Raw genomic sequence first — 57671 nt, forward strand, 5'->3', positions numbered from 1 at the left:
TGGTAGGTTACAATACCGTTATAGGTTACAAAATATACTTTTCCGGTTTTCTTATCAACCTTTATATCGGTAACACTATTGGTAGGAAGAGGTGAATTTTCTTTAGTAAAATGTTTTATTGTTTTCTGGCCGTCAGCAGAAAGGTAATATACACCACCACCATCAATGGAAACCCATTTGTAATTTCCTTCGTCTACAGCAATCTGAAGAATAGCTGATTCTCTGAAAAGCTCTTCACCCAGCCCATTTTGTTCTATTATTATAGGTTCTGCTTCAGGCTGTGGAGTTTTTATTTCTGATGCAGCATTAGACATAATTCTTAGACCTCCGTCTGTACCGATCCATGCATCTCCGGACTTATCAAATGCTACAGATAAGATTCCTCCTGAACTATTAAATCCATTAGCAGAGCCCAGGATATAATCCGTATCATCAGAAAGATTGGTTGCATTTTTATAATCATATACCCAAAAGTTATTAGATCTCGGCAGTGGAGTCCATAACATATTTTCATGGTAAACGGTCTTTTGTATACCATCACTGGCAAGAACGATTTTCTTTATAAGAAAGTCATCAGCGGCTTTATCATAGATACCGATGGAAGGGCTTCCATCATTAAATCCAAAAGAAACAAACAGGTTATTCTGTGGATCAACAGCAAAACCTACAGGGCGTCTGAGGTATGGTGTTGCCCCCAGATTATAATATTTTACCAGTTCAAAATCTTTGCTTGTTGCATTATATTTCATTTTATACACCCCATTATCCAACATTGTATAATTGGTAAAAAGAACTTCATTACTGTTATAAGGACTTATAATAGCATCCAATACGTTGATAAAGATGGGGCGATTGGGATTACTTTTATTGAAAAATGAAGGGTAAATCCAATCTGTACCATTGAAATAATAAAATCCGGGTTCTTGTGGCTGAATAAACGGATGGTTATAGTTATTTGCTCTGGCACCAGAAGAAACCAAAAGCTGATTATTATCAAAAAGATTAATATTATATGCAAAATTGAAGTAAGGACCCGATGGTTTAAAAGTATTGTTACTTTCATCCTTGATCCCCGATAATACGGTTCCTCCAAAGATTTTTCCACCAGCTGTTATTGCGGTATTACATTCCTCTCCAAGGCTTACCGCATTTTGTGATACTCCGTTTATTCCGTAAGTATATACCCGGTTGTCAGTAACAACAATATTATTTGATGTAATAACGAGATCACGGATATTTTCGAAATTTGTAGGAAGCTGTGTAGGAGTCCCATTGTTGTAGAAATAGGCCGCTGTAGCTGATGAATATACCAGCTCAGATTCTGAATCTATATGTTTAAATGCTCCGGGAGCTTCTGTTGTCCAGGTAGAATATACAGGGAAGGTAGTATTCATCTGATGACTCTTTAATCCTGTGTTGGTTACAGAATATACCTTATTCCCGAATATGGTTGCTTCATTACTTGCTTCATAAACTCCACCATTCAGGAAAAACGTAGAATCTCCGAACTCTTTATTGTTAAGATTAAATATGGAAAGTCCATAGCCTACAGAAATGACAGCCTGATTTCCGGTGATGGAAATATGATTGATTTTTTTATTTCCGTTATAGCCGGTCGCAATAGGAATATCAACAATATATTTGATTTCCTGTGGAGTAATAACATCCATAGAGCCGTTTTCATACCCAATAAGTCCTGTTTTAGTCTGTGGGTTATAATCAAAGGCTGTTATTCCAATATTATGTAGACCATTGGCCTTGGACAACTTCGTAATTTCTCCTGTTGATATTGTATAATAGAATATTCCGTTTTCTGTAGCTGCAATGATTTTCCCATTGTCCTCCTTCATAGCTAAGACTTTGTTATAGGAAAATAAATCTGCCCATTTTTTTGATGAAATGACCTGCGCTTTTGTAAACTGCAGGGATGCTAAAATACCAAGAGAAATTATAGAGAGTTTTTTCATATTATGCGGTTATGCTGCTGTCTATTACCTGATTGTTCCAGGAAATATGCTGTACGTTTTTGTTTATATCAAAATAAAAATCTATTCTACCCAAAAGAAGACCTGCCCATCCTACCTGATTGACAAGGACGTTTTTGCCCTGTCTGTTGGTATAAGATTGAGGTTCCGGTAAAAATGTATGAGTATGGCCTCCCAGAATAATATCAATATTCTCTGTACTGGCCGCTAAAATTTTATCACTTATTTTATTCGGTTCATCTTTATAATCGTAACCGATGTGTGAAAGACAAATCACCAAATCACATTTCTGATCTTTTTTCAGGTAATTTGAATAATGTTGTGCTACATCAATTGGATTGGAATAAACGGTTTCTCCATACTGTTTTTTACCTACAAGGCCATCCAGCTGAATTCCCACCCCGAAAATTCCTACTTTAATTCCATTCTTATTGAAGATCTTATACGGGGAAGTTTTCCCGTCAAGAATCGTATTTTTAAAATCATAATTGGAACAGATAAAAGGAAACTTCGCATTGGGAAGTACTTTTAAAAATCCGTCAAGACCATTATCAAAATCATGATTTCCCATGGTAGAGGCATCATATTTCATCATGGACATTAATTTAAACTCCAGTTCCCCTCCGAAGAAATTGAAATAAGGAGTTCCCTGGAAAATATCTCCTGAATCAAGAAGCAGTACATTGCTTTCCTGATTTCTGATCTGCTGAATTAAGCTTGCTCTTCTTGCAAAACCTCCCTGGTTAGGATTTTTGGTATAGCTTGCATCGAAAGGCTCTATTCTGCTATGCTGGTCATTGGTATGAAGGATCGTCAGTTTATTTGCGGATTTTAAATCAAGGATTTTCAACTCTTCCGCCATCATCATATTGGGAGCTAAAGCCATTGCCAAAGATCCGCCTCCTATTGCTTTTAAAAAACTTTTTCTATCCATTACTTCTTCCCGATAAAATTTAAACGAACATCTGAATTTACTACCACTTCAGGCGTTTTCTTAAAATAATCAATAAATAAATCTCTCATTTTAATTCCTGTTGAGATTGATTCTCCTTTTGCAAAAAAATTCATATTGTCTCCTCCCAGAGCAAGATAGTCTGAAGTGGCAATATAATAGTCTTTAGCAGGATCTACTGTTTTTCCGTTGATCAGGGATTTGATTACCTGTCCGTTATTGGTCTCAATATATAAATGAGAAACCGGATTGTTGACCTGCGTTTTTGCATAATACTCAAAAAGCCCCTGTAAATCTGCTCCTTTCATTTTCACAATTACCACCTCATTCTCGAAAGGCATTACTTCAAATACATTTTTAAGTAAAATATCTCCTTTTCCGATAGTGGTACGGATTCCTCCGATATTGATCAATGCCGCATCTACATTTTGCTTAAGATGAGTTTTTATCCATTCATTACCTCCTTCAAACGTGTAGTCAGCCAAAAGATTGCCCAGATTGCTGTTATCGCCCTGCTTGGTAAGATCCTCATTGGTATGAGAGATCTTCTGGTTCATTTCTTTGTCCAGTTTTTGCTTATAAGGTTCGATAAATTTTACAAACTCCTCATCATTTTTTAGCTCATTATTAATAGAAATATTTTTCTGGGTCTTTACATCCGCAAGTTGCAGCGTAGAAGCTGTTTTGCATGCTGTAAGGCTTACCAGGGCAATTCCTATTAACAAGAATTTATTTTTCATAATATCTTTTAGTATATGCAAATATAACTATATGTATAATAAAACATTATTATTTATTACAAATTCTTATTGTAAATTATTAAATTTGGCAAAAATAATTCTAACAGATGAGCATTTTAAAAGGAGTAGGTGTTGCATTGGTAACGCCCTTTAATGAAGATTTATCCGTTGACTTCGACAGTTTAACGAAACTTGTTGAATATAATGTCGAAAACGGAACCAATTATTTGGTAGTATTGGGTACTACGGCAGAAGCCGCAACGCTTTCTGCAGAGGAGAAGAAACAGGTAATTGAGCATATCATTAAGGTGAATAATAAACGTCTTCCTTTAGTTTTGGGAATTGGCGGCAACGATACTCTTGACGTCAAGAAACAGATTGAAGAAGCAGATCTTTCTGCATTTGAAGCAGTACTTTCAGTATCTCCTTATTACAATAAACCGAACCAGGAAGGTTTGTATCAGCATTATAAAGCTTTAGCTTCCACAGGAAAGAATATTATTATTTATAATGTTCCTTCAAGAACAGGACAGAATGTAGAGGCAGATACAACCTTACGTCTTGCAAAAGAATTCCCTAATTTATTCCTGATTAAGGAAGCTTCACCTAATATTTTACAGTATTTTGATATTCTGAGAAAGAAACCTGAAGGATTTTCATTGGTTTCCGGAGATGATGAATATACATTACCGGTAACACTGGCAGGAGGAGACGGAGTAATTTCTGTAATTGGGCAGGCATATCCTAAAGAATTCTCTACCATGGTACAATTAGCTTTTGAAGGAAAAGTGAAAGAAGCTTATGAAATTCACAATAAGCTGGTAGATATTACTCGTTTGATTTTTGCTGAAGGAAACCCTTGCGGTATAAAAGTAATTCTTGCAGAAAAAGGAATCATTAAAAACTATCTGAGACTTCCTTTGGTAAAGGCATCAGAAGGTCTTCATGCAAAAATTAAAGCTGAAATGGCAAACATTTAATAATGAATGTAAAAAGTTATTTGGAACGAATTATGAATTTTCCAGTAACATTTTAATAGCATCATAAACATATTAAGGTGAAAGGTTAAATACTTTTCACCTTTTTTATTTTTCATATTTGAGGAGTAAAGAATATTCAGTAAAAAAATTATAAACTTTACATTTGAAAATCAGAACAAAAAACAAAATTTAGAATAATGAAATTAATAGAAGCAAAAGAAAAGGATATTCCTTTAATCCAGGATTTGGCGAGAAGATCATGGGAGAGTGCATATGTGGGGATTATTTCGAGTGACCAGATCAATTATATGCTGGGAGATATGTATTCTAAAGATGAAATTTTAAAGCATTTTGAGAATCCAAACTATCATTATTATTTAATTTTTGATGAAAATAATGATTCTTTTGAAGGCTTTATTGGTTATGAACACAGCTATGAAGAGTATACTACAAAGCTGCACAGAATTTATCTTGTTCCGGAAAGCAAAGGGAAAGGCTTTGGAAAAGGTGCTATAGATTTCCTAAAGGAAAAACTTTATGAAAGCAATGACAGAAGAATTATCCTGAATGTAAATAAAGAAAATAACGCCAAAAAATTCTACGAATCTCAGGATTTTAAAGTATACAATGAGATCGTTTTAGATATCGGGAACGGATTTGTGATGGATGATTACATGATGGAATTTCTAATTCACTTATGATTGACTTAAAATTTTGTAACTTTATCCTGTAATTCTATAACAAGTGACTTCTTTTTTTGAATGATCTTTGCTTCAGAACCAAATCACTTATAACAATACATTCATATGCTTGGTTTTGAGCTGACACAGCTTTTTATCAGTATATTTTTTTCATCCTTAGTGTTTAAATTCCTGTATTCTTAAATACAGGAGTTTTTGCGTCTATATGGGAAATATAAAAATTTTACACCTATTTCACATTTAATTGAAATAAATTATTATATTTACTAAATAAAACAGGCTTATATATACTAGGATGAAAATGTATGTTAAATTTGATTTCAATGCCCTCTGCAAAAAGGTATTGGACGAAAAACTTAAAGAACACGGACTGAAGTACAGACTGCTGAACTTCGGTGAAGTGGAATTTTATGAGCCCCTTACACAAGAACAGCACAGTCTTTTCAAGAAAAATCTTGAAGATTATGGTATAGAAATCATAGAAAGTCAAAAGACTGCGCTGGTACAGAAAATAAAAGATGCTATCGTAGAACTGGTCTTTTCTGATGAGATCATACCGGTAAAAGCATCCATATACATTTCTGAGAAACTGAATCACAGCTATGGATATCTTTCCAATTTATTTTCCGAAGTTGCTTATACCTCTATTGAGAATTTTATTATTCTGCAAAAGATAGAGCATGCGAAAGCCCTGATCATAAGAAACAAACAAAGTCTTACAGAAATAGCCCATAAGCTGAATTACTCCAGTGTGGCGCATTTGAGTACCCAGTTTAAAAACACAACAGGAATCACTCCCTCCCAGTTTCAAAAGATTATTGGGAAAAGAAGAAGAGCCCAAAGCACGGTAATAAACCCTAAAATGCAGTATGAATAAAGAATTTCTGAACGTAATAGTAGCAGATAACGATGAAAACACCTTAATTTCCTTTAAAAATATTCTGAAAGAGTTGAAAATCTCTATAAAAGTTCAATGCTTCTGTAACGGAAAAGATATGATGCTATATCTGAATAATGATGATGCTGTAGTTCCGGAAATTGTTTTCATAAAATACACCATCCCTGGAAAAGACAGCATGGAATGCCTCGAAGAAATCGAAGCAAATTCAAAATTCAATAACATGGTAACTGCCATTTTTTCGGAGCCGATTCCGGAGAATGAAATTGAAGATATTTTTGTAAAAGGAGCCAATATTTTTATGAAAAAACCTGAGTCTTTTGAGAGCCTTAAAAAGGTACTTACAGAAGTTATCACAATCAATTGGCAGTATCATACTTCAGGATTGAATAAAGATCATTTCATTCTGAAAGTTTGATGAATAAAGGATTTTTTAATTTTGTGTTAAGAAAATATTAATCGTATTTGATGCATACTATTCACAAATAAGTGAAAATTTTATAACTAATAACTAAAATAATATAAAAAGGATCTGAATTAATATACTGACATTTGTAAAAGTAATCTGAGACACAAATTTCATTATATAGTAGAAGATACAGATGAATGAGAAGTAATTGTTTCTAAAAACAAAAATTATATAAATCACGATGTTAGTTAACAAAATGAATTATACTAATTTTCCAATTTTAAAGCACAGAAGATCTTTAAACAAAACGGTACAATCATGAAAACTCAAAAGTAGTTGGAGATATTTTTATTCGTTTCATTCCCTCATCTCCACCGAAACTCAGTTAGTTTTTATAATAAGCAAGTTGGAAAAAAATAATTCATTTTGTTTTTCATAATTTATTTTAATAGTTAAGGTTTTAGCTTATCAAATAATATTGTTATATAGATATTTTCACACCACATCACAAAATATTAAGCCTTAACTATTAAAATGAATTTTTTGGATCTACCAAAAAGTAATTTCTTCTAAATAACAGTTTTATAAGGGGGCCGCAGGGAGTATTTTCTGCGGTTTTTTTTATGAAATTTTACTCCATTTGTTTTTTCCTTTGTAGTACCGGATATAATAGTTTTTAATGATGAGATTATCAGGTCTGGACAGCATTGGATCGGCTTCCAGAATTTTTTCTACCGTATTTTTTGTCGTTTTAATGATCGCCGAATCATTAATCAGGTCCAGTCTCTTAAAATCTACCACACCACTTTGCTGAGTACCCAGAATATCTCCCGGACCGCGAAGCTGCATATCCACCTCAGAAATTTTAAATCCGTCATTGGTTTCCGTCATTGTTTTAATACGCGTTCTGCTTTCCTTCGATAATTTATCTGATGTCATCAGAATACAGTAGCTCTGTTCAGCACCTCTTCCTACACGCCCTCTCAACTGATGGAGCTGTGAAAGCCCGAATCTTTCTGAACTTTCAATAACCATTACAGAAGCATTGGGAACATTTACTCCAACTTCAATCACCGTAGTTGCTACCATAATTTCAGCTTTTCCAGAAGCAAAATAAGCCATTGCGGCATCTTTTTCATCCGGTTTCATTTTCCCATGAAGCATGGTCACGTTGTATTCTGAAAAATAATTCATGACATGTTCCAAACCTTCTACCAGATTTTTGTAATCTAAGGTTTCAGATTCCTCAATAAGCGGATATACAAAATAGACCTGCCGGCCTTTCTTAATTTCATCTTTACAGAAATTATAAACATAAAGCCTGTCTTTTTCACGTCTGTGAGCGGTGATAATGGGCTTTCTTCCCACAGGCATTTCATCAATCACAGAAACATCCAGATCAGAATAAAAACTCATTGCCAGAGTCCTTGGGATAGGAGTAGCGGTCATCACCAGAATATGAGGCGGAATTTTGTTTTTGGCCCAAAGTTTAGCCCGTTGAGCAACTCCAAATCTATGCTGCTCATCAATAATTGCTAAGCCCAGATTTTTAAATTTAACCTTATCCTCCAAAACAGCATGGGTTCCCACTAAAATTGAAAGTGTGCCATTTTCCAGTTCTTCATGTATAATTCTCCTTTCTGCTGCTTTGCTGGAACCAGTCAGAATACGAATATTGATTCCGGTTTTTTCTAATAGCTCTTTGATGCCGTTATAATGCTGCTGGGCAAGAATTTCCGTTGGAGCCATCAGGCAACTCTGAAAACCGTTGTCCATAGCAATAAGCATGGTCAACAATGCCACCATTGTTTTCCCGGATCCTACATCACCCTGTAAAAGCCTGTTCATCTGAATTGGCCTTTTCATATCAATACGGATTTCCTTTAATACTCTTTTCTGAGCATTGGTAAGCTCAAAAGGAAGATGGTTTTCATAGAAATCGTTAAAATGATCCCCAATTATTGGAAATGGGTTACCATGAGCCTGTGTTTTATGGTGAAGCTTTTTTAGGCCATATCCTAATTGAAAGAAAAATGATTCTTCAAATTTCAGTCTGTAATCAGCCTTATCAAAATGTTCTTTATCTTTTGGAAAATGAACATTCAGAAAAGCGTGCTGTCTGGACATGAACTTAAAGGTTTTCATGAGGTATTCCGGAAAATTTTCCTCAATAAGATTTGGAATTTCTTTGCAGATATTTCTCAGTGCATTCTGAAAAAACCGTTGACCTAATCCTCTTTTAGTCAGTTTTTCTGAACTTGGGTAAATAGGTTTAAGCCTTGTATCACCTTCTTTATTTTCTTCAGCTTCTATTTCCGGATGCGGCATAGAAAACTGACGGTTGAAAACATTGATTTTCCCAAAAATATAAACCTCTTTGTTAATAGGAAGCTGTTCTTTCAGCCATTTTGAGTACTGAAACCAAACCAGATCCATACTGCCTGTTTCATCATTGAATTTTGCAGATAGTCTTTTAGTCTTCCCCGTCTGGATTTCCTGAACGTGAGTGATTCTTCCCCTCAATTGTATTTCCTGGCTGCTTTCTTCCTGAAGCTGAGAAACGGTATACACTTTACTTTTATCCAGATAGCGGATAGGGTAGAAGTTCAGCATATCTTCAACAGTGGTTAGGCCCAATACACTTTTAATGAGTTTGGCTCTTTCCGGACCTATTCCTTTTACGTATTCTATGGAGGTTTCGAGATTCATTTTTCAGGTTTCAGGATGCGGGTTTTGAATTTTTTGATCCTTATTTTTTGACAAAAGAAATAAAGGCTCGAATTTCGGTAAAATTAAAAAGACTTCCAAAAAATTGGAAGTCTGTATGGTGAATTTTTGGTATTAAATCTGAAAAATCCGGATCTATATTAATCTTTGATTTTAGATTTGAACTTTTTCTGGTAATCTTCCCATTGTTCTCTGGTTTTAATCTTTTTGAACAAATCTTTGGAAATCAGCTCCAGATAAGGTTCCAGTTCTTTGGCAGATAATTCTCCCTGAAGAATAGTGATGGGATCTCCATGTTCATCCAGAAATACGGTACTTGGAACAGCACCTACATTCATATACTGTGTAAACTCATGCAGTGAATTTTTTCCTCTTCTGTGTTCAGTATTGGGATTAGAAAATGTTCTTCCAAATATATTGATACTCTTTTTTTCTTCCGCATTAAACTTTACAGGGTAATAGTTCTCGTTCAGATTCTGAGCAATCACAGAATGTCCATAGGTTTTCTTGTCCATGATTTTGCATGGGCCGCACCAGTCTGCATAAAAATCAATTAATATTTTTTTAGGATTTTCCTTTTGGGCTTTTAACGCTTCTTCAATGGTCATCCACTTTACCTGAGCAAAACTGAAGTTTAATAAAAGTAAGAGTATTATGCTTAAAATTTTCTTCATATCGTGATATTTAGGTAAAAATAAGCATAATTACTTATTTTCTACTTTACGTCTTGCATTAATTTTTTCACGTACGGAGATATCAAAATTAATACCACTCCGGCAATTACCGCATATAATCCCAATTGTTTATATCCATCAGTATAAGTGATCAAAGCATCATAGTTGGTAGATCCTTCTTTTGAAGTAGCAAGACTCGCCCCGATAATTCCTGCAACATACTGCCCATAAGCAGAAGCAAGAAACCACATTCCCATCATCATTCCCTGAAGATTTTTAGTAGAAAGCTTCGTCATAATAGACAATCCGATAGGAGAGAGGCATAGCTCCCCAAGGGTAATGATTAATAATGCCAGGGTAAAGAAGTTCAATGAAGTAATTCCCTGAAGGTCTGCAAATAATCGGGTAGCAAATAGTACATAATATCCTAATCCCAGGAAAATAAATCCTAATCCGAATTTGATAATAGTGTTGGGTTCAATTTTTCTCTTATTCAGCCATATCCAAAGAAGTCCGATCAATGGTGCGAGGAAAATAATGAAGAAAGCTCCTCCAGAGTTATTGACACCATTAGGATCTAATCCGAAAAGATCTTTGTTTAAATTCTTTGCTGCAAAAATACTTAAAGAACCTCCGCTCTGTTCATAGATTCCCCAGAATATGATGGAGAAAATAATGAAAACCAATGCTGCCCATAACTTTTTACGTTCTGAAGCTGTTACTTTAGACATTTCATAGAATAAATAGATTAAAGTCAATGGCCCAATTGTCCACATGAAATAATCTGTATATTCTGTTTTGGCAACCATGGTCATAATAATTGGGACAAAAACCAATGACAAAACATATACTCCGTATTCTTTCCATTTTGGAATAGGGGCTGTTTTTGTTTCTGCTAAAGGATGCCCTGGCTGTAAACCGATAGTACCTAATGTTCTTTGCGTAAATACAAAATTAATTAAGCTTACTACCATTACTATTGAAGCCAGTCCGAAAGCAATATGCCATCTCATTTCTTCAGGAATAACATGGCTTAGGAATTCTCCCTTACCAATAGCAATACACAAATAACCGCCTAATAATGCCCCAAGATTAATCCCTGCATAGAAAAGCGAAAAGCCTGCATCAGCTCTTGAATCATTAGGTTTGTAAAGCTGTCCCACCATGGATGAAATATTAGGTTTGAAGAAACCTGTTCCTACTACGGTGAATGCTATTCCGAGGAAAAAGAATTTGTGTGGATCAGTAGCTAAAATCAAGCTTCCTACGATCATCAGGAGACCTCCCCAGAACAGGGACTTTCTGAATCCTAAAATTTTATCAGCAAAAAGTCCGCCTACAAAAGTAAAGGCATAAACGAAGGCCTGGGTGGCACCATATTGAAGGTTGGCTTCCTTTTCATGGAAATTAAGCTGCGAGATCATAAAGAAGACCAGCATTCCACGCATTCCGTAGAAACAGAAACGTTCCCACATTTCAGAGAAAAAAAGGCTCCAGATCTGTCTGGGATATTTTCCTTTGAAATCTTGTATTTCATCTAAAGTTAAGCTCATAATGATATATGATTAAGTTCTAATTAAGGGTTTTTATCTTTCTGATCCAGTTCAAAACGGATTCTGTCCTGGTCAATAATTTGTTTTAATTCTTCTTCTTTTGGGAGGTACAGCAGGTATTTGCTGGCAAATAAATTGTTTTTATCATTTTGAGTGAAAGAAATAGGCCATGGATTCAGCCCAATTCGTGACGCACAGCGTTACATATTTCCATCATACGAAAATAAAAAAAACCTCTGACTTAGCAGAGGTTTTATTCATATTTTGTTAATGCAGTTAGTTTACACCGTGCATCATTTTCTTTAAGATAGGTGAAATTAAACCTAGGATTACAGAAGCAATACCACAAAGTACTACGAATACCATGAAGAATTCAAATAGATTGTGGATCTCAAATCCTACAAAAGTAGGGTTGTGTAATGGTAACTGAGCTTTATCAAAAGCAGCTACCTGATCTGCAGTTAAGGTTACTTTTTTATCTAATACATCTTGAAGATTTACTCCTATTTCTTCTGCTTTTTTAAATTTATCACCTGTTGCAGGGATAAGGGCTCCTAATGAACCTGCCAATGCATAACCAGCAGCGTTAGAAATGAAGAATACCCCATATAGTAATGAAGCGAATCTTTTTGGAGCCAGTTTACCTACTAATGATAAACCGATTGGAGAAAGACAAAGCTCACCACAAGTCTGGATGAAGTATAAAAGCATTAACCATTTGATTGCTAATAACCCTGAGTTTCCAAGATCTTTTACATTGTGCGCAATAATGAAATAAGAAAGAGCGATTAATGCCAATCCCATAGCTTGTTTGAATGGAGATACCGGCTCTTTTCCTTTTGCTCTTAATTTATCCCAGCACAAACTGAAAGGAACAGCCAAAAGGACTACGAAAATCCCGTTGAAAATCTGAACCATTGAAGGAGGCATATTCCATCCGAAAATGTTTCTGTCTGTCTGGTTATCTGCGATAAATGTTAACGAAGATCCTGCCTGCTCGAAGGCTGCCCAGAAAAAGATGATGAAGAATGAAACGATATAGATTACCCAGATTCTTTGTCTCTCGATCTTGTTTTCAGCAGAGGACATAATCAGGAATGCTAAGGAAATACCTGCAGCATAGATGAAAGGGTAAATAATTCCCTTGATCAGTTGTCCCATTTCTACTGAGTTGAATCCAAACTCACCTACAAGAAGGTATCTGAAAACAAAGAATAAAATAACAAATATTCCTCCTGTGATTCCTAGAGCCTGACCTGAGAATTTTGCTGTTTGAGTCTCTCCTTCCTCGAAATCTGCACTTGTATTGTTTTTTGGTAATCCTCCGATAGGTCTTCCTTCCGGGGTTACAACATATTTATTTTTAAGGATAAAGAATGTTATTGTACCTATTACCATTGCAATAGAAGCGGCTAAGAATCCCCATTTGAAAGCGAAGATATCTCTTACTCCGGTTGCAGCATCTTTTACGTCTCCTACGTATGGACAGATAAACTGACCTAAGAATGCTCCAATGTTGATCCCCATATAGAAAATAGTAAAAGCTGAATCCAGTTTAGATTTTTCCTGTTTTGGATAAAGACTTCCTACCATTGAGGAAATATTCGGTTTGAAGAATCCGTTACCGAAAATGATAACGAATAACGCCAGCCACATAATCAGTTTAGCACTTCCGATGTCTGCTGAGAAAGTTGAAGCACTGATAAATAATAAGAACTGGCCAATTGCCATTAATGATCCACCAATGATGATAGCAAATCTGTTTCCGATATACTTATCAGCAATAAATCCTCCCAAAAGAGGTGTTAAATAACATAACGCTAGAAATCCACCATAGATGATTGCAGCATCAGCTTCTTTTATTAATAAGGAATTTACCATGAAGAGCGTCAAAAGGGCTCTCATCCCATAAAAGTTGAAACGCTCCCACATTTCTGTTCCGAAAAGAACCCATAATCCTTTAGGATGCCTGGAATTCTTATTCTCTACAAATTCATCCGGTTTCGGACTCAATGCTTCAATATTATCCATTTCTATTGTTAATTTTTGTTAAGACTGACAAATATAGTTTATTTTGGGTTTTTGGCAAGGTTTTAATTTTATTTTTAAATAAAAAAGCTGCGGAACTATTCCGCAGCTTGCTAATCTTTATAATATCAAGGATTAATGTCCTTTTTCCTTCATAATTTTGTTCAGTCTTTTTAACATTGAAAGACCCAAAAGTGTAGCAAATATTAACAAAGCGAAGTTTACAAGGAAGTAATTCGTCTTGTTTTCGTAATTATACCATGTACTTGCCAGAATTCCTGAAAGTTTATTTCCTACAGAGTTGGCCAGGAAGAATCCTCCCATCATCAATGCGGTGATTCTCGCAGGGGAAAGTTTTGAAACGAATGAAAGCCCCATTGGAGATAAACATAATTCCCCGATGGTAATTACTCCATAGCTGGCCACAAGCCATAAAGGAGATACTTTTACAGCTCCGTTATCTCCGGCCATTACTGCTAAAACCATTACCAGACAGGAAAGCCCGGAAATAAATAGTCCTAAAACAATCTTGGTAGGAGTTAAAGGTTCTTTTCCTTTTCTTCTCAATAATGCCCAGAACCCAACGATCACAGGGGTCAGTGCAATAACCCAGAACGGATTGATAGACTGAAATAATTCTGTATTGTACAGGTATACTTTATTTTCAGGGTTTTTCTCAAGGGTAGCTTGCTGTTCAGGGGAGATGTTTTTAAAATAAACATCTTTGCCCATTTCCTTTTTAGTCTCTCCGTTGTCATCTTTTTGAGATCTGAACTGATTATCATAAACGGGAACTTCTTTGTCTTCATAACTTTTCCCTTCCACCATATAAATTCCTTCCAATGGTTTTTCAAGGGCAGCAGGAACACTTCTGTCTGTATAATAATTTGCCCATCTCGTTAAAGCTGTACCATTCTGTTTGAAAACAGCCCAGAAGAACATACTGATCAGAAACACAGAAAGTAATGCTCCAATAGAAGCTTTTTCATCAGGCTTAGCTTTAAAGTAAAGAGAAGCATAAAAGTAAATAACAGGTATACAGGCAAAAATAAAGGCATCTGTACTGTCACTTCCAAAAATATTATTAGGAACAAACCAACCTATCGCTCCGGCAATAATGGCAGGAACAAAAACTTTAAGCATAATTTCCGAAAGCTTGGTATCCCCTTCCTGTACAGGTTTCATCTGTGCAGCATGGATATAATGCTTTCTTCCGATAGTGAAAATCACCATACCGATAAGCATTCCCACTCCGGCAGTGATGAAAGCCTCACCCCAGCCGAATTTATTACGCATAAATGCCGCAATAATATTACAGATAAATGCTCCGATATTGATTCCCATATAGAAAATATTATATCCGGAGTCTTTATTTGCTTTATAAGGTTCTTCAGAATAAAGATTTCCTAATAGGGTTGATATAGTAGGCTTAAAGAAACCATTTCCAATGATAATTAATGCCAATGAAGCATAAAACAGAGGTAAATCTTTAAACACACCCATTCCTATATATCCGGCAGCCATTAAAAAACCTCCCAGGTAGATAGATTTAATATATCCTAAAACTCTGTCTGCCAGGAATCCACCAATGAAGGGTGTCAGATAAGTTAAGGCAATATAAGTTCCGAAAATATCATCAGCAGTTTTATCCGGAAGTCCAAGTCCGCCTTTCATACCATTAGGCTCAATAACATACAGAACAAAGATTCCAAGAATCAGGTAATACCCGAAACGCTCCCACATCTCTGTAAAAAAGAGGAAGGGTAGCCCTTTAGGATGTTTAGTCTTCATATAATCAATTTTCAAATTTCCCAAAAATAGCTTTTTAATTTCAATTGATAAAACAAATAATACATAGCCTAAATGATTAATGAAATAAATTAGAAACATGAATGTGCATGAGCGTTTTCTTTATTTAAAAATCTGTACAGATTTCACAAATTAAAATACAATGAATAAACATAAAATATGCATATGCATTTCCTTTCTGAGAGATATTTGTTTTCTATTTTCGGCCATGTCAATAGTGACAAATAATTTAAAAAAGAACATTTATGAAAAAGAATGATTTAAAAAAGATCAAAGGAATTTTATCCAGAGATGAGCAGAGAGCTATTAAAGGTGGTAAGATAGCAGATGGAGGATGTGGATGTACGAATGCAGCTTGTGCTAATACTCATAATGGTAATGGCGATTCTTATTGCAATGGAACTTTTTGTTGTGGGTAATCAGTGTAAATCATTTGAAATGGCAACAGGAAACTGTTGCTATTTTTTTGAAATACAAAAAGCTATATAAAAATGACACGCAAAAGTTATACTGCTGTTATCAATTATCTGGATGATAATAAAATACATGTTGATAAGGATGAGTTTGAACTTCAACTGGAAGGGCATCCGGATTTTCCAAGTCTTTTGGCATTTTCCGATGCTTTACACTTTTTCAATATTGAAAGTTACAGTTACAGAATTGATAATGATGAAAAAGATATTTTACCTGAGGATTTTTTAGCTTTAGTAGAAGGAGAACTGGCTGTTGTAAATAAGAAAAATAATAAAATAGCAGTTAATGGTCTTCAAACAGAAGATTTTTTTTCAAAATGGGAAAATATAATACTGATTGTAGATCAATCTGAAGAGCAGCCTCATACAAAATCAAAATTTGAATATGCCTATATTAATTGGGGAATTATAGTTGTATTATTTCTGTTTCTTTTTGGATATGATTCCTCTAATCTGGTTTTAAAATCAATCTTTGCAATTACCAGTTTGGTGGGGTTTATATTTGCTTATGAAGCTTTCAAAAAAACTCATGGAAAAGGAACATTCATTCCAGTTGGAGTGTGTAAAAGTGATTATCTGAATACAGATTGCGACATGGTTTTTAATTCAAAAAAATGGAAGATTTTTAACAAAATAGATTTATCTGAGATTTCACTCCTGTTTTTTACCAGTCAGATAGTGTGTTTTATCTTGTTTAGTCTTATAAAAAACATTGAATTCCTTTTTGAAATTTATAGGTATGGGTTATTTGCATTTCTCCCAGTTGCTTTTTTATCATTATTCTATCAAATATTTGTTGTTAAAAAATACTGTCCTGTCTGCATGGTAATCATAGCATCTGTATGTATTCAGTTGCTAGTTACCAATCTTATTTTCTTTACTGGTAAAAAAATAAATATGAGTGCTGTCATTTTATTTTTAATTGGGAGTTTAGGGGCGCTCGTCGTTTTGCTTAATCTTAGAATAAAAAATAAGAATGCACAGAAAAATGAAAATACCTTTAAGAGGAATTTGAAATTCAGGAGGAACTATCAGTTTTTCAAAAATAATTTGTCTTTGCAGAAAAGGTTGACAAATAAAGATTTTTCAAGTGCTTTTGTGTTTGGAAATGAAAATGCAGATCAAAGTCTGACCTTCATTACCAATCCCTTTTGTAAGCATTGTAAAGAATTTTATCCTGTTTTTCTAAAGCTGGTTAAAAAGTATTCTGATGAACTAAGAATCAACATTTTCTTTGATGTAGACCTTAGCAGAGAGGATCTTGATAACAGAATGGTTCATATAAATCTCACCAATATTTATATCAATAGCGAAAATAAAATAGAATTTTTAGAAGCGCTGAGTGGCTGGTATGATGTTCAGGGATATAGTGAAAACAAAGATGGCTGGTATACAAAATATTCTAAATATTTTGGAAGTTCAGAGAATGCGCTGGAATTATTAAAAAGGCACGAAAAATGGGTAAGCAGCAATAGTGTGCATTTTACACCCAATATCTTTATCAATGATATGGAATATCCAATTCAGTATGAGAGAGCAGATCTGGAATTTTTCATCCCTGAATTTTTATCCGAAAATTTAAATTAATTATGAAAAATTTATTATTTATACTACTGGGAACATGCATGATGTTTTCACAAAACAACAGGTTCATCTATGAGGTGAAATACAAGGCAGATTCAACCTCAAAAGATGTCATTAAGGAAAATTACTATCTGGATATCACAAAGGAGGATGTAGCATATTATAACAGATTGAATTATATTAGAGATTCAGTGTTTACTACTACTGGACAAACTCCAATTAACAGACTGACCTCTTTTGTCATCAAAAAAAAGAATAACCCATCCTATCAAAACTATGAATACATTGGGGATGTGAACTTTTATAAAATCAATGAAAAAGCAGAACAGCATTGGAAAATTATAGACATTACCAAAACATTTGGTGGCTATAAGGTGCAAAAAGCAGTAACTGAATTTGGTGGAAGAAGCTGGATAGCCTGGTTTTCCAAAGATATCCCGATCCCTTATGGACCTTATAAATTCAATGGTTTACCCGGATTGACGATGGAACTATATGATACAAAAAAAGATTATTATTTTAAAATCATCAAAAGTGAGAAAATTCCAGAGAGGTATAAACGGGTTTCATTGGAAGGTTTTATATCCAGGGCAATTCCTGTCACGCAGAAAGAACTGAATAAATTAAAATTAGATCTCTACTCCAATCCTTTTAAATATATAATGAATGGAAATTTGACTTTACCTGAAGGAAAGAAGCTGCTTTTGGATGATGGAACCGTTCTATCTAAAGAACAGTTGAAACCCGCTGAAGCCAACGAAAGAAAAAAGATAAAGTCTTTCAATAATCCAATAGAGCTGGATAAAGCTGTAAAATATCCTTAATAAAAAACCCTTTCAAAATTTGAAAGGGTTTTTGTTATGTCAGTTATAAATTATTCAAAATGAAGTCAGTCATTTTCTGATACAGCTGAGGTCTTGTCTGTCCACCATAGATTCCATGATTTTTATCCGGGTAAGCCATGAAATCAAACTGTTTTTTGTTTTGAATCAAAGCTTCAGAGAATTCCATAGAGTTCTGGAAGTGAACATTATCATCAGCAGTTCCGTGAATCAAAAGGAATTTACCTTTCAATAGGTTTGCATACTCTGTAGGAGAATTTTTATCATATCCATCAGGGTTTTCCTGAGGTGTTCTCATAAATCTTTCCGTGTATACAGAGTCATAATATCTCCAGTTGGTTACCGGTGCTACGGCAATTCCCATTTTGAAAACATCCGCTCCTTTGGTCATTGCTAAACTGGTCATATAACCACCGAAGCTCCATCCGAACATCCCGATTCTGCTTTTGTCAACATAAGATTGGTTTCCAAACCACTTTGCTGCAGTGATCTGATCTTCAATCTCATATTTTCCTAAATTCATATACGTTACTTTCTTGTACTTTGCTCCCTTGTAACCCGTTCCACGGCCATCTACACAAGCCACAATATATCCTTTCTGTACAAGATGGTTGAACCACATTGCGTTTCCGTTATCCCATGAATTCGCAACCTGCTGAGATCCTGGTCCGGAATATTGGAACATAAATAAAGGATACTTTTTATTCGGATCAAAGTTTTTAGGCTTCATGATCCACGCATTCATCTGATCGCCTACTGCATTTGGAATCGTAATGAATTCTTTTTCAACAAAATTATCAGTTTTTAATTTCTGTAACTGATCATTGTTGTTCTGAAGTTCTTTTACCGCTTTCCCGTTCCCGTCTTTTAAAACATAAGTGTAAGGTTTTGCTGCTGTAGAAGAAGTTTCAATGAAATAGTTATAGTTCTTGCTGAAATTAGCAGAGTTGTTTCCTTCTGCATTCGAGATCAGCTGAGATTTTCCATTTTCAATATTTACCTTGGAAACAACCTTATTGATGCTTCCTTTCTCGGTAGTCTGAACGTAAATTTCTTTCGATTTTGGATTAAATCCGTAATAATCAGTTACCTCCCAGTTTCCTTTTGTGATCTGCTTTTTAAGCTTACCATCTTTGTCATACCAGTAAAGGTGGCGGTTTCCATCTCTTTCAGAAGCCCAAAGGAAAGAATCATCTTCCAGGAATTCCAGAGTAGGACTGTCTGTATCGATCCATTTATCATCAGTTTCAGTAAATAATTTCTGAACTGCCCCTGTTTTGGTATTTACTTTTAAAATATCTGAAGCATTCTGAATTCTCTCAGAAGTAATTAAAACAATTTCATCAGCTTTTGCAGTCTGGAATACATTCGGGATGTAATAGTTTTTGAAAGAACCTAAATTCAGCTGCATTGTTTTTCCGTTGTCAAGACGGTATAATTGCGCGGAAACCACAGAGTTTTTCTCACCTGCTTTTGGATATTTATAACGCATTTCAGCTGGATACAGACTTTTTCCGTAGATAGGAATATAAATTTCCGGTACCTGCCCTTCGTCAGACTTTACAAATACAATGGCATCAGAATTCTTAGTCCATTCATATTGTCTTGCATGCCCGAATTCCTCTTCATACACCCAATCTGCCAATCCATTCAGGATTGAATTCTTTTTACCATCAGTAGTGATCTGTGTGATTTTTCCTGAAGCAAGATCCTGATAGAATAAGTTGTTGTCAGAAATAAAGGCCACTTTTGTAGCGTCGGGTGAAAATGTTGGCTCCTGAACTGTTTTACCCTCATTCAGACTGATTACTTTTCCGGATTTTAAATCTTTTACATCAAACTTTCCAAGGAAAGAATGTCTGTAAATAGGCTGGCTGCCTACCTGTAAAAGAATTTTAGACTCATCGTCAGAAAAGATATAGCTTTCAAATTTTCCGTCCACAAGATTTCCTTCCTTCTGTGAAGTTTTGTAAGAATATTTTGCAATTCCTGATGGTTCAATAACAAGATAATTTTCACCATTTTTCATGGAAGTGATTCCTGCGATTCCTTTTCCTCGGTAATATCCTGAATATATTTTATCTAAAGTGATTTCCTGGGCTGATACATTTTGGAATACAGCAGCTACAGTAAGAGTTAATAAGAGTTTCTTCATTTCTAATTTTAATGATTCCAAATTTAATAATTCTTACTTATATAACCATATAAAATACAAAATCAAGATATCAAACCCTGATTTTATATTTTTTATTCGGGGTAAAAACACTTCCATGTACTTCCTTTAATTGTAGTCTTAAAATTTTTCAGGGTTAAATATTTTTAATTTTCAGCTTTAAAATAAGAATAAATATTCAGAAATGAAATTGTAAAAAAAGCCAATTTGGCAAAAAAATTGAATATATAATAACTATAAATCAAATCAAATGATAATTATGGAAACGAATGCATACAACCAGAAACTGAACCGTTATGTATTAAACGACCAGATTGTTTATACAGGTTTTTCCAGCTTTAACGATGCAGAAGAATGCGCACATAAAAAAGGAGGAACATTGGTAGAAGTAGTGTTTAGAGACGGAAATGATAATCCCGAAATTACTGATGAAGCGGGTTTGATAGAAAAAAAACTTCATTACCATGTGTATGCAGGCGATGAATATAAGTTTATCCATTCCTCAGATCCGGGATTCAGAAAATATGCGGATGAATTGCAAAAAATTAAAGCAAGACAACAGCAATCTCCACCCGATGAAAGATATTTTGCCAATTTTGAAATCGAAAATGCCGAAGACCCAATCATTGTGATCAAAAACGATCATTTTGAATCGGTAACCTCGAGAGAGCGTTCAAAGTATTTGAAACATGCCTGTGTTTATGAATTAGGGGTATCCCTGCCAAAATCTTAAAAAAAATCTGATCATGAGCAAAACTAAATATTCAGAAAAAGCTCAGGACAAAGTAGGAAAAGTGATGCACGAATTCAAGGAAGGAAAACTGAAATCTTCTTCCGGAGAGAAAGTGACAAGCAGAAAGCAAGCCGTAGCCATCGGTATTTCTGAAGCTAGAGAAAAGGGACTTAAAGTACCCACAAAGAAAAGTAAATAAACTTATAACAAAATCCCGGAAATTTTCCGGGATTTTTATGAAATGTAAATTGTGTATTTTTTCTATTTCGTTTCATTATACAGTACTCTGTAATATTCATCTGCCATTCTGTCGCTGTTAAAGTGATCTTTTACATCATTCATTGCATTGTACTGGATTTTTCTCCATTCATCAGGATGATCATAATAGGTTGGAAGAATTTCGTTTTCAAGGATTTCATATAATTTGTTTAAATCATAGTTATCCTGTTCATAAATGCTCATATTCAGATAATCTGCTTTCGGTACAACGAAAGAGTTTTCTCTATGTTTGGCAAATTCCGGGATCCAGCCGTCATCAGTTGATAAATTCACGGAACCGTTCATAGCAGCAGTCATGCCGGACGTTCCTGAAGCTTCCCTTGGAACTCTTGGGTTGTTAAGCCATAGATCCGAACCTTGTTTTAAAGATTTACTTAAAGAAAGTTCATACCCTGTAAGCACAGCCATACTTTTATGATTTTTACTTTCTTCAACCAGAGTATTGAATGTAGAAATAGCGGAATAGTCCATTGGATAAGGTTTTCCTGCCCAAATGATCTGTACCGGATATTTCGGGTTGTTCAGAAGCCTGTAGAATCTTTCTTTATCATGTAAAAGAAGTTCCGCTCTCTTGTAGCCTGCAAATCTTCTTGCCCAAACGATGGTAAAAATATTAGGATTAAATAAATTTCCCGTTTGATCTGCAACAATACTGAACAGTTTCTTCTTTAAATACTTTTTACGGTAGTCAAAAACAGTTGCATCATTTTCGTCTTTGGCATTATACAAAGGTTTATCAGACCAATATTTAAATTCCTGTGCGTTCGTGATCGACGTAATTTCACAGATGTCAGAATATTTATTCCACATGGCTCTTGAAACCACCCCATGAAGCTGAGAAACTCCGTTGGCGATTCTGGCCATCCTTAAAGCACAAAGAGAATGATTGAAACGGTCATCATCAGAGCCTTCAATGCTTTTTACCTCTTCCATGCTGTAGCCTGAGAAATAGGACATATCATAACACAATCTGAAACTATGTTTTTCATTTCCCGCCTCTTCAGGGGTATGCGTTGTGAAAACAAGCTTTTCCTTAACTTTACTGAGGTCTCCGTTGTATTTTTTCAACAGGTAAAAGGCTGCCGGAAGTCCGTGAGCTTCGTTAAGATGATAAACATCTCTTTCAATATTCAGTTCATCCAATAGTTTGGCTCCTCCTTTTCCTAATAAAATATATTGAGCAAGCTTGGTAGACTCATTGGCATCATATAATTTGTGACAGATGGTTTTGGAAACGTGATCATTTTCCGGCACATCTGTGGAGAGGAAAAACATAGGTGCCGTATTGAAAGTTTCAGGATCAAGGTACCATACTTTTACCCAAACAGGCGCGCTGTGAATCTCAATTTGAAATTTTATTCCGGTATCTTCAAGAAAGCTGTACATCTTTCTCGTCCATACAGGCTGTAAAGTCTGATCATGATTTCTCGCCTGATCATAATAGCCGAACTTCCATAGAATACCGATTCCTATAAGGTCCTGCTTAAGATTATAGGCACTTCTCATATGAGAGCCTGCCAGAAAGCCAAGACCTCCCGAATATATTTTAAGTACCTGCTCAAGAGCAAATTCCATCGAGAAATAGGCGGTTTTTTTTGAATATTGAGGATTGATATTGTAGGGTATTCTGAAATTCCTAAAATCCATAAATGTGCGTTTGTGTTAGAAAAAGACAAAGGTATTAATTATGAAAATAAACTTTACATTAATTAACAGATAAATTAATGTGAAAACGAAGTGTTGAATTGTTTTTTTACTTACCTTTAAGTGTGTAAATTTTTGATTATCAAAAACTTTTAACGATGAAAGCCCATGGCTGCATGTGTTCTTAATTAAATAAAAAAATCACACATGAAAAAGACGTTTTCTGAGGAAGATCTGATAAAGAATCTGAGTTTATATTACCTGAACAGGCATTTGAAAAAAAAGCCCATAGAGAAGTATCACCGTACCATAGACGAATCTCCGCTTCATGACCGTGAAAAATACAGAAAAAAATCCGAGATTCTGCTTCTCAACTCTTTTATGCATCACTTCCCCGAAGTGAAATTTGAAAACCTGACCTGCGAGAGTCCGGACTTTATCGCAAAATTAAACGACAAAAAAATTGGAATAGAACTGACTGAAGTAATCAATCATCTGGAAATGAAAAAAGTAGAAAGTACTTTGAATAAAATGTTCCGTCAGGCAGAAATATTATTAGAACAGGAAGACACTACGAAATATCGTGGTGTTTATTTTTTAGAATTCCACCCGGAAACGAAATTTGATCACCTTGAAGCACAGCAGGAAAATATCATTAATATCTATAAAAGTATCAAGAAAAATAAAGCAGTGGGCTGTGTAAAAAGCATAAGGAAATCTTTTCACAGGAGAAATGTCTTTATTACCCATGAATACAGCATGAACCTTTTTGATGAACTCTGCTCAGAGAAAATTCTGGAGCTCATTGAAAAGAAAAATGAAAAATTTCCTTACTACGATACCTCAGTGGATGAATGCTGGCTAGTGATTGTTTCGGATATGAATTCTATTGCTTCAAGATATACCTTTATTCAGGATAAAGAACATTTGACGGAAGTGAAAAGCCCTTTTCATAAGATATTTCATCTTGAAAATCTGTGCGGGAATATTACCAGCATAAAATAAATTTTTTTTAATTTTTGTGTATTTGGTTATTTTATGCTTTAATCTGTGATTGTGTAAATTATTTTGAATTATTTGGTGTTTTAATTTAAAATAGTTTAAAATTATATAGATTTTATTGTTTGTAATTAAAATATGGGTATATTTGGTGTACGTTGAATATCAATACGATGTATAACTAATGAACCATAAAAACATGTAATCTATGAGAAAACTTTTACTTTTCATACTTCTGTGCATCTCTCATACTTATTATTCTCAGGCAGATTGTGCTACCGCATTGTCCGTCTGCGGAAACTCAAATATCACTTACAGTCCTACAGGATATGGTAATATAAAAGAATTGGTAAACTCGGGAAGCTGTATAGACTTTACCGGAGAACACAATTCTATTTGGTATAAAATTACGATCGCTACCGGAGGTACTCTTACTTTCGATCTGGTACCGAATAATCCGGATGCCGATTATGACTGGGCTATTTTTGGTCCTAATGTAAACTGTGGAAGCTTAGGCTCACCCATACGTTGTAATGCTGCAACCGTTATCGGGCCTGGTCCTGCCACAGGATTAAATATGACAAGTACTCTTTTAAGTGCTGCCGGAGGTTCACTGACTCCTTATTGCAGATATATGGATGTTTTGCCGGGACAAACCTATTATTTGTTTATTGATAACTGGGTAAGCAGCACCAGTTCTACCACGGCACCGTTTTCTTTGACATGGGGCGGAACTGCCACGCTGGCTTCACCATTTACAGACCCTAATATTCAGACACAACCATTTACACCTCCTGGAATTCCTGCGGCTAACCCTGCCGATCCGAGAGAAGTGGTAATATGCTCAAGTACAGCTCTTTTTGACTTTTCTACTTTGTCTGCGGGAATCCTTAATGGAAACCAAAACTTTAATGTAAGTTATCATCTGAGTCAGAATGATGCTTTAACAGGAAATAATCCTATTACTGCTCCAATTACAGTAAATACAACGACTGTTTACTATTATAGTATCAATTATACCGATCCAACGAATGCTACCAATCCGCTTAATAAATGTAAACAGGTTGGAACATTTAAATTCAAAAACGGCTCCATTACAGTTAAAAATGTAACATTAACCGAATGTAACAATAATAATGCAGGTACAGCTTTATTTGACTTAACCACAGCAGATGTTATTGCAAACCCGAATGTCACTAAAAAATATTATCATACAATGTCGGACCTCAATGCCGGGATCAATGAGATCACTACTCCCATGGCATTTGTGTCTGCAGAAGGGATCGTCTATGTAAAAGTCATCTCTGAATTTGGTTGTACCGCGGTGGCACAGATCACATTGAAGTTCTATCCGGTAGTTGTTGTAAATGAAGTGACTCTAAGATCATGTTTCATTGAGGCCAATCCATCCACTGCATCTTTCAATCTTGTAAATGCTTCGGTAACGGGCCAGACGAATCCTACAAAAAAATACTATCCTTCAATGACAGATGCTGTCAATCAGACGAATGAGATTCTGAATGCCAGTAATTATATTGCTCCAAATGGATTTGTATATGTAAGGGTTTCAAATGCTCAGGGATGTTATGCAGTAGCCAGAATTACTTTAGTCGTTATTGCGCCGGTATATTCTGCAACTCTTAAAGATGTAACCATTTGTGCAGAAGATCAGACCACACTGGACGCGGGTGCAGGATTCAAAAGCTATGAATGGAGTACAGGAGCCACTACCCAAACAATCAAAGCAGGAATTGGAGTATATTGGGTAAAACTTAAAACCGGAGAATGTATTGCTACACAAACAGTAAAAGTACTTCCTTCCGAACAGCCGGTTGTTTCCGGAATTGATATTTCAAATAATACAATTACAGTATCCGTAACAGGAGGAAATCCGGCGTATAAATATTCAATAGACAATATCATTTGGCAGGACTCCAATGTTTTTAATAATCTTTCGAGAGGAGATCATAAAGTATATGTAAAAGATGCTTACGATTGCGACCCGATAGAGATAGGAGTGGTTGTACCTAATCTAGTTAATGTGATTACCCCGAATGCAGATGGAGTGAATGATGTAATTGATTATTCAGCATTAGGTAACAAACAAAACCTGATCATGAATATTTTTGACCGTTACGGAAACAAAATCTTCCAGGCTGACAGATCAAATGGCTATAAATGGGATGGTACGCAGGGCGGAAGAAGAGTGCCTACCGGAACGTACTGGTATTCTATCACATGGAATGAAAATGATAAAAACAATACAGCAATTAAATTTACAGGTTGGGTATTGGTAAAAAACAGAGAATAACAATAAATATAATACATAGATAAAACCACTTCAAACGAAGTGGTTTTTATTTTTAAAAGTTTTTAAATTAGTTATCAAAATAGAAAGTATGAAAGACCTGTTTGTAAAACGTTTTGAATATTATAAATCCCTGGGAGATAAAACATTTGGCCAGCTTACTGATGAACAGATGTTCTGGCAGTATAATGATGAGAGTAATTCTATTGCCGTCATTGTGAAACATATTGCAGGAAATATGCTTTCAAGATGGACTAATTTTCTGACTGAAGATGGAGAAAAATCATGGCGTAACCGTGATGGAGAATTTATCAACACTTTTACAACAAAAGATGAGGTGCTGGACTTTTGGGAAAAAGGCTGGGAATGTTTTTTTGATGCCCTTGAAAAGATAAATGACGATAATATGTATTCAACAACTTATATCAGAGGGGAAGCACATCCTGTCATTGATGCGGTTCTCCGCCAGCTGGCTCACTATCCTTACCACATCGGTCAGATTGTTTATATCGCGAAAATGATAAAAAATGAAGATTGGAATACGCTGTCAATCGCAAGAAACCGATCTCAGGAGTTTAATACAGAAATGAAAAATAAGTTTGTCAATAATGAATCAGATCCCAATTCATCACCCGTCTGCTTTCAAAACAGCCCGGAAGTAAGAGATGAATATAAACAATAGATTGAATCAATCTTGGATTCTTATTAAAATTACTATCTTTGCACCCATAAAATTCAGGAGTAACAAATGTCTACTTTTCATAGAACTGCCGCGTTTCATACACTTGGCTGCAAATTAAACTTTGCAGAAACATCTACTATTGCCCGTCAATTAACAGATGCAGGTTATGATAAGGTAAGTTTTGATGATAAAGCGAATGTGTATGTTATCAATACATGCTCTGTGACAGAAAATGCTGACCGTGAGTGCAAAATGCACGTGAAAAGAGCAATGAAAGCCAATCCGGAAGGACTGGTAGTTATTGTTGGATGTTATGCACAGTTGAAACCTGAAGAAATTTCACAAATTGAAGGTGTTGATCTTGTTTTAGGAGCAAAAGAAAAATTCAACATTCTGAGCTACCTTGATGATTTAGAGAAATCTGAGAGTGAAGGAGTAGTTCACTCATGTGAAATTGAAGAAACAGACTTCTTTATCGGAAGTTATTCCATTGGAGACAGAACCAGAGCTTTCCTGAAAGTACAGGATGGCTGTGATTATAAATGTACATACTGTACAATTCCGTTAGCTAGAGGAATTTCACGTTCTGATACTATTGAAAATGTTCTCAGAAATGCCACAGAAATTGCTGCAAAAGACATCAAAGAAATTGTTCTTACAGGTGTGAATATTGGTGATTATGGTAAAGGAGAATTCGGAAATAAAAGACACGAGCATACTTTCCTTGATCTTATTTCAGAACTGGATAAAGTAGAAGGGATTGAAAGAATCCGTATATCTTCTATTGAACCCAATCTTTTGAAAGATGAAAGTATTGAACTGGTTTCTAAAAGTAAAAGCTTTGTTCCCCATTTTCATATCCCGTTACAGTCCGGAAGCGATGATCTCTTGAAAAAGATGAAACGCCGTTACCTGACAAAACTGTATAATGACAGAGTCAACAAGATCCGCGAGGTAATGCCTGATGCGGCTATTGGTGTAGATGTTATTGTAGGATTTCCGGGAGAAACAGAGGAAGTATTTATGGAAACCTATAATTTCCTTAATGAACTTCCTATTACTTATCTTCACGTATTTACTTATTCTGAAAGAGAAAATACGGAAGCCGCTGCTATGGAAGGTGTTGTTCCTGTAGCAGAAAGAAAAAAACGTAATAAAATGCTTAGAATTCTATCTGAAAAGAAGAAAATGGCATTCTATCAGACACAACTTGGAAAATCGCTTCCTGTTCTTTGGGAGCATGAAAATAAAGACGGGAAAATGTTTGGCTTCACAGAAAACTATGTGAGAGTTCAGAAAGACTTTGATCCTGCATCCGTAAACAAAATCGAATTTCTAAATTTAGAAAAAATCCTGTCAGATGGCACGGTTTCTGTGCAATCTTCTTACCAAAATTTTTTAGCAAAAGCGTAGGCTCTTTGCTAAAATTCTACTAAATTTATTTTTAAACTTTTAAATACTACATTCATGAGAGATAAGTTTTTATCTTGGGGAATTGTATTAGTAGTTGCTGTATGGGTTATAGCACTGCTGATCAGAGCGCATTACTGGATACCAACGCTGTTATCCGCAATCTATGCATTAGGTGTATACAATGCTTATCAATCGAAACATGCTATTTTGAGGAACTTTCCGGTATTGGGATACTTCAGGTATTTTTTCGAGAGTATTTCACCCGAAATGCAGCAATACTTTATTGAAAGGGAGACAGACGGGAAACCGTTTCCAAGAAATCAGCGTTCTGCAGTATACAGACGTGCAAAAAATCTAAGTGATACCGTAGCTTTTGGTACACAGCTGGAAGTTAATCACAGAAAATATGAAGGGATTAAGCATTCTATTTATGCAAAATCACCATCAGAAGAACTTCCGAGAGTGTGGGTAGGAGGAGAACAGTGTACACAGCCTTATCATGCTTCGTTATTTAATATTTCAGCCATGAGTTTTGGAGCATTGAGTGACAGGGCTCAGATTTCCCTGAACAGAGGGGCTAAAAAAGGAAATTTTTACCATAATACAGGAGAAGGAGGGATTTCACCCCACCATATGGAAGGCGGTGATCTATGCTGGCAGATCGGAACGGGATACTTTGGTTGTCGTGACGAGGAAGGCAAGTTTAATCCGGAGCTTTTTGAAAAATATGCTACACTTCCTAATGTTAAAATGGTGGAGATCAAATTATCACAGGGAGCAAAGCCAGGACATGGAGGGGTACTTCCAGGCGTAAAAAACACTCCGGAAATTGCAGCAATCCGTCACGTAACCCCTGGAATGACCGTTATTTCACCACCATCACATACATCATTCTCTGATGCAGCAGGATTGTTGAAGTTTGTACAGCAACTGAGAGAACTGTCAGGAGGAAAACCTGTAGGATTTAAGCTTTGTATAGGAGACACCAAAGAATTCGAGGATGTTTGTGTGCAAATGAATGTACTGAAGATTTATCCTGACTTTATTACGATAGACGGAGCTGAAGGAGGAACAGGAGCCGCACCGCCGGAATTCTCAGATGGAGTAGGGATGCCACTAGAGCCGGCTTTGATATTTGTGAACAGAACGCTTAATAATTATAACTTAAGAAATAAATTAAGAGTGATAGCAAGTGGTAAGGTTCTTACGAGCTTAGATATCCTCAGAGCTATTGCGATGGGCGCTGATATGTGTAATAACGCTAGAGGATTTATGTTCTCTTTAGGATGTATTCAGGCATTGAGATGTAATTCAAACAACTGTCCTACAGGAGTTGCTACACAGGATAAAATGCTTATCAAAGGGCTTGATGTAACTGATAAGGCAGAAAGAGTGTACCACTTCCACAAAAATACCCTTCATACCTGCAATGAACTGATTGCTGCTGCAGGAAGAAGTTCTTATGAAGAAGTAGATGCTACCATGTTTATGAGAGGTGATGAATTTGACCACCTTGCAGACCTTTATTTCCCGGATATTTTAGGAAATGTAAAACAGAAGGCAAGATCATAATACACTCACTTTATTCTATAAAAAACACTGTCTACAAGGACAGTGTTTTTTTATTATGTGATTAACTTTTAATTTTATTGCTGTTCAGGTAATTGTACATCACCACTTGGTCTGGCCTCTCTTCCATAAATCTGAAAATTGAACACAAAAGATTTGTTTCTGTAAGAAAGACTTAAGTACGGATAATGAGGGTTTCTTGCAAAAGCAGCTCTGGAAGGAACAATAATTACTCCCTGTAAGTTATAAGGCGCTTCATTGGAAAGATTATCAAATGCTTTGAATTTTTGTAAAGCCTCTCTGAAACCAGGAATCTGATAATAACTTGCTTTTTTTGCAGCATCAGGGGTAGTAGCAGCATCCAGTATTGATTTCTTTGTGTAATAAAACATAGGATCAATAACAGGTACACCCGTTCCGTCAATAGTATTTAAAAAAGCAGCTTTTGATTGAAATGAAGTATTTCCATCAGAGTTAACAGCCAGATAAGAGTAAGCCCTTCCCATGATTTTGATAATATCTGTACTTTCAATGGTTTTTCCTTCAGCTGATGAAGGCTGGGCGCCGCTTCTCATGATATAAATAGTTCCCGAAGGAAGTGTTATAGGTGACAGTTCAGATAGTTTCTTTTCGGTGTCATCCGCAGTATCTGTAGAACTGAAAGCTTTTATATTACCCTGTGCATCCAGATAATTCTCATCCATGAATTTCTTAATGGCCTGATCATCATAAGTATTTTGTGTAGCAATGTCTTCCGGCTCTACATAGGGTGACGTATCATCATCTTTCTTACAAGCAGAAAAACACAAAGATCCTGCAAGGATATATAAAAATATTTTTTTCATTTCAAAAAACTTTAATTACTTTACAAATAATATAACGGCAAAAGTATAAAAAAATATGAGAATAGATAAATTTTTATGGAGCATTCGTTTTTATAAGACGAGAAATATTGCAGCAGAGGAGATTAAGAAGAATAGAGTTTCTATAGGAACGTCTGCCGTAAAGTCATCTAAAGAGGTAAAAGAAGGAGATACTATTAAAATCCGTAAGAATCAGATTGATTATAAAATAAAGGTAATTCAGATTCCTAAAAGCAGAATAGGTGCTAAACTGGTGCCCCTCCATATTCAGGACGTGACCGATAAAGAACAATATGAATTGTTGAAACTTCGTAAAATGTCACAAGACTATTACAGAAACAAAGGAGAAGGAAGACCTACGAAGAAAGACAGAAGGGAAATGGACGATTATGTAGGTAACGACATCGCTTCAGATTTTACAGACTGGGATGATTTCTTTGGAGAGACAGATAATGGAGAAGAAACCGAAGATTAATATTAAAATAAAAAAGCTCTAGAGATAGAGCTTTTCTATTATTTCGTTGACAATGTCTTCCGGTTCTCTGGAATCTGTACCTACAGTGAATTGTGCCTTGCTGTAAAACTGATTTCTTTCAAATAAATGCTTAGCGATGAATTCCGGGAGGTCTTCATCAGATATATTGGCAATCAACGGCCTTTTTTCTTTCTGTTTTGAAAGCCTTTCAACCAAAGTTCCTACAGAGCTTCTTAAAAAAACACTTTTGGAATTATGATTAATGATCTCCATATTATTGTAATAAACAGGAGTACCTCCGCCAAGACTTAAAACTACATTTTCTTCCGAAGCCAATATCTCTTCCAGCGCCTCTCTCTCCAGCTTTCTAAAGTAAATCTCACCCTTCTTTTCAAAAATTTCCGGGATGGTTAATTTATTTCTTCTGGAAATCTCTTTATCGAGATCAATCAATTTAAAATCGATTTTTTCGCTTAATATTTTGGAAATGTGAGATTTGCCACTCCCCATGTATCCGATTAATGAAATTACCATGAATTTTTTTTTAACAAATTTGCGAAAAAGTTTTGAGATAAAGAAAAAAGTCATATCTTTGCACCACTTAAAACAAGGGACATTACTTAAATGAAAACTTGGTAAGTAAGTGACCGACTCGGTAGCTCAGCTGGTAGAGCAATACACTTTTAATGTATGGGTCCTGGGTTCGAATCCCAGCCGGGTCACAAGCAATAAAAATTACTGGATTTTGTAATTTTATTGCCTGCGTGGTGAAATTGGTAGACACGCCATCTTGAGGGGGTGGTTTCCTAAGGATGTGCTGGTTCGAGTCCAGTCGCAGGCACTGCAAAGAAAAATTTATAATTAATATTGAAATTTATTTCATTTTAATTGTGGCCGACTCGGTAGCTCAGCTGGTAGAGCAATACACTTTTAATGTATGGGTCCTGGGTTCGAATCCCAGCCGGGTCACAAGTTTACTGAAAAGTAAATTTTTTTCATATTAATATTTTGTGATTTGGTGTTTCAAAGGCTTCCTTCAGGAGGCCTTTGATTTTTTGTATTCAATCTTAATGGTCATACAATATTTCTCTCATAATGACTTACAATAAATAAAAAAACTCTGACGTTGCCATCAGAGTTTATATCTTATAAAAAGTATGCGTTGTTATTGTATTAATCTAAATGCATATTGTCAATTAATCTTACGCCATCCACTACCACTACAATGAATGCTCTGAATTTTCTGTCCTTATAGAAGAAATCAGTTTCCTGTAGAGTGTTTTCATCAGCAATCAGGAAGTATTCCAGCTTCATTCCCTGCTGATTGTCAAAAATATCTGTTACCCTTTCCTTTATTTCCGGTATTGTAACGGTTCTGAACCAGTCGTTTACTTTTTTTAAAGTCTCATAAATGACTTTAGAAGCTTCTTTTCGGTCTTCATGAAGTCTTTGATTTCTTGAGCTTAATGCTAATCCGTTTTCTGCTCTGTAGATCGGAACTCCTGATATTTTAACGGGAAGATGTTTTTTATCTACCATCTTTTTAATAATAGCAAGCTGCTGAAAGTCTTTTTCACCAAAATAAGCATTGTCAGGCTGTATCTGTCTGAAAAGCTCTTCTACAACAGTTCCTACACCGTCAAAATGTCCCGGTCTGGATTTGCCTTCCATTTCATTTTCCAATCCATCAAAATCATAGCGCTGGCTTTCAGTTTTCTCAGGATAGATATCTGTTACCTCAGGAATATAAACGGCATCAACAAGACCTGAATTTTGAAGAATAAGAATATCTCTGTTAACATCTCTTGGGTATTTTTCAAGATCTTCAGAATTATTGAACTGGGTTGGATTTACAAAAATTGAAGAAATAACAAGGTCATTTTCTTTTCTTGCCTCTTCATACAGAGAAAGATGGCCTTTATGTAAAGCGCCCATCGTAGGTGCAAAACCAATTCTTTTCCCCATTTCTTTCTGTCTTTCAATGAAATCCTGAAGGACTTTCCTGTTTTTTATAACTTCCATAGTTTATTTTAATGCTATTTCAAAAATACTAAAAATATCGTATAATAATATGCACTTTTAATAATTTGGAAAAGGGAATTTTCGTAAAAAAATGTTAATTAAAATAATGTTGGATGTTTTTTTGTAATTTTGCACATTAAAGCATTTTTACAAAAATTAGATAGAAAGTTTATGCCGAATCAAAAAATACTGTACATTACTACAGAGATGTATCCATATCAGGAAGATACAAATATGGCTGCAGTGGTAAACAAAATGGCACTTAAGATGCACCAAGAAGGCAATGATGTAAGAGTTTTTATGCCAAGATTTGGACAAATAAGTGAGAGGAAATTTCAGCTTCATGAGGTAATCCGTCTTTCAGGGATGAATATCATTATCAATGACCTGGACCAGCCTCTGATCATTAAAGTAGCGTCTCTTCCGGGGGAAAGACTTCAGGTTTACTTTATTGACAACGAAGAATACTTCAAAAGAAAACAATACTATTTTGATGATGAAGGAAATCCTTTCGAGGACAATGACGAAAGAGCTATTTTCTTTGCCAGAGGAGTTATTGAAACAATTAAGAAACTAAACTGGGTGCCGGATATCATTCATTTAAACGGATGGATGGCTTCTTTTGTTCCAATTTATCTTAAAACTTACTACGAATCAGATACTTATTTCAAAGACGCAAAAATTGTACTTTCTCTTTATAATGAGAAAGATGCTGATTTGGATAAAAAGATCGACGAAAAGCTGCAGTTTGATAATATTTCAGGTTTAAAAGCGTTAGATAACCCAACAATTAAAAGTTTTGTTATCGAAAGTATGAACTATGTAAATGCTGTTGTGAAAGGTGACGAGTTTCTGGATGAAGACCTGGATAAGGCTTTCAACGAAACAACTACCGAGAAGTCGGAATATCTTGACATAGATTCTATAAATCAACTTTATTAAAAACACATTTTTAATGACTCATAATCTTAAAAGGACCTTCGCCATGCTTTTATTGGCGATTTTCGGAAGTGCAATCCTTTATAACTGTGAACCGGATCCGGATTCTCTTGGTGAACAGTTGTTCAATGATGATGCAGCACAGGGGAATGAAATTGCATATCCAGTTATCGCATACAATTACGACAATAAAGATTCAATCAGAAGTGATGCTTCCAGACTGATCAGTGGAGTGAGTGAAGCTGGTGCAGCTTCATATGTTGGTGTTCTTGGAGCTTTTACTGAAGGCGAATTTGGAATGCAGAGAGCTTCTTATGTAACCCAGCTTAGAATGCCGGTAGATAATTATGACTTTAACGGAGATAATCCAAAAGTAGACTCTGTAGTCCTTGTAGTAAGACCTCCTGCGAATACTACTTCTAATACCTATTTCTTTGAAAGCGATTCATTAAAAACAAATACGTTTGAGAAAAGTGATTTCCCGGTAGATGGAGTTGCTACAGCCGTTTCAATTGAAAGAAAAACATATCCTGTTCGTAAATACGGTAAAATAGGAGGTGGTTCAAAATCAATGAAGATCAATGTACACGAAGTGACTACGTTCTTAGATGCAAACGATGATAAGTACAAACGTTCCAATGCGGGTACAAGTATAAGCACTGGTGAGTTATTAGGATCAGGAGTATTTGATGGTAACATTAATTCCTTATCTATTACTAAAAAATCTGACAACTCGGTTGTATTTACAGGAAACCTTGGATTCAGAATGAAACTTAGCAATACAAACTTTTTCCAGACTCATATTCTTGATAAAAAAGGAAAGCCTGAACTTCAGGATGCTGCTAACTTTATCAGATATTTCAAAGGAATAAAGATTTCTGTAGATGAAACAGATAAATATCTTTACCAGTTCTCTCCTAATGACCTGCAGCTTATCATGTATTATAAATATGATAAAACAGACAACGGAACAACAACAAGACCACAAACAAATCTTGTCTTCAACTTAGGAGGTTCTAATGCTCATATCGGATTGTATGAATATAGCAGAACCAACTCTTCTGTTGAGAAGGCATTGGCTGCAATTAATTCTTCTGAAGGAGATGAAAGACTTTTTGTTCAGGGAATGGGAGGACCTTCTGTAGTAATGAAAATTAAGGATGAGACAATTGCAGACCTTAAGAAGATCTATGTTGAAAAGAAAGCAGGTATTTTAAGTGCTAAAATAAGAGTATATGTAGATCCATTGAGCTGGAAGAATACGAACTCAACAGAGGATCGTAAGTTTACCCTTTTAAATAATACTTTAAATAGTAATGGTACTATTGATTTCTCAAAATTAACCTATACATCAGATTTATCAACGGGACTTGGTTTATATAATTACAATAAGGATAAAGATTACTATGATATTATAGTAACAAAAACAATCAAGGATCTTGTTGAAGATGCAAAAGATAGTGATGGGAACTTCATTAAGAATAAACCACTAATAATCAGTGCTGGAACATTTGCTGCAAATGCTACAGGAACACTTTTAGGAGTTCGTAATACAACAAGAGCATTTGATATGAACAGAGTGATTCTGACAGGTATTGATAAAAATAATACCAATCCAAAAAGAATCCAGCTGATGGTGACTTATGCTACGAAAAAATAGAATACAATAAATACAAAATACACTAGACAAAATATAATATGTGCGGAATAGTAGGATATACAGGTTTTCAAGACGCTTACGAAATTGTAATTAATGGTCTTAGAAGATTAGAATATAGAGGGTATGACAGTGCCGGAATTGTTTTAGAAGGTTCAAATAATAAGCTTGAAGTTGAAAAAACAAAAGGCAAGGTTGAGGATTTGGTGAATATTTCGAAAGAATTAAAAGGGAAATATAAAATTGGAATGGGGCACACGCGTTGGGCAACCCACGGAGTTCCAAGTGATAGAAACTCCCATCCGCACTTGTCAAACAACGGAAAAATAGCTATTGTACATAATGGTATTATCGAAAACTATGATACCATTAAAACAATGCTTACTGAAAAAGGCTTTACTTTCAAATCAGAAACAGATACTGAAGTATTGGTAAACCTTATTCAATACTTTATGGATATTAATTCTGAAACTGATTTCCCTACGGCAGTAAGATATGCATTAAATGAAGTATATGGTGCATATGCTATCACGGTACTTCATGAAGACTATCCGGGAGTATTGGTAGTAGGAAGATTAGGTTCTCCTCTGGCAATAGGTATCGGAGAAAAAGAATATTTTATTGCATCAGATGCCTCTCCTTTCGTAGAGTTTACAAAAGAAGCCATCTACCTTGAAGAAGGACATATGGCAACAATCTCTCTTGAAAAAGGAGTAGATATCAGAACCATTAATGATAACTCTAAAATTGAGCCGGAAATTCAGGAGCTTAAAATGAGTCTGGAGCAGATCGAAAAAGGTGGATATGAGCATTTCATGCTTAAAGAAATCTTTGAACAGCCAAAATCTGTACATGATACAATGAGAGGGAGACTTCTTGTAGATGAAGGAGTTATTAAAATGGCTGGTATCTGGGATCATGTTGAGAAATTCAAAAATGCCAACAGAATCATCATTATTGCTTGTGGAACATCTTGGCATGCAGGTCTTATCGGAGAATATCTTATAGAAGAGTATGCAAGAATACCTGTTGAAGTAGAATACGCATCAGAATTCAGATACAGAAATCCAATCATTACTGATAAAGATGTGGTGATTGCTATTTCTCAATCCGGAGAAACAGCTGATACAATGGCTGCTTTAAAACTGGCAAAAGAAAAAGGTGCATTTATATATGGTATATGTAATGTTGTAGATTCTTCAATTGCAAGAATTACAGATGCCGGTTCATATACACATGCTGGTCCTGAAATTGGGGTTGCTTCTACAAAAGCATTCACGGCACAGCTTACTATTCTTACTTTAATTGCATTTAAATTAGGAAAACACAACGGAAACTTAGGAAACGCTGAATTTATGAGCTTAATTGCTGAGCTTGATGCTATTCCTAAGAAAATTGAAGAAGTGTTGAATACGACCCACGAGCTGACACAAAATATTGCAAAAGATTTTGTGAAAGCTACAAACTTCCTTTATTTAGGAAGAGGATACAATTATCCGGCTGCCCTTGAGGGAGCATTAAAATTAAAAGAAATTTCTTACATCCATGCAGAAGGATACCCAGCTGCAGAAATGAAGCACGGTCCAATTGCCCTGATCGATGAAAATATGCCAATTGTAATTATAGCACCTAAAAAAGGTCACTATGATAAAATTGTAAGTAATGTTCAGGAAATTAAAGCGAGAAAAGGAAAAATTATCGCTGTAGTGAATAAAGGAGACCGTCAGGTGAGTGAAATGGCAGATTATGTTATTGAAATCCCTGAAACTTCAGAATGTTTCTCGCCAATCGTTGCCTCCGTACCTCTACAACTGCTTGCTTATTACATCGCAGTATATAGAGGGGCAAACGTAGATCAACCGAGAAACCTTGCAAAATCTGTTACCGTGGAATAAAAAGTTGTTGTAAATAAAATAAATTTAGATTTCTTCCGTTATTTCAAAAAAAATCTTAAAAGTTTCTTAAAAAAATTATATATTTACGGCTTAATTATAAAAATTAACATGAAAAGGATATTTCTTTTATTATTGTCTGCGTCGGTAGCATCGGTATCTTGTTCAGGTGGTGGCAGCTCTTCTGTAGGGAAGCCAGGAACAAAAGGAGAATTGATACCAAGAGAAAAAACTAAATCATTTGTTGCGGAAAGACCATACGGAATGGTCGCAATTCCTGCAGGTTCATTTGTTGCTGGTTTAGCAGACCAGGATCCAACAAATACTCCTGAAAAAGCAGCATTGAAGACAGTTACTGTTTCTTCTTTCTTCATGGATGAAGCAGAAACTACCAACTCGGAGTACAGAGTATTTATCAACTATGTAAGAGACTCTATTGCGAGAACTTTACTTGCTGAAGCTGCCGGAGAAGGTGGTGATGAAGGCGGACGTAAAGGAGCTGCAATAGGAGATTACGCATATCTTGCTAAAAAAGAAGAAAATTTAACACCTTATCAAGAATATATGGAAGGCCAGGGTGGCCGAGAAGACGGAAGTTATGATGCCAGCAAAAGATTAGATTGGAAAATCCCTTTGCACTGGAGTACAACAAAATATCCGGATGTAGAATACGCAGAAGTTTTAGAATCTATGTATCTACCTTCTTCTTCCAGAATTGGAAACGAAAGAATTTTAGATGTAAGCAAGCTTAAGTATACTTACCGTTGGGGAGATATGGATGCTGCTGTTGCAGATAACGAAAGAGGAGCTAATTACCTGAAAAGCGAAAGTATCGCGATCTATCCTGATACTACAGTTTGGGTAAAAGATTTCCACTTTGCTTACAATGAGCCATTGTTTGAACAGTATTTTTGGCATAAAGCTTATAAAGACTATCCTGTAGTAGGGGTAACCTGGGATCAGGCAAGGGCTTATTGTAACTTCAGATCTAAATTGAAATCTGATTACAACGAAAGTTTAAAAAGAAAAAAACAAAGACCATTAGAATTCCGTCTTCCAACAGAGACAGAATGGGAATATGCTGCAAGAGGAGGTATGCAAAATGCTACTTACCCTTGGGGTGGTCCATATTTAATGGATGACAGAGGTTGTTACCTTGCTAACTTCAAACCGAAGAGAGGTAACTACATGGAAGATGAGAAAAAAGGTACTTATACATATACAGCTCCAGTTAAGAAATTTAAGAAAAATGGGTTTGGGTTATTTGATATGGCTGGAAACGTTTCTGAATGGACATTATCTTCGTTTAACAACTCTTCAGCTGGATTCACTTCTACATTAAATCCTTCTACTAAGGATAAAAAAGATACGAAGAAATCAGTAAGAGGTGGATCTTGGAAAGATATAGGATATGCACTAATGACAGGTGCTAGAGATTGGGAAAGAAAAGATTCCGCAAGAAGCTATATCGGATTTAGAACTGTACAGGATATTCCTGAAGCAGCTGTTAAGCCAAGAAGAGTTAACAGAAATTAATCAGACAATTTTTCAATAACAATTTTATTTAACATTAAAAAAACTAACTCAATATGTTTAAGACTAAAGATGCTTGGATGAATTTCTTTTATTCATTCGGTGCTGCAATTGTAATTCTTGGAGCTTGGCTTAAAATTACTCACATTACCTTGGGACCAATTAACGGTAACATCGCTCTTACCGTGGGACTTATTACTGAGGCGATTATCTTTATCATTTTTGCATTTGACCCTCCAAAATCTGAAGAGTCTTATGCTTGGGAAAATGTTTATCCTGAATTATTAGATAAGCATGCTAACCCAAATCCATTACACTCTAATGTATCTTCTAGAAATAACAATGCTGCAGCTCAATTTGCTGAATTAGAAAATTCTCTTTCTACCAAATTGGACAAAATGCTTGAGGATGCTAGATTAGATGTTCAATTATTTGAAAGACTGAGAACAGGAATTGATAAATTTTCAAACTCTGTTGATCAGATCAATCAAACTGTTGACGTATCTGCTTCTACGCATAAATATAATGACCAATTAAATAAAGCTGCTCAGCATATGGAAAGCATGAATGCTCTTTATGCAATGCAACTTGAAAGCGGTAAAAAACAATCAGAATTTGCTAACAAATATGTAGCAGATATGCAGAAATCTGCAGAACAATCTGAGAAATTCAATCAAGAGCTACAAGGTTTAACTTCTAATCTTAATAACTTAAATAGAGTTTATGGTGGTATGTTAACTGCTATGAAGTCTTAATTCCTAACCATTTCTAAATTTAACTACTTAATCAAAAAACAAAGAAAAGAGAATGGCACAAGGAAAACAGACCCCTCGTCAGAAGATGATCAACCTGATGTATTTGGTGTTCATCGCGATGATGGCCCTAAATATTGATGCAGAAATCATCAGATCATACTATGACTCTACGAGAGCATTGAATGAAACCAGAACTTTAACAGAAAAAAAGAACGAGAAGATCTTTGAAAGAACGTTGGAAGCTAAGGCTCAGCAAGTTCCGGATACCTACGCGCAGCCTTGGGCTCAGTACAAAGTATTGAAAACCAAAATTGATGCGTTGGTGAAATCTGCTCAGGATGTTAAAGATTTATTGAAAAAACAATCTGAGTTTCACGATAAAGATAAGGACGGAAAAGATATTGACGTAAGTGAAAACTTTGCTGCACTTAACAACAACGAAGCAACTACTGAATATTTCTTCAAAGAAGGAGATGAAAATACTCCATCAAAGAATGCATTAGATCTTAAAGCTAAAATTGATGATGTAAGAAACTATATCAATACTACTTTTGGAAGCAATGCTCAGTTACAGGATTTAGTTGCAAGAGCTAATAAGTCTCTTATTGCGGAGTATCCTAAAGGAACATCTCCAAATGAAAAGACTTGGTTCCAGAATAAATTTTATCATCAGCCGCTAATTGCTGCAATATCTAACTTGGAGATTATCCAAAATGATGCCAGAAACGTTCAGTCTGATGCATTGGCACTATTACTTCAGGAAAAAGTAGATGCGAATATTAAATTCTCAAGCTACGAACCTATTGTTTCAGGTCCGGTTGATATCCAGGCAGGAAAACAGGCTGAAGTAAAAGTAATGTTAGGAACTTATTCTAACAGCAATAAAATCAGCATCTCTGGTGTAAGCAGAGTTGAAAATGGTAAAGGTATTACACAAATTTCAGGTTCTGGAATTGGTGAACATAAATTAGGAGGTACAATTACATTAACAGATGCTTCAGGTAAGCCACAATCTTTCCCTTGGACGCATACTTATAATGTAATCGCAGGACCTAGAGAAGTAAAACTTGAAAAAGGATTATTACTTTCTGCTGATAAAATGAATGTAATGTATAGAGGACTTGAGAACCCTGTTTCAGGATCAATCTTAGGTGCTGACAATTCTAAACTTTCATTATCTGCTGCAGGAGCTACTGTAAAAGGTAAAGGTCCAGGTAAATGGGATGTAACTCCTACTACAGGAAATGTAGTTAAGTTAACATTATCAGGAACAGATCCATATGGTAAAACAGTTTCTCAGGTATTTGAGTACAGAATTAAGAATATTCCTAGACCTCAGGGTCAGATCAGAGGTAAAGCTGTAAACTTTATGCCGGCAGGTTCTATCCCTAACCAGATTGTATCAGCTACTTTACCTGACTTTGACTTCCCTGTTTCGTTCACTGTAAATAGCTTCATTATTAAGCTTCCAGGAAAAGCAGGTACTCTGATTCAAGGTAGTTCACTATCAGGAGCAGAAGGTATGCTTAGAAACCTTAGACCTGGTGATGTAGTTCAGATCTATGATATTCAGGCTACGGCTACAGGATTGGGTAACCAGAAACTTAAGGAAATTTCGCCTGTAATTATTAATGTACAATAAGGTTAATTTGTAAAATCATATTATGAAAAAATATATTAGCACCCTTTTAGTTTTAGTTTCGGGATTCGCATTTTCCCAGACTATTCTGAATGCTGCTTCTCCCGAAGAATTTAGACAAATGAGATCTGAATCTATGAGAAAAGCAGGGGATACTGTTATCAGCAATAAAGTAAAGCCTCTTGAATATGGTTTCGTTGATGACAAAGATATTTACAAGAGTATGTTTGTTTGGGAAATCATTGATATGAATGATAAGATCAACCAGCCATTCTATTATGACAATCCGGATGGTCTTCTTTCAAGCTCTACAAGATCTTTATATCAATTACTACTTGATGGAGCCCTTAAAGGTGACATTAAAGAAGTTTATGATGACGAAAACTTTGTGACAAGACTTACACCTGAAGCCATTCAGAAAAGATTGGAAAGTATAAGACTTGACGAAGAAGCAATCGATATTCTTAACTCTGGAAGAACACTTACAGAAGACGAGAAAAAAAGATTAACAGATATCATCAGAACGACTACTGATAAAGTAAAAGTTCTTAAAGTGATGGGTATGTGGTTTATCGATAAGAGAGACGGTCAGATGAAATACAGACCTTTAGGTATCGCAGCTATGGGACCAGATCCTACATCTGTTGGAAGAATTGGTCCTGACGGTCAGCCTTTAGCAGGTGCTGATGAATTGATCGACTTATTCTGGATCTATTATCCAAGCGCTCGTGATATTTTGGCAAATAATTATGTTTTCAATAGAAAAAATTCTTCTGCCGACCTATCTTTTGATGATATCATCAATGCAAGAAGATTCTCTTCTATTATCTATAAGTCTTCAAGCGGCTTAGGAGATGGTACTATCAAAGACTATATTCCTAAAAATGCTGATGAACAGCTGGAAGAAAGCGATAGAATCAAATCGCAGATTCTTGACATGGAAAATGATATGTGGAATTACTAGATTTCACTTGATATTTATAGAAAACCTGAGTATTTTTACTCAGGTTTTTTTTATTATGAAATCGCCCTTTGTTTATTGCTACTCAATAATCAATGATATTGGGGATTACATATGACCTTTAAATAAATGAAATTTCTCATATGAAAAATGTAGATTATATTATTGTAGGAGACGGATATGCAGGACTTTTTCTGGCTCATCAGCTAATTAAGAACAATAAATCGTTTGTGATCTTTTCTGAAGGAAGAAAAAGTGCTTCACAGATTTCAGCCGGAATTATCAATCCTGTTGTTCTTAAAAAGTTTACCACATTTTGGAAAGCACAGGAACAAATAGACTTTCTTAAAGACAGCCTTAAAGAAATAGAAACTTATACCGGAGAAAATTACCTGATCAATGCTCCCATTCACAGAATTTTTCATGATGAGAATGAGCAGAACTTGTGGTTGAAAAAATCGGGAAATGAAGAATTATCTGCTTTTCTTGATAAAAATTTTGATTCTTTAAATGGGGTAAAAAACGATTTTCAGACCGGAAAGGTGAATCAGTCTGCCAGACTTAATGTTAATGGATTTTTTAATGGTTTATTCAGTTATTTGGAAAAAAATGATCATTTGATAAAAGAAAAATTCGATTATCCCAAACTGAACCCTTTTGAATCGGTTTATAAAGATATTTCTTTCAAAAATATTATTTTCTGCGAAGGTATGGGAGTGAAAGAAAATCCATATTTTTCAGAAGTTGCTGTGGTTCCTAATAAAGGTCATCATATAAAAGTGAAACTTTCCCAATCAATTCAGGAAAACGTCACCATTAAAAAGAAACACTTCTTATTTCCCACCGGAAACGGACTTTATTTTTATGGTGGAACCTACGACAGAGACCAGCTCCATCATCATATTGATGACTCAGCGGTCACTCAATTGGTCAATGGGCTTTCTGAATTTTATCCCTGTGATTTTGAAGTGGAAGAAGTACATTTTGGTTTCCGTCCTACTGTAAAAGACAGAAGACCAATCATCGGGAGGCATGAAACATTGCATAATTTGTATGTTTTTAATGGAATGGGAGCCCGTGGTATCCTGAATGGATGCTATTTTGCACGTGACTTGTTCCGTTTTATTGAAAATGATATTCCACTGCATGAAGAAGTTTCATCAAGGAGATTTCAATAGCATATCTTAGTGTAAAGATTCAAAACTATAAAGCATATGAACGAAAATATATTAGGTATCATTGCCGGTTTTCTTACTTCTGTTTCAATGATTCCGCAGCTTGTAAAAGTGATCAGAGAAAAGAATGTAGAAGATATTTCTTTGCTCATGCTTCTGGTCCTTATTTCAGGGCTTTCATTATGGGTATGGTATGGTTTTGCAAAAAATGAACTGCCTATTATTTTATCAAATTCGTTTGCTGTTCTGGTGAATATAAGCCTTCTGATTTGCTATAGAATGTACAATAAAAAAGAGTAATCCTATATAAATGAAAAAGACACCTTATCAAAAGGTGTCTTTATATTTTTACTGTAAAAAGATTCAATTACTGAAGAACAAATTTAGCTAAAGGAGCCATTCTTGCCTTGTTTAAAGTAAGCGTATTTCCGTTTACAGAGTAGTTATCTGCAGCAAGGACTGCTTTAGTAAACTGGTTTTCAATATCCAGATCTTCACAAGCCATCATGGTAGACATTCCCTGATTGAATTTTATTCTCATGATTTCAGGTTTAATCTCGAAAGTTCCTCCAAATCCGTTACATCCGGCATGACCTTCATATCTCATTCCATCCATATTAAGTTTGAAATGAGGATTGTTTTTAGGGTTTTTAAGTTCAATCGGTTTCCCGTTAAGCTCTATAAGTTTCCAGGTTTTTCCGGTAATATCAGTAGTCGCTTTTTGTGCGTTTTGTGTTTTACATGAAACAACCAGAAATGTTGCAATAACAAGTGCCGATAAATAATAATATAAACTTTTCATAATGCTTATTTTTTTAAGATGAATGCTATTCCTTATGCTAATACGATGCCATTTTTGCCGGGCCAGATTCTTTTTTTGCCTGTTTAAGATGGAATAGAACCATGTCTACATTCTTCTTAAGGAAAGTTATATTTCCCTTAATATCAGAATATTGATACTCTTCATTGGAGGCAGTATATTCAGGTAAAGCATCACTTTTTTTAAGGTCAAAAGTTTTACCGTTTAAATGTATTGTTGCGGTATTTTTGGTGTTGTTGATCGTCACTTCTATCTTTTCCCCATAGCTGTCAACGTACACATCTTTGAAAATTTCGTCTGTGTTTTCGGGTGCGGCAGCGGTAATAGTTTCAGCTTCTTTACTCGGATGTTTACACGCTGTTAGGGAAAGAATGGTCAATCCTAAAAGGATTGGTGTTAATAATTTTTTCATAGTGATAAGTGATTTTAAAGTGTTTCATGAATTATGATGTTAATGCCTTATAAATTTACAAATATTTTTAATAAATATATGTTAATTTTTCATAAACTAACAGAGAGTTAAGATTTTATCTAATTTAACTCACTGTTTTATGAAACATTATTCGCGAAACAGAAAATAATAATTATTGTAGAAAAGTGGGGATTATCGTTGTTGTTTCAGGGATTTTAACGAACTTATTTTCACTGGTATAGTGTGCTTTTTTTTCATTTTTCATTTGTTGTGTAAATTTTTGGCAAAAATAATTCAAAAAGAAGAGAGTAACAATAAGTTAATGTTAATAATTCTAATTCATGATAAAGTTTAGGTTGGACTATTTTAACTTTCAGTTTTCAAATAAAAATCTTCAAAACAGAACAATTATGCACTTCATGATGTTCAAAAAAGCAACAACATTATAATTAAATTTTCCTTAAATTGAAAAATATGGCTTGATTTTTGAAAATTGTAAACTGCTCAGATAGAATTTCAAAATTGCTTGCATTGTGCTTGAATACGATGAAAGTTCACTATTTTTCAAACTTTTTTATTCAGGTATTTTAAAGGATAGTTAAATTTTGTTAATCTACTATGATAATATCATAATCTGGGTGTACATTTGCCACTTCAAAATGAGAAACTTTATAGTATACTTTTTAACTGGTCTTTTTCTGCTCTTTGTAGTAGAAAGCAGACTCGATGTTAAAACGCTACGAAATGACTACAATGGTCATGTTTCTCATCATATGCCGAAAAGAGCCAACCGTCTCAACCAGACTTTTGAAAAACTTTCTGTTCAGCAGATGGCCGATAATGTAGACAACTCCACATTAGAACTTGCTGAAAATGATTTCCAGCTGTCTGATGTATGGGAGGCTATTATTGTTTTTGCCGGAGTTTTCAGCCTGGTTTATATTTTTGGATTAAAAAGCTATAAACGGTTTAGACCGGATATTCATGGCTTTGTCTTTGGTCTTACTGCCAAAAGATTCATTCTGATCCGTTCTATTAGAATTTAAAATTTTCTCGATCTATTCATTTTTCTGCCTGATTCCGGGTAGAAATACTTTGCGTTGTGTATGTCGGTAATCATCACATCGTCCCTCTTTTATTACCGTTTTATTTCTATCAAAACATTAACGATTTATATAAACTCTAGAATTATGATAAAGAGAGTTGCTTCGGGAATTGCGCTGAGTGCCCTTCTGTTGGCAGTTGGCTGCAATAAGAAAAAAGAAGAAAAAGAAGAAGTTACCGTATATCCGGTGACGTCCCCTGTAGTAATGGATACTGTAATCAACAAAGAATACGTAGCCCAGATTCAATCCGTAAAAAACATTGAAGTAAGAGCCCAGGAAAAGGGCTTTCTGGAAAAGATCTTTGTAGATGAAGGACAATACGTACAGGCGGGACAGACATTGTTTCGAATCATGCCTAAACTGTATCAGGCAGAATTATTAAAAGCAAAAGCAGAGGTAGAACAGGCTTCTATCGAACTGAAAAATGCAAGTACATTAGCAGGAAACAATATTGTTTCTAAAAATGAAAAAGCAATGGCAAAAGCCAAGCTGGATGCTGCTAATGCAGAAATGAAACTGGCTCAGATCCATCTTTCATTTACGGATATCAAAGCACCATTCTCTGGTGTTATCAACAGAATCCCTTTGAAGCTTGGAAGTCTTGTTGACGAAGGTGATTTGTTGACTTCATTATCAGATAACACAAGTATCTATACTTATTTTAATGTTTCTGAACCGGAATATTTAAGTTATCAGACTCACGCGGCAGACAGAGGCAGCAATCAGGTGTCTCTGATCACAGCAAACGGAGAAACCTATTCGCAGAAAGGAGAAATCCAGACTATTGAAGGAGAATTTGACAACGAAACAGGTAATATTGCTTTCCGTGCCAAGTTCCCGAATCCTGATAAACTCTTAAGAAATGGAGAGACAGGAAAAATACAGATGTCAATGCCTGTTCATAATGCACTCATTATTCCTCAGAAAGCTACTTATGAGATTCAGGATCAGAAATACGTATTTGTCATTGATAAAAATGGAATGGCAAAATCCCGAAATATCAAAATCGCTTATGAACTTCCGGATCTTTATGTAGTAGGTTCAGGTATTTCAAAAGGAGACCAGATCCTTTTGGAAGGAGTTCAGAAAGTGAAGGATGATCAAAAGGTGAAAACAAAATTCCAGGATCCTAAGAAAGTTCTTCAATCATTGAAATTAAAAGCAGAGTAGTGGTCTCTAAAATGAAGTAGTATGTTTAAGAAATTCATTCGCAGACCAGTTCTGTCTATAGTAATCTCATTGATTATTGTATTTATGGGGATATTGTCATTGGTAAAACTTCCTGTGACGCAGTTCCCATCCATTTCTCCGCCTAAAGTAAATATTACCGCAGAATACCCCGGAGCTAACAACGAATTGTTGATTAAATCCGTAGTGATCCCATTAGAAAGAGGGTTAAACGGTGTTCCGGGTATGAAATATATGACCTCGGATGCAGGAAATGACGGGGAAGCTTCCATTCAGATTGTATTTGATCTAGGAACAGATCCCAACGTAGCTGCAGTAAACGTTCAGAACCGTGTATCTTCAGTGGTGAATAAACTTCCTCCTCTTGTAGTACGTGAAGGGGTAAAGATCACTCGTGAAGAACCTAACATGTTGATGTATATTAACCTGTACAGTGATGATCCTAAAGCTGACCAGAAATTCCTTTTCAACTATGCAGATATCAACGTAATGTCTGAATTGAGAAGGGTAAGCGGGGTTGGTTTTGCCGATATCCTGGGAACCCGTGAATATGCTATGCGTATCTGGCTTAAACCTGATAGATTAACTGCCTATAATATTTCCGCCGATGAAGTAATGGAATCTCTGAATGAGCAGAGTTTGGAAGCATCTCCGGGTAAAACTGGAGAAAGTTCAGGAAAACGCTCTCAGTCATTTGAATATGTATTAAAATATCCGGGTCGTTTCAACAACGAAAAAGATTATGGAAACATTATTCTAAAAGCAAAACCGGATGGTGAATCTGTAAGGCTGAAAGATGTTGCAGATATAGAATTCGGAAGTTCCATGTATGATATTTATTCCACATTGAACGGGAAACCTTCTGCGGCGATTACAGTAAAACAATCCTACGGATCTAATGCAAGCGATGTTATCAAAAACGTAAAAGCATTGATGAAGGATCTTGAAAAAAATAACTTCCCTAAAGGAATGCATTATGACATTAGTTATGACGTTTCAAGATTCCTGGATGCATCCATGGAAAAGGTAATCCATACGTTATTTGAGGCCTTTATTTTGGTTGCTATTGTGGTATTCCTATTCCTTGGAGACTGGCGTTCAACTTTGATTCCGGCACTGGCTGTTCCCGTTTCATTGGTAGGAACATTTGCAGTAATGTCTGCTTTCGGAATTACCCTGAATATGATTTCGCTTTTTGCATTGGTAATGGCGATCGGGGTTGTAGTAGATGACGCGATTGTAGTAATTGAAGCCGTTCATGCCAAGATGGAAGAAAAACATCTGTCTCCATTGAAAGCGACAGAAGAAGCAATGCATGAGATCAGTGGAGCAATTATCGCAATTACATTGGTAATGGCATCTGTATTTATTCCGATTGCATTTATGTCCGGACCGGTTGGGGTATTCTACCGTCAGTTCTCTATTACAATGGCTTCATCCATTATCTTATCAGGGGTTGTAGCACTTACTTTAACACCGGCTTTGTGTGCGTTGATCTTAAGAAATAACCACGGAAAACCTAAAAAGAAAACACCGGTTACCATCTTCCTTGATAAATTTAATAATGTATTTACAAAAGGAGCAGGAAGATATGAGAAGATGCTGAATAAAACAGTGACCAAAAAGACAATAACATTACCATTGTTATTAGCGTTTTGTGCCTGTACATTCTTCCTGAGCAACTCTTTACCATCTGGATTTATCCCGGCAGAAGATCAGGGAATGATCTATGCCATTATTCAGACTCCTCCGGGATCTACCTTAGAAAGAACCAATCAGATTGCCAAAGAACTTCTGAGAGAATCTGAAGACATTGACGGTGTACAGTCTGTTTCATCCCTGGCAGGATACGAGATTTTGACCGAAGGTACCGGATCCAACTCAGGAACCTGTCTGATCAACCTTAAAAGCTGGGAAGAACGTAAAGAATCCGCCGCAGAAATCATTGAAAAGCTGGAGGAAAAAGCCAAGAATATCCCAGGTGCCAATATAGAATTCTTCCAACCACCTTCCGTTCCCGGATATGGGGCTGCCGGAGGGTTTGAACTTCGTCTGCTGGATAAAGCAGGAAGTGGAGATTATCATAAAATGGAACAGGTAAGTAATGACTTTGTGAAGGAGCTTAAGAAGCGTCCGGAACTTGGATCTGCATTTACATTTTATTCCGCTAGTTTCCCGCAATATATGCTTAAGATTGATAATGATCTTGCAGAACAAAAAGGAGTCACCATTGAAAAAGCAATGGATAACCTGTCTACATTGATCGGATCCAACTATGAGACAAGTTTCATTCGTTTTGACAGGCCATATAAGGTAATCGTTCAGGCTGGACCTCAATACCGTGCATTGCCAACGGATCTTTTAAAACTATATGTTAAAAATGATAAGGATCAGATGGTGCCGTATTCAGATTTCATGAGATTAGAAAAGGTTTACGGATTATCTGAGATTACAAGACATAATATGTATAACTCTGCAGAGGTGAGTGGAACTCCAGCGCCTGGATATAGTAGCGGACAAGCTATTAAAGCAATTCAGGAAGTTGCTGATAAAACTCTTCCAAGAGGTTTTGGTATCGACTGGGCAGGTATTTCAAAAGATGAAGTAAGCCGTGGAAATGAAGCGGTGTTTATCTTCCTGGTGTGTCTAGGATTTGTTTACCTGATCCTTTCTGCACAATATGAGAGTTTCATCCTTCCACTTCCGGTAATTTTATCACTTCCGGTTGGTATTTTCGGAGCCTTTTTATGTTTAAAACTTTTAGGACTGGAAAATAACATTTATGCACAGGTGGCTATGGTCATGTTGATTGGGCTTTTGGGTAAAAACGCCGTGTTGATTGTAGAGTTTGCTGTACAGAAGAAGGCAGAAGAAGGAATTCCTGTAGCAAAAGCTGCAATTGAAGGAGCTGCTATTCGTTTCCGTCCGATTCTGATGACATCGTTTGCATTCATTGCCGGTTTGATTCCATTGGTTATTGCAACAGGGCCGGGTGCGGTTGGTAACAGAACCATTGGTACTGCAGCCGCAGGAGGAATGTTAATCGGAACTATTTTCGGATTGATGATTATCCCTGGGTTGTATTATATCTTCGGAACCATCGCAGATAAGTCGAGACTGGCAAAATATGAAGAAGAGAATCCTTTAACAGAACAAACTGAACCTTATGAACATGATGGAAAATTTGAAGACTAAAAATATAATTGCAGCCATTGCCTTATCACTTGTTCTTGCAAGTTGTAAGGCACCCATGGCGACTGTCATAAAAGACGAGGTAAAAGAAAATATTCCTCAGAACTTTAATCAGGAAGAACAGCAGGATGCTAATAATAACAGCGGAACAACACCATGGCGACAGTTCTTTACAGATCCAAACCTGGTAACTCTGATTGAAACTGCTTTAAAAAATAATCAGGAGCTGTTAATCACTCTTCAGGAGATTGAAATTGCTAAAAGTGGTGTTCTGGCTAAAAAAGGAAGACTTACCCCTACTGTTTCAGCAGGAATAGGTGCCGGATTGAAAAAAGCCGGCCGTTACACCAGTGAAGGAGCAGGTGATGCCACTACAGAAATAGAACCCGGAAAAGAAATGCCGGATCCACTGGGTAATTTTGAAGCAGGATTAAATGCAAGCTGGGAGATTGATATCTGGAAAAAACTGAGAATTGAAAAAGAATCAGCAGTAGCTCACTATCTTTCTACTGTGGAAGGTAAAAACTTTGTTCTTTCTAATCTTATTGAAGAAGTTGCTGATAATTACTATGAATTGTTGGCTCTTGATAACCAGTTGGATATTATACAACAGTATATCAAACTTCAGCAAAGAGCGTTGGAAATTTCCAAAATTCAGAAAGAAGCTGCGGCTGCAACGGAACTGGCCGTGAAGAAATTTGAGGCAGAATTGGCGAAATCCAAAGCAGCAGAATATACAATCCGTCAGCAGATCACTGAGAAGGAAAATGAAATCAATGCGCTGTTAGGAAGATATCCACAACCGATTGTGAGAACAAAGGAAAACTTTATGTCTACTATTCCTCCAACGGTTTATACAGGAATTCCATCACAATTGCTGGCAAACAGACCTGATATCAAGCAGGCAGAACTGGAATTAAAAGCTTCAAAACTTGATGTAGAAGCAGCAAGAAAAGAATTTTATCCCTCTTTGGAAATTTCTGCAACATTAGGATTAGAGGCTTTCAAACCATCATATCTTGTTAAACTGCCGGAATCAATTGCTTACAATCTTGCAGGTGAATTAGCAGGACCACTGATTAATAAAAGTGCCATAAAAGCTAATTTCCAGACAGCAGATGCAAAACAGGTTCAGGCATTGTATGAATATGATAAAACTATTTTGAATGCTTATCTGGATGTTGCCAATCTAATGTCTAAAGTTAAAAATATAGATCAGTATTATCAATTGAAATCTCAGGAAACCAAAGCCCTGGATCAGTCTATTGATATCGCGAATCAGTTGTTCCGTAACTCCAGAGCAGATTATCTTGAAGTTCTTTTGAATCAGAGAGACGCGCTGGATGCTAAAATGGAACTCATAGAAGCGAAGCAGAAACAGCTCAACACAGTAGTTGACATCTATAAAAGTTTAGGTGGAGGCTGGAAATAAAACATCATAATTCTATCAATAAACAGTTAATGTTTTTTGGAAGGGTCAATTCTTTTGAGTTGGCCCTTTTTTTAATGCGACAAGTTTTGTCGTTTTGCGTATGTATTTTTGTCATCATAAGATAAAGTCAAATATAAATAAGCAAATCAAATAATAAATATTATGATTTATGTTAAATCGCATCTTTGGGATTTCTATGTCTTAAAAAGTGTTAAATTTGCGAAGTTTTAAACAAAACTAATTACTAACTCAGAAAACAACATTGGAATGAAAAAATTCTATATCGGTGCATTTACTTTATGCACGGTCTAGGGCATATCTGCTCAGGAGGTGGTATGGCAGAAAGACATCAAATCCTCTACCCAGGATTTTCTTAGCCAGGTTACCACAACAATTGATCAGCAATATTTAATCACGGGAAGCTCTATTCAAAGCAATAAGCAGCAAGCTTCAGGCAGTAAGCAGAATAATGGTTACGATTTCCATTTGGTAAAACTTAATCAACAAGGAAATGAAGTCTGGGAGAAATATTTCTCAGGATCAAACCACGACTATTTATCAGCAACAGTTACCACACAGGATGGCGGATTTCTATTAGCCGGAACATCTTATTCAGGAAAAGGATTAGATAAAAAAGAGGATTCAAAAGGAGGTTCAGATATCTGGCTGATCAGAATCAATGAATTTGGTGATGAATTGTGGCAGAAAACCTTAGGCAGCTCTTCAGATGAAGAAGCCAGAGCTGTGATTCAAACTACAGATTTAGGATTCTTTGTTACCGGCAATGTGCAGAATTCCTCGAAAGGCTATGGTTCTAAAGATGTATTAATTACAAAGTTAGACAAAGACGGAAAAGAGTTATCTCAACTAATTTTAGGTGGAAAAGGCTTAGACGAAGTAGAGAAGATGATTCCAACGAAGGATGGCGGAGCATTGCTTGGAATTTATTCCAGAAGTTCCGAGGTTCGTGTTTCGGGATCTGAAAAGGGGTCCGGAATGCGAGATGCGGATTCTGTGTCAAACATTCAAAACTCGAATCCCGTATCCCGAAACTCGAAACAAACTGAAAACTTCGGGGAAGGCGATTACTGGATCGTAAAGCTTGACAAAAACGGAAAAGTAGAATGGGAAAAGAACTTTGGAGGAAAAGGAGATGATCATATCAGAACTTTGGCTTTAACTTCAACAGGATTTATTATTGGTGGAGAATCCAGATCAGAGAGATCAGGAAATAAAACGGTAGGAATAGAAGAGGGAACAGACCTTTGGCTGATTTCTTTAAATGAAAAAGGAGATGAACAGTGGCAGAAATCTTACAATTTCAAAAACAGAGACATCTTAATGAGTATGAGCGTTCTTCATTCCGCAGATGACAAATCTTCCAAGGGAATTCTATTAGGAGGATATACTCAGGCAGAAGGAAGAATACAGACTGATGATGAGACCTTCTGGATGCTTTACCTGGATCAGAATGGCAATGAACAGTGGAGAAAACATGTCAAGGGAGAATCCAGAAAGAAGGAAGAAAGACTTTCTGACTTAAAACTGAACAGAGATGGTTCAATTGTTCTGGCAGGAACCAGTGCAGAAGAATTGGGTAAAGAAAACTGGAAGATCGTAAAACTGGGTGACAAACAAGTTGATCAGCTCATTGAAAAATATGATATCAAAATCTATCCAAACCCAGTTTCAGATTATGCTTATGTAGAAATTGGCTTTGATTTCAAAGATGCTGATATTCTGTTGTATGATATGTCTGGTAGACAGCTTCAGAGTATTAAAACCAAAAACAATGTGACTAAGATTAATACCCAGGCTTTGGTTCAGGGAGCTTATCTGATTACTATAAAAACTGATACCAACAAAACGGCGAACGCTAAACTAATTAAGAAATAGAACATAATAATGAAAAGAAATATAACCAGTTTGTTTTTTTGTCTGTCTTTAACTACAGCAATAGCACAAACTACGGGAAGCAAACAATCAACCCTTCCCAATATCATTCCTCCCTCTGCGGAATCTTATAAACTGGGAGCTTTTGGAAATCTTCCGGTAAGCCTTTTTACGGGGAATGCCAATGTAGATATTCCTGTTACATCCTTTGATACAGAAAGTATTAATATTCCAGTCAGGCTCAATTATTTTTCCAATGGAATCAAAGTAGACGATATGAACGGCTCTACAGGACTCGGCTGGAATCTTATTTCGGGAGGTGTGATTACAAGGGTAATAAGAGATCTTCCTGATGAAGACAATCAGTCCAATATAAATATTCCGACCAACATCGGTGATCTGGGTGCTAATACTACAGCAGCCATGCAGTTTTTCCAGGATGCCTCTTTCGATGATATAGATACAGAACAGGATTTATACATGGCGAGCTTTGGAGGAATACAGATCAAATTCGTATTTGATAAAAAAGGAATTCCGGTTATTTATTCCCAAAAAGATGTGGTCATTGAGGGGGCAAGTGGAGGAAATTCTTTTACCATAACAGTAGATAATGGAACCAAATATTATTTTACAGATAAGGAAACCACTTCCAACCGTACTGCCGGGGCGGGACATTCACTTATCTCCATTTCTACAACTGCCTGGTATTTGACGAAAATTGAGGACGTAACCAGTGGAGAAACGGTATTTATTGAAAATGTGGATGGCGGGTATACCGCTACAATGAGCCAATCACAAACTTTATCTTATACATCACCTAACGCAGGTCCTATGACGTCTAGTTGTGGAAACCCTGCATTTATCCGCTATCCGCAGGTAAGTGAACTGATGAGCCATAATCAGACCGTTACCGGAAAACAGATCAAACGAATTTATAGTAATAATCCTTCCTATGGCGAAATTATTTTTGATTATCTGCAATCGGCAGGTAGTGGAGATTATAAAAGACTGCAAAAAGTTACAAAAAAGGTTAATGGCAATATCATCAATGATGTTACCCTTAATTACAATCTTACCGCTAATAACCGTCTGTTTTTGAGTTCTGTAGTGGATAGTGTTTTAAATACCACCTATGGATTTCAGTACAATTTACCGGATGTATTTCCTCAAAGGCTTTCCTTTAGCAGAGACAGCTGGGGATATTATAACGGAATGATCGACAATACCAACCTGGTTCCTTCCATACCTGAAGTATCAATGTGGAGTTCATACAACGGAGCTGCGCAGCAGGTTAGTCCACAAAATACGGCTATTGGAATACTTCAAAAGATTGTCTATCCTACGAAAGGATCTACAGAGTTTACCTATGAAAATAATACCGCGATTGAGAAAAATGTAATGCTCAGTCCATCGGAAAGGACAGGGACTCAGATCAAAGCCACGGCAGATGATACTAACGGTCATGTTGAAAATACAGTGGCTTTTACCCCGCTCCGAACAGAAGATATTACTCTGGGAGGGAGTGCCCAGTTTAACAGCTCATGTGATCCTGCTGAACAGGTCGCCGGAAAACACCGGGCAATTGTTAGCCTGCTCAAAGCTAATGGCCAGGCGGTTCCATTATACTATAAAAGTCCTACCGGGATTGTTACCGATGCAGGAAATTCGGTTACTTTTCCTACTAATAATGGAGCTGAACTTTTCGCTCATGTTCAAAAAGATGAGCCTTTAACCCTTAAACTTTGGACTCTATTTGTTTGTACCCGCTCTACGGCGTCAGCAAGTTATACCACCAAAGAGGCTGTTTACGGAGACAAAGAAGGACCAATTGGCGGCCTGCGAATTGCCAAGATTACAGATGCTACAGAAAATGGGGTGGCAACAACCAGAAAATTTGTTTATCGTGATTTGAATGAACAAAATACGGAAGCTGTTGTATTGCGAACCCCGGCATTTCAGGAGCAGCTTCTTTTTACAAGAACCTGTAGTACAAATAACCCTAACCTTCCAAGTGGATCTGTACCTACAGGAGTAGAAAGATTTCCGTACACGATGGTGACTTCTTCCAATATTAACCAGCTCTTTGCTACTCATCCCAATGTATTTTATAAAACAGTTCAGGAAATTGTAGAGGGAAAATCAAATATTATCCATAATTATTCTATCAGTTCAGATGATTTTGGAAAAGTAATTCATGGGGACAATATCCGAAACTCCGTCTGGACCAACTTTGGCTGGAATAACGGGCGCGAAATTTTTACCAAATACCTTGATGTCGGTAATAATATGGTGCGTACTGTGGAGATGAATTATGAAGAGGATAACAGCCGAAAATACCAGGTAGACGGGTTTTCGATCAGAAAAAATTATGATAATCCAGTGACCAAGAATGAGACAAAGCTCTGTACGGCAGAGGATGTGGTAAAAACCATTTCCTATACCTATTGTACTGCGAGTCATTCTCACAAATATAATGCAGTAGATGGGTATAAAAACTGTCATGCAGCAGGTGCTCAAAATACGACTCAAACGTATAATGATGTTTGCTTTGGTAAGCCGGTAGGTTTAATTACCTATGAAGATAAATTAGATAACCTTGATATCGTACAGTACAAAAATATCTCCCATTTTGAATACCTGAAGTCCCAGAAAACAATAGATTACCTGAACGGAAATGCGATGAAAACGGAAACTCAGTATTTCTATAACAATCCTAAACATACCCAGCTGACCAGTCAGAAAACCATATTCCCGGATCTGTCCACAAAGGAAAAAACATATCAGTACGCCCATGAGAAAAACAACCAGCTGATGATTGATAAGAATATGGTAAGTATTTCTTTGGAAACCAAAGCACAGCAAACCGTAGATAACATTACTAAAGTAACATCAAGGGAAGAAACAATTTATCCAACCGCTCTCCCTCATGCGATTACTGGGAATTTAGTACTTCCATTGTCTGAATATTCTTACGATACTCTGAATCCAGCAATTTCCTCTAAGGAGGTTACCTATGAAAAATATGATGAGAACGGAAATATTCTCCAGTACAGGGAAAAAGACGGTACCCCTGTAAGTATTGTCTGGGGGTATAACAAAACCAAACCGATTGCAAAAATTGTAGGCTCTACCTATAGTCAAATCGAAGGAATGATAAGTACTATCGTAGCCAAGTCTAATGAAGATGCCGCTGATCCTACCAAGGAAGCCGATCTGTTATCAGCTCTTGATGCCTTCCAGCCTGTGGGAATGATTACCAAGTATACCTATGATCCTTTGGTGGGGGTAACTACTATTACGCCACCATCAGGAGTTAGAGAACTCTATGTATATGACACTGCTAACCGATTGAAACAGGTTCAGGTAAGAGAAAGAGATAATGCAGGAACATACAGTTTTAAGGTGGTCAAAGAATTTAAGTATAATTATAAGCAGTAAACACCAATGAAAAAAATTAAAATTTTAGGTCTGCTGTTTACAGCAATGGCAACCTATGCGCAAAGTAAAACAGAAAACTATATACAATCCAAAACCTGTCTAAGCGGTGACTGTACAAAGAAAA

General features: G+C 35.9%; 46 protein-coding genes and 3 tRNA genes (2 of these 49 running past the window's edge). 34 read left to right on the forward strand and 15 right to left on the reverse strand.

Features of this window, described 5'->3' with window-relative positions:
- The 3 genes in view from porZ to FW780_RS18900 are tightly spaced (at most 1 nt apart) and all read right to left on the reverse strand, a layout consistent with a single transcriptional unit that may run on beyond the window.
- Positions 1 to 1967 carry the 5' portion of a type IX secretion system anionic LPS delivery protein PorZ gene (porZ, locus tag FW780_RS18890; protein ID WP_149835190.1) on the reverse strand. 298 nt of this gene lie to the left of the window's left edge, so 1967 of the gene's 2265 nt are visible here — the first part of the coding sequence; its start codon is at positions 1965 to 1967; the stop codon falls past the left edge of the window.
- 1 nt (position 1968) lies between these two features.
- Positions 1969 to 2919: a bifunctional metallophosphatase/5'-nucleotidase gene (locus FW780_RS18895; protein ID WP_149835191.1), complete on the reverse strand. Its 951-nt coding sequence runs from the start codon at positions 2917 to 2919 to the stop codon at positions 1969 to 1971.
- Positions 2919 to 3677, reverse strand: a complete 759-nt coding sequence (locus FW780_RS18900; RefSeq protein ID WP_174774478.1) for a 5'-nucleotidase C-terminal domain-containing protein — start codon at positions 3675 to 3677, stop codon at positions 2919 to 2921. Before FW780_RS18900 ends, FW780_RS18895 begins: the two co-directional genes overlap by 1 nt.
- A gap of 107 nt (positions 3678 to 3784) precedes the next feature.
- Here FW780_RS18900 and dapA point away from each other — a divergent pair, with 107 nt between their 5' ends.
- The 4 genes from dapA to FW780_RS18920 all read left to right on the forward strand — a co-directional run bounded on the left by dapA (position 3785) and on the right by FW780_RS18920 (position 6674).
- Positions 3785 to 4657, forward strand: coding sequence for a 4-hydroxy-tetrahydrodipicolinate synthase (gene dapA / locus FW780_RS18905; RefSeq protein ID WP_149835193.1), 873 nt, complete (start codon positions 3785 to 3787; stop codon positions 4655 to 4657).
- A gap of 197 nt (positions 4658 to 4854) precedes the next feature.
- Positions 4855 to 5358 (forward strand): GNAT family N-acetyltransferase, encoded by a 504-nt coding sequence (locus tag FW780_RS18910; protein WP_149835194.1) that lies wholly within the window; start codon positions 4855 to 4857, stop codon positions 5356 to 5358.
- A 295-nt stretch (positions 5359 to 5653) separates the two neighbouring features.
- Positions 5654 to 6235: a helix-turn-helix domain-containing protein gene (locus FW780_RS18915; RefSeq protein ID WP_149835195.1), complete on the forward strand. Its 582-nt coding sequence runs from the start codon at positions 5654 to 5656 to the stop codon at positions 6233 to 6235.
- A complete protein-coding gene (locus FW780_RS18920; protein ID WP_149835196.1) occupies positions 6228 to 6674 on the forward strand; it encodes a response regulator in 447 nt (148 codons plus the stop codon). The genes FW780_RS18915 and FW780_RS18920 overlap by 8 nt, the downstream gene beginning before the upstream one ends.
- Before the next feature lie 612 nt (positions 6675 to 7286).
- On the opposite strand, the gene recG is transcribed toward FW780_RS18920, so the two are convergent.
- The 5 genes from recG to FW780_RS18945 form a co-directional block, all read right to left on the reverse strand.
- The gene (gene recG / locus FW780_RS18925) at positions 7287 to 9374 is read right to left on the reverse strand and encodes an ATP-dependent DNA helicase RecG (protein WP_149835197.1); all 2088 of its coding nucleotides are present in this window, start codon (positions 9372 to 9374) and stop codon (positions 7287 to 7289) included.
- Positions 9375 to 9532: 158 nt separating this feature from the next.
- Positions 9533 to 10066: a thioredoxin family protein gene (locus FW780_RS18930; RefSeq protein WP_149835198.1), complete on the reverse strand. Its 534-nt coding sequence runs from the start codon at positions 10064 to 10066 to the stop codon at positions 9533 to 9535.
- A 41-nt stretch (positions 10067 to 10107) separates the two neighbouring features.
- Positions 10108 to 11619, reverse strand: a complete 1512-nt coding sequence (locus tag FW780_RS18935) for a peptide MFS transporter (RefSeq protein ID WP_149835199.1) — start codon at positions 11617 to 11619, stop codon at positions 10108 to 10110.
- A 276-nt stretch (positions 11620 to 11895) separates the two neighbouring features.
- Entirely contained in the window at positions 11896 to 13650 is a 1755-nt protein-coding gene (locus tag FW780_RS18940; RefSeq protein WP_149835200.1) for a peptide MFS transporter, read from the reverse strand.
- Positions 13651 to 13782: 132 nt separating this feature from the next.
- A complete protein-coding gene (locus FW780_RS18945) occupies positions 13783 to 15438 on the reverse strand; it encodes a peptide MFS transporter (protein WP_149835201.1) in 1656 nt (551 codons plus the stop codon).
- Between the two features lie 263 nt (positions 15439 to 15701).
- On the opposite strand from FW780_RS18945, the gene FW780_RS22510 reads away from it, so the two are divergent.
- From FW780_RS22510 to FW780_RS18955, 3 genes are all read left to right on the forward strand, one after another.
- Complete coding sequence (locus FW780_RS22510) at positions 15702 to 15875, forward strand: hypothetical protein (protein ID WP_167510758.1); 174 nt, start codon at positions 15702 to 15704, stop codon at positions 15873 to 15875.
- A 72-nt stretch (positions 15876 to 15947) separates the two neighbouring features.
- Complete coding sequence (locus tag FW780_RS18950; protein ID WP_149835202.1) at positions 15948 to 17516, forward strand: vitamin K epoxide reductase family protein; 1569 nt, start codon at positions 15948 to 15950, stop codon at positions 17514 to 17516.
- 2 nt (positions 17517 to 17518) lie between these two features.
- Positions 17519 to 18337 (forward strand): GLPGLI family protein, encoded by an 819-nt coding sequence (locus tag FW780_RS18955; protein WP_149835203.1) that lies wholly within the window; start codon positions 17519 to 17521, stop codon positions 18335 to 18337.
- Between the two features lie 43 nt (positions 18338 to 18380).
- Here the strand turns inward: FW780_RS18955 and FW780_RS18960 are convergent, their stop codons facing one another.
- Entirely contained in the window at positions 18381 to 20510 is a 2130-nt protein-coding gene (locus tag FW780_RS18960) for a S9 family peptidase (RefSeq protein ID WP_149835204.1), read from the reverse strand.
- Positions 20511 to 20787: 277 nt separating this feature from the next.
- Here FW780_RS18960 and FW780_RS18965 point away from each other — a divergent pair, with 277 nt between their 5' ends.
- Complete coding sequence (locus tag FW780_RS18965; RefSeq protein ID WP_149835205.1) at positions 20788 to 21261, forward strand: hypothetical protein; 474 nt, start codon at positions 20788 to 20790, stop codon at positions 21259 to 21261.
- Positions 21262 to 21274: 13 nt separating this feature from the next.
- Complete coding sequence (locus FW780_RS18970; RefSeq protein WP_149835206.1) at positions 21275 to 21460, forward strand: DUF6496 domain-containing protein; 186 nt, start codon at positions 21275 to 21277, stop codon at positions 21458 to 21460.
- A gap of 62 nt (positions 21461 to 21522) precedes the next feature.
- On the opposite strand, the gene glgP is transcribed toward FW780_RS18970, so the two are convergent.
- Positions 21523 to 23187 carry an alpha-glucan family phosphorylase gene (gene glgP / locus FW780_RS18975; RefSeq protein WP_149835207.1) on the reverse strand — a complete coding sequence of 555 codons (1665 nt, stop codon included), beginning with the start codon at positions 23185 to 23187 and terminating at the stop codon, positions 21523 to 21525.
- Between the two features lie 204 nt (positions 23188 to 23391).
- On the opposite strand from glgP, the gene FW780_RS18980 reads away from it, so the two are divergent.
- The 5 genes from FW780_RS18980 to FW780_RS19000 all read left to right on the forward strand — a co-directional run bounded on the left by FW780_RS18980 (position 23392) and on the right by FW780_RS19000 (position 30158).
- Positions 23392 to 24189, forward strand: coding sequence for a hypothetical protein (locus tag FW780_RS18980; protein WP_149835208.1), 798 nt, complete (start codon positions 23392 to 23394; stop codon positions 24187 to 24189).
- 202 nt (positions 24190 to 24391) lie between these two features.
- Positions 24392 to 26494: a T9SS type B sorting domain-containing protein gene (locus tag FW780_RS18985; RefSeq protein WP_149835209.1), complete on the forward strand. Its 2103-nt coding sequence runs from the start codon at positions 24392 to 24394 to the stop codon at positions 26492 to 26494.
- A gap of 88 nt (positions 26495 to 26582) precedes the next feature.
- The gene (locus FW780_RS18990) at positions 26583 to 27173 is read left to right on the forward strand and encodes a DUF1572 family protein (protein WP_149835210.1); all 591 of its coding nucleotides are present in this window, start codon (positions 26583 to 26585) and stop codon (positions 27171 to 27173) included.
- 66 nt (positions 27174 to 27239) lie between these two features.
- Entirely contained in the window at positions 27240 to 28586 is a 1347-nt protein-coding gene (mtaB, locus tag FW780_RS18995; RefSeq protein WP_149835211.1) for a tRNA (N(6)-L-threonylcarbamoyladenosine(37)-C(2))-methylthiotransferase MtaB, read from the forward strand.
- Between the two features lie 54 nt (positions 28587 to 28640).
- A complete protein-coding gene (locus tag FW780_RS19000; RefSeq protein WP_149835212.1) occupies positions 28641 to 30158 on the forward strand; it encodes an FMN-binding glutamate synthase family protein in 1518 nt (505 codons plus the stop codon).
- Positions 30159 to 30232: 74 nt separating this feature from the next.
- On the opposite strand, the gene FW780_RS19005 is transcribed toward FW780_RS19000, so the two are convergent.
- Entirely contained in the window at positions 30233 to 31000 is a 768-nt protein-coding gene (locus FW780_RS19005) for a hypothetical protein (RefSeq protein WP_149835213.1), read from the reverse strand.
- A 55-nt stretch (positions 31001 to 31055) separates the two neighbouring features.
- On the opposite strand from FW780_RS19005, the gene FW780_RS19010 reads away from it, so the two are divergent.
- Positions 31056 to 31493 carry an RNA-binding S4 domain-containing protein gene (locus tag FW780_RS19010; protein WP_149835214.1) on the forward strand — a complete coding sequence of 146 codons (438 nt, stop codon included), beginning with the start codon at positions 31056 to 31058 and terminating at the stop codon, positions 31491 to 31493.
- An 18-nt stretch (positions 31494 to 31511) separates the two neighbouring features.
- Here the strand turns inward: FW780_RS19010 and FW780_RS19015 are convergent, their stop codons facing one another.
- Positions 31512 to 32027, reverse strand: a complete 516-nt coding sequence (locus FW780_RS19015; protein WP_047377852.1) for a shikimate kinase — start codon at positions 32025 to 32027, stop codon at positions 31512 to 31514.
- A gap of 115 nt (positions 32028 to 32142) precedes the next feature.
- Between FW780_RS19015 and FW780_RS19020 the strand changes: the two genes are divergently transcribed.
- The 3 genes from FW780_RS19020 (at position 32143) to FW780_RS19030 (ending at position 32462) form a co-directional block, all read left to right on the forward strand.
- Positions 32143 to 32215, forward strand: a tRNA-Lys gene (locus FW780_RS19020).
- 36 nt (positions 32216 to 32251) lie between these two features.
- Positions 32252 to 32334: transfer RNA gene (locus FW780_RS19025), tRNA-Leu, on the forward strand.
- A 55-nt stretch (positions 32335 to 32389) separates the two neighbouring features.
- Positions 32390 to 32462, forward strand: a tRNA-Lys gene (locus FW780_RS19030).
- Between the two features lie 204 nt (positions 32463 to 32666).
- Here FW780_RS19030 and panC read toward each other — a convergent pair.
- A complete protein-coding gene (panC, locus tag FW780_RS19035; RefSeq protein ID WP_149835215.1) occupies positions 32667 to 33515 on the reverse strand; it encodes a pantoate--beta-alanine ligase in 849 nt (282 codons plus the stop codon).
- A 171-nt stretch (positions 33516 to 33686) separates the two neighbouring features.
- Here panC and FW780_RS19040 point away from each other — a divergent pair, with 171 nt between their 5' ends.
- The 9 genes from FW780_RS19040 to FW780_RS19080 all read left to right on the forward strand — a co-directional run bounded on the left by FW780_RS19040 (position 33687) and on the right by FW780_RS19080 (position 44366).
- On the forward strand, positions 33687 to 34457 hold the full coding sequence (locus tag FW780_RS19040; RefSeq protein WP_149835216.1) for a glycogen/starch synthase: 771 nt from the start codon (positions 33687 to 33689) through the stop codon (positions 34455 to 34457).
- Between the two features lie 13 nt (positions 34458 to 34470).
- Positions 34471 to 36114: a DUF4270 family protein gene (locus FW780_RS19045; protein ID WP_149835217.1), complete on the forward strand. Its 1644-nt coding sequence runs from the start codon at positions 34471 to 34473 to the stop codon at positions 36112 to 36114.
- 38 nt (positions 36115 to 36152) lie between these two features.
- Positions 36153 to 38006, forward strand: a complete 1854-nt coding sequence (gene glmS / locus FW780_RS19050) for a glutamine--fructose-6-phosphate transaminase (isomerizing) (protein WP_149835218.1) — start codon at positions 36153 to 36155, stop codon at positions 38004 to 38006.
- A gap of 108 nt (positions 38007 to 38114) precedes the next feature.
- Positions 38115 to 39539 carry a T9SS ring complex lipoprotein PorK/GldK gene (gene porK / locus FW780_RS19055; RefSeq protein WP_149835219.1) on the forward strand — a complete coding sequence of 475 codons (1425 nt, stop codon included), beginning with the start codon at positions 38115 to 38117 and terminating at the stop codon, positions 39537 to 39539.
- Positions 39540 to 39592: 53 nt separating this feature from the next.
- Complete coding sequence (porL, locus tag FW780_RS19060) at positions 39593 to 40291, forward strand: type IX secretion system motor protein PorL/GldL (protein ID WP_047377858.1); 699 nt, start codon at positions 39593 to 39595, stop codon at positions 40289 to 40291.
- A gap of 52 nt (positions 40292 to 40343) precedes the next feature.
- Complete coding sequence (gene porM / locus FW780_RS19065; protein ID WP_149835220.1) at positions 40344 to 41933, forward strand: type IX secretion system motor protein PorM/GldM; 1590 nt, start codon at positions 40344 to 40346, stop codon at positions 41931 to 41933.
- Between the two features lie 22 nt (positions 41934 to 41955).
- Complete coding sequence (porN, locus tag FW780_RS19070; protein WP_077413990.1) at positions 41956 to 42894, forward strand: type IX secretion system ring subunit PorN/GldN; 939 nt, start codon at positions 41956 to 41958, stop codon at positions 42892 to 42894.
- Between the two features lie 140 nt (positions 42895 to 43034).
- A complete protein-coding gene (locus FW780_RS19075; RefSeq protein WP_149835221.1) occupies positions 43035 to 44069 on the forward strand; it encodes an NAD(P)/FAD-dependent oxidoreductase in 1035 nt (344 codons plus the stop codon).
- 36 nt (positions 44070 to 44105) lie between these two features.
- Entirely contained in the window at positions 44106 to 44366 is a 261-nt protein-coding gene (locus FW780_RS19080; RefSeq protein ID WP_149835222.1) for a SemiSWEET transporter, read from the forward strand.
- A 67-nt stretch (positions 44367 to 44433) separates the two neighbouring features.
- Here the strand turns inward: FW780_RS19080 and FW780_RS19085 are convergent, their stop codons facing one another.
- The gene (locus FW780_RS19085) at positions 44434 to 44868 is read right to left on the reverse strand and encodes an META domain-containing protein (RefSeq protein ID WP_149835223.1); all 435 of its coding nucleotides are present in this window, start codon (positions 44866 to 44868) and stop codon (positions 44434 to 44436) included.
- 37 nt (positions 44869 to 44905) lie between these two features.
- Positions 44906 to 45298, reverse strand: coding sequence for a multicopper oxidase domain-containing protein (locus FW780_RS19090; protein WP_149835224.1), 393 nt, complete (start codon positions 45296 to 45298; stop codon positions 44906 to 44908).
- Positions 45299 to 45957: 659 nt separating this feature from the next.
- Here FW780_RS19090 and FW780_RS19095 point away from each other — a divergent pair.
- The 7 genes from FW780_RS19095 to FW780_RS19125 all read left to right on the forward strand — a co-directional run.
- Positions 45958 to 46344, forward strand: a complete 387-nt coding sequence (locus FW780_RS19095) for a hypothetical protein (protein WP_149835225.1) — start codon at positions 45958 to 45960, stop codon at positions 46342 to 46344.
- 147 nt (positions 46345 to 46491) lie between these two features.
- On the forward strand, positions 46492 to 47574 hold the full coding sequence (locus FW780_RS19100; protein ID WP_149835355.1) for an efflux RND transporter periplasmic adaptor subunit: 1083 nt from the start codon (positions 46492 to 46494) through the stop codon (positions 47572 to 47574).
- A gap of 21 nt (positions 47575 to 47595) precedes the next feature.
- Complete coding sequence (locus FW780_RS19105; RefSeq protein ID WP_149835226.1) at positions 47596 to 50787, forward strand: efflux RND transporter permease subunit; 3192 nt, start codon at positions 47596 to 47598, stop codon at positions 50785 to 50787.
- Complete coding sequence (locus FW780_RS19110) at positions 50759 to 52216, forward strand: TolC family protein (protein ID WP_149835227.1); 1458 nt, start codon at positions 50759 to 50761, stop codon at positions 52214 to 52216. The genes FW780_RS19105 and FW780_RS19110 overlap by 29 nt, the downstream gene beginning before the upstream one ends.
- Before the next feature lie 315 nt (positions 52217 to 52531).
- Positions 52532 to 54112, forward strand: coding sequence for a T9SS type A sorting domain-containing protein (locus FW780_RS19115; RefSeq protein WP_407643682.1), 1581 nt, complete (start codon positions 52532 to 52534; stop codon positions 54110 to 54112).
- A 9-nt stretch (positions 54113 to 54121) separates the two neighbouring features.
- Complete coding sequence (locus FW780_RS19120; protein WP_149835228.1) at positions 54122 to 57547, forward strand: hypothetical protein; 3426 nt, start codon at positions 54122 to 54124, stop codon at positions 57545 to 57547.
- A gap of 6 nt (positions 57548 to 57553) precedes the next feature.
- A protein-coding gene (locus FW780_RS19125) for a DUF6443 domain-containing protein (RefSeq protein WP_149835229.1) crosses the window boundary here: on the forward strand, positions 57554 to 57671 show its beginning. 3362 nt of this gene lie beyond the right edge of the window; 118 of the gene's 3480 nt are visible here — the first part of the coding sequence; it begins with the start codon at positions 57554 to 57556; its stop codon lies beyond the right edge, outside the window.

This window comes from Chryseobacterium sediminis (genome assembly GCF_008386505.1).
In the GTDB taxonomy this organism is placed as follows: domain Bacteria; phylum Bacteroidota; class Bacteroidia; order Flavobacteriales; family Weeksellaceae; genus Chryseobacterium; species Chryseobacterium sediminis.

Coding starts and splice junctions, on each gene's coding strand:
- FW780_RS19000 (WP_149835212.1), top strand. CDS start 28,641: ATGAGAGATAAGTTTTTATCTTGGGGAATTGTATTAGTAGTTGCTGTA.
- panC (WP_149835215.1), bottom strand. CDS start 33,515: ATGGAAGTTATAAAAAACAGGAAAGTCCTTCAGGATTTCATTGAAAGA.
- FW780_RS18960 (WP_149835204.1), bottom strand. CDS start 20,510: ATGAAGAAACTCTTATTAACTCTTACTGTAGCTGCTGTATTCCAAAAT.
- FW780_RS19040 (WP_149835216.1), top strand. CDS start 33,687: ATGCCGAATCAAAAAATACTGTACATTACTACAGAGATGTATCCATAT.
- FW780_RS18940 (WP_149835200.1), bottom strand. CDS start 13,650: ATGGATAATATTGAAGCATTGAGTCCGAAACCGGATGAATTTGTAGAG.
- FW780_RS18950 (WP_149835202.1), top strand. CDS start 15,948: ATGACACGCAAAAGTTATACTGCTGTTATCAATTATCTGGATGATAAT.
- FW780_RS19075 (WP_149835221.1), top strand. CDS start 43,035: ATGAAAAATGTAGATTATATTATTGTAGGAGACGGATATGCAGGACTT.
- FW780_RS19090 (WP_149835224.1), bottom strand. CDS start 45,298: ATGAAAAAATTATTAACACCAATCCTTTTAGGATTGACCATTCTTTCC.
- porK (WP_149835219.1), top strand. CDS start 38,115: ATGAAAAGGATATTTCTTTTATTATTGTCTGCGTCGGTAGCATCGGTA.
- FW780_RS22510 (WP_167510758.1), top strand. CDS start 15,702: ATGAAAAAGAATGATTTAAAAAAGATCAAAGGAATTTTATCCAGAGAT.
- FW780_RS18920 (WP_149835196.1), top strand. CDS start 6,228: ATGAATAAAGAATTTCTGAACGTAATAGTAGCAGATAACGATGAAAAC.
- FW780_RS19085 (WP_149835223.1), bottom strand. CDS start 44,868: ATGAAAAGTTTATATTATTATTTATCGGCACTTGTTATTGCAACATTT.
- FW780_RS18965 (WP_149835205.1), top strand. CDS start 20,788: ATGGAAACGAATGCATACAACCAGAAACTGAACCGTTATGTATTAAAC.
- porM (WP_149835220.1), top strand. CDS start 40,344: ATGGCACAAGGAAAACAGACCCCTCGTCAGAAGATGATCAACCTGATG.
- dapA (WP_149835193.1), top strand. CDS start 3,785: ATGAGCATTTTAAAAGGAGTAGGTGTTGCATTGGTAACGCCCTTTAAT.
- FW780_RS18990 (WP_149835210.1), top strand. CDS start 26,583: ATGAAAGACCTGTTTGTAAAACGTTTTGAATATTATAAATCCCTGGGA.
- FW780_RS18915 (WP_149835195.1), top strand. CDS start 5,654: ATGAAAATGTATGTTAAATTTGATTTCAATGCCCTCTGCAAAAAGGTA.
- porN (WP_077413990.1), top strand. CDS start 41,956: ATGAAAAAATATATTAGCACCCTTTTAGTTTTAGTTTCGGGATTCGCA.
- FW780_RS18910 (WP_149835194.1), top strand. CDS start 4,855: ATGAAATTAATAGAAGCAAAAGAAAAGGATATTCCTTTAATCCAGGAT.
- FW780_RS19105 (WP_149835226.1), top strand. CDS start 47,596: ATGTTTAAGAAATTCATTCGCAGACCAGTTCTGTCTATAGTAATCTCA.
- FW780_RS18930 (WP_149835198.1), bottom strand. CDS start 10,066: ATGAAGAAAATTTTAAGCATAATACTCTTACTTTTATTAAACTTCAGT.
- FW780_RS18945 (WP_149835201.1), bottom strand. CDS start 15,438: ATGAAGACTAAACATCCTAAAGGGCTACCCTTCCTCTTTTTTACAGAG.
- glgP (WP_149835207.1), bottom strand. CDS start 23,187: ATGGATTTTAGGAATTTCAGAATACCCTACAATATCAATCCTCAATAT.
- FW780_RS19080 (WP_149835222.1), top strand. CDS start 44,106: ATGAACGAAAATATATTAGGTATCATTGCCGGTTTTCTTACTTCTGTT.
- FW780_RS18895 (WP_149835191.1), bottom strand. CDS start 2,919: ATGGATAGAAAAAGTTTTTTAAAAGCAATAGGAGGCGGATCTTTGGCA.
- mtaB (WP_149835211.1), top strand. CDS start 27,240: ATGTCTACTTTTCATAGAACTGCCGCGTTTCATACACTTGGCTGCAAA.
- FW780_RS18985 (WP_149835209.1), top strand. CDS start 24,392: ATGAGAAAACTTTTACTTTTCATACTTCTGTGCATCTCTCATACTTAT.
- FW780_RS19015 (WP_047377852.1), bottom strand. CDS start 32,027: ATGGTAATTTCATTAATCGGATACATGGGGAGTGGCAAATCTCACATT.
- glmS (WP_149835218.1), top strand. CDS start 36,153: ATGTGCGGAATAGTAGGATATACAGGTTTTCAAGACGCTTACGAAATT.
- recG (WP_149835197.1), bottom strand. CDS start 9,374: ATGAATCTCGAAACCTCCATAGAATACGTAAAAGGAATAGGTCCGGAA.
- FW780_RS18955 (WP_149835203.1), top strand. CDS start 17,519: ATGAAAAATTTATTATTTATACTACTGGGAACATGCATGATGTTTTCA.
- porL (WP_047377858.1), top strand. CDS start 39,593: ATGTTTAAGACTAAAGATGCTTGGATGAATTTCTTTTATTCATTCGGT.
- FW780_RS19120 (WP_149835228.1), top strand. CDS start 54,122: ATGAAAAGAAATATAACCAGTTTGTTTTTTTGTCTGTCTTTAACTACA.
- FW780_RS19095 (WP_149835225.1), top strand. CDS start 45,958: ATGAGAAACTTTATAGTATACTTTTTAACTGGTCTTTTTCTGCTCTTT.
- FW780_RS18900 (WP_174774478.1), bottom strand. CDS start 3,677: ATGAAAAATAAATTCTTGTTAATAGGAATTGCCCTGGTAAGCCTTACA.
- FW780_RS18970 (WP_149835206.1), top strand. CDS start 21,275: ATGAGCAAAACTAAATATTCAGAAAAAGCTCAGGACAAAGTAGGAAAA.
- FW780_RS19010 (WP_149835214.1), top strand. CDS start 31,056: ATGAGAATAGATAAATTTTTATGGAGCATTCGTTTTTATAAGACGAGA.
- FW780_RS18980 (WP_149835208.1), top strand. CDS start 23,392: ATGAAAAAGACGTTTTCTGAGGAAGATCTGATAAAGAATCTGAGTTTA.
- FW780_RS18935 (WP_149835199.1), bottom strand. CDS start 11,619: ATGAGCTTAACTTTAGATGAAATACAAGATTTCAAAGGAAAATATCCC.
- FW780_RS19110 (WP_149835227.1), top strand. CDS start 50,759: ATGAACATGATGGAAAATTTGAAGACTAAAAATATAATTGCAGCCATT.
- FW780_RS19005 (WP_149835213.1), bottom strand. CDS start 31,000: ATGAAAAAAATATTTTTATATATCCTTGCAGGATCTTTGTGTTTTTCT.
- FW780_RS19045 (WP_149835217.1), top strand. CDS start 34,471: ATGACTCATAATCTTAAAAGGACCTTCGCCATGCTTTTATTGGCGATT.